38 protein-coding genes, 1 pseudogene and 1 riboswitch are annotated in these 52,710 nt (G+C 66.8%); of the genes and pseudogenes, 15 read left to right on the top strand and 24 right to left on the bottom strand.

Annotation, left to right across the window (positions count from 1 at the left end; translation table 11 throughout):
• Nucleotides 1–288: 288 nt before the first annotated feature.
• The 3 genes from VG543_RS19825 to VG543_RS19815 form a co-directional block, all read right to left on the bottom strand.
• Complete coding sequence (locus VG543_RS19825; protein ID WP_423179093.1) at nucleotides 289–1,539, bottom strand: DUF819 domain-containing protein; 1,251 nt, start codon at nucleotides 1,537–1,539, stop codon at nucleotides 289–291.
• A gap of 119 nt (nucleotides 1,540–1,658) precedes the next feature.
• On the bottom strand, nucleotides 1,659–2,945 hold the full coding sequence (locus tag VG543_RS19820; RefSeq protein ID WP_423179094.1) for a sensor histidine kinase: 1,287 nt from the start codon (nucleotides 2,943–2,945) through the stop codon (nucleotides 1,659–1,661).
• Nucleotides 2,932–3,645 (bottom strand): response regulator transcription factor, encoded by a 714-nt coding sequence (locus VG543_RS19815; protein ID WP_019662181.1) that lies wholly within the window; start codon nucleotides 3,643–3,645, stop codon nucleotides 2,932–2,934. Before VG543_RS19815 ends, VG543_RS19820 begins: the two co-directional genes overlap by 14 nt.
• A gap of 104 nt (nucleotides 3,646–3,749) precedes the next feature.
• Here VG543_RS19815 and VG543_RS19810 point away from each other — a divergent pair, with 104 nt between their 5' ends.
• The 4 genes from VG543_RS19810 (at nucleotide 3,750) to VG543_RS19795 (ending at nucleotide 10,547) form a co-directional block, all read left to right on the top strand.
• Nucleotides 3,750–5,480 carry an ArnT family glycosyltransferase gene (locus VG543_RS19810; RefSeq protein ID WP_032955550.1) on the top strand — a complete coding sequence of 577 codons (1,731 nt, stop codon included), beginning with the start codon at nucleotides 3,750–3,752 and terminating at the stop codon, nucleotides 5,478–5,480.
• Nucleotides 5,481–5,592: 112 nt separating this feature from the next.
• On the top strand, nucleotides 5,593–6,357 hold the full coding sequence (locus tag VG543_RS19805; RefSeq protein WP_312543963.1) for a phosphatase PAP2 family protein: 765 nt from the start codon (nucleotides 5,593–5,595) through the stop codon (nucleotides 6,355–6,357).
• The gene (locus tag VG543_RS19800) at nucleotides 6,354–8,003 is read left to right on the top strand and encodes a phosphoethanolamine transferase (RefSeq protein ID WP_423179095.1); all 1,650 of its coding nucleotides are present in this window, start codon (nucleotides 6,354–6,356) and stop codon (nucleotides 8,001–8,003) included. The genes VG543_RS19805 and VG543_RS19800 overlap by 4 nt, the downstream gene beginning before the upstream one ends.
• Nucleotides 8,004–8,582: 579 nt before the next feature.
• A complete protein-coding gene (locus VG543_RS19795) occupies nucleotides 8,583–10,547 on the top strand; it encodes a M2 family metallopeptidase (protein WP_180877969.1) in 1,965 nt (654 codons plus the stop codon).
• Between the two features lie 119 nt (nucleotides 10,548–10,666).
• On the opposite strand, the gene VG543_RS19790 is transcribed toward VG543_RS19795, so the two are convergent.
• From VG543_RS19790 to VG543_RS19780, 3 genes are all read right to left on the bottom strand, one after another.
• Complete coding sequence (locus tag VG543_RS19790; RefSeq protein WP_008265644.1) at nucleotides 10,667–11,059, bottom strand: hypothetical protein; 393 nt, start codon at nucleotides 11,057–11,059, stop codon at nucleotides 10,667–10,669.
• Nucleotides 11,060–11,141: 82 nt separating this feature from the next.
• Nucleotides 11,142–12,038: a siderophore-interacting protein gene (locus tag VG543_RS19785; protein ID WP_423179096.1), complete on the bottom strand. Its 897-nt coding sequence runs from the start codon at nucleotides 12,036–12,038 to the stop codon at nucleotides 11,142–11,144.
• Nucleotides 12,039–12,179: 141 nt separating this feature from the next.
• A complete protein-coding gene (locus VG543_RS19780; RefSeq protein ID WP_134732050.1) occupies nucleotides 12,180–13,406 on the bottom strand; it encodes a multidrug effflux MFS transporter in 1,227 nt (408 codons plus the stop codon).
• Nucleotides 13,407–13,705: 299 nt separating this feature from the next.
• Nucleotides 13,706–13,808, top strand: a riboswitch (glycine riboswitch).
• 62 nt (nucleotides 13,809–13,870) lie between these two features.
• On the opposite strand from VG543_RS19780, the gene gcvP reads away from it, so the two are divergent.
• Entirely contained in the window at nucleotides 13,871–16,738 is a 2,868-nt protein-coding gene (gene gcvP, locus VG543_RS19775; RefSeq protein ID WP_019660028.1) for an aminomethyl-transferring glycine dehydrogenase, read from the top strand.
• A gap of 91 nt (nucleotides 16,739–16,829) precedes the next feature.
• Here gcvP and VG543_RS19770 read toward each other — a convergent pair whose 3' ends face one another.
• The 3 genes from VG543_RS19770 to VG543_RS19760 all read right to left on the bottom strand — a co-directional run bounded on the left by VG543_RS19770 (nucleotide 16,830) and on the right by VG543_RS19760 (nucleotide 19,555).
• Nucleotides 16,830–17,240, bottom strand: a complete 411-nt coding sequence (locus tag VG543_RS19770; protein WP_329848828.1) for a VOC family protein — start codon at nucleotides 17,238–17,240, stop codon at nucleotides 16,830–16,832.
• Between the two features lie 142 nt (nucleotides 17,241–17,382).
• A complete protein-coding gene (locus tag VG543_RS19765) occupies nucleotides 17,383–18,750 on the bottom strand; it encodes an amino acid permease (protein WP_134734760.1) in 1,368 nt (455 codons plus the stop codon).
• A gap of 82 nt (nucleotides 18,751–18,832) precedes the next feature.
• The gene (locus tag VG543_RS19760) at nucleotides 18,833–19,555 is read right to left on the bottom strand and encodes a helix-turn-helix transcriptional regulator (RefSeq protein ID WP_021204412.1); all 723 of its coding nucleotides are present in this window, start codon (nucleotides 19,553–19,555) and stop codon (nucleotides 18,833–18,835) included.
• Nucleotides 19,556–19,669: 114 nt separating this feature from the next.
• Between VG543_RS19760 and VG543_RS19755 the strand changes: the two genes are divergently transcribed.
• Together VG543_RS19755 and VG543_RS19750 are read left to right on the top strand one after the other, a co-directional pair.
• Nucleotides 19,670–21,760 carry a catalase gene (locus VG543_RS19755; protein ID WP_164144779.1) on the top strand — a complete coding sequence of 697 codons (2,091 nt, stop codon included), beginning with the start codon at nucleotides 19,670–19,672 and terminating at the stop codon, nucleotides 21,758–21,760.
• 22 nt (nucleotides 21,761–21,782) lie between these two features.
• Nucleotides 21,783–22,283, top strand: coding sequence for a hypothetical protein (locus VG543_RS19750; protein WP_423179098.1), 501 nt, complete (start codon nucleotides 21,783–21,785; stop codon nucleotides 22,281–22,283).
• Nucleotides 22,284–22,390: 107 nt separating this feature from the next.
• Here VG543_RS19750 and VG543_RS19745 read toward each other — a convergent pair whose 3' ends face one another.
• Complete coding sequence (locus VG543_RS19745; RefSeq protein WP_423179099.1) at nucleotides 22,391–22,672, bottom strand: hypothetical protein; 282 nt, start codon at nucleotides 22,670–22,672, stop codon at nucleotides 22,391–22,393.
• A 347-nt stretch (nucleotides 22,673–23,019) separates the two neighbouring features.
• On the opposite strand from VG543_RS19745, the gene VG543_RS19740 reads away from it, so the two are divergent.
• The gene (locus VG543_RS19740; protein WP_061478844.1) at nucleotides 23,020–23,643 is read left to right on the top strand and encodes a hypothetical protein; all 624 of its coding nucleotides are present in this window, start codon (nucleotides 23,020–23,022) and stop codon (nucleotides 23,641–23,643) included.
• Between the two features lie 46 nt (nucleotides 23,644–23,689).
• Here the strand turns inward: VG543_RS19740 and VG543_RS19735 are convergent, their stop codons facing one another.
• Entirely contained in the window at nucleotides 23,690–25,816 is a 2,127-nt protein-coding gene (locus VG543_RS19735) for a methyl-accepting chemotaxis protein (protein WP_155029948.1), read from the bottom strand.
• Between the two features lie 234 nt (nucleotides 25,817–26,050).
• Here VG543_RS19735 and VG543_RS19730 point away from each other — a divergent pair, with 234 nt between their 5' ends.
• A complete protein-coding gene (locus VG543_RS19730) occupies nucleotides 26,051–27,013 on the top strand; it encodes a L,D-transpeptidase family protein (protein ID WP_019660034.1) in 963 nt (320 codons plus the stop codon).
• A 4-nt stretch (nucleotides 27,014–27,017) separates the two neighbouring features.
• Nucleotides 27,018–27,674 (top strand): M23 family metallopeptidase, encoded by a 657-nt coding sequence (locus tag VG543_RS19725; protein ID WP_180877965.1) that lies wholly within the window; start codon nucleotides 27,018–27,020, stop codon nucleotides 27,672–27,674.
• A 187-nt stretch (nucleotides 27,675–27,861) separates the two neighbouring features.
• Here VG543_RS19725 and VG543_RS19720 read toward each other — a convergent pair whose 3' ends face one another.
• The 4 genes from VG543_RS19720 to hflK all read right to left on the bottom strand — a co-directional run bounded on the left by VG543_RS19720 (nucleotide 27,862) and on the right by hflK (nucleotide 31,691).
• Complete coding sequence (locus tag VG543_RS19720) at nucleotides 27,862–29,154, bottom strand: adenylosuccinate synthase (RefSeq protein WP_019660036.1); 1,293 nt, start codon at nucleotides 29,152–29,154, stop codon at nucleotides 27,862–27,864.
• Between the two features lie 290 nt (nucleotides 29,155–29,444).
• Nucleotides 29,445–29,630: a DUF2065 domain-containing protein gene (locus tag VG543_RS19715; protein WP_005410640.1), complete on the bottom strand. Its 186-nt coding sequence runs from the start codon at nucleotides 29,628–29,630 to the stop codon at nucleotides 29,445–29,447.
• Between the two features lie 67 nt (nucleotides 29,631–29,697).
• On the bottom strand, nucleotides 29,698–30,561 hold the full coding sequence (gene hflC, locus VG543_RS19710) for a protease modulator HflC (protein WP_019660037.1): 864 nt from the start codon (nucleotides 30,559–30,561) through the stop codon (nucleotides 29,698–29,700).
• Nucleotides 30,558–31,691 carry an FtsH protease activity modulator HflK gene (gene hflK, locus VG543_RS19705; RefSeq protein ID WP_005410642.1) on the bottom strand — a complete coding sequence of 378 codons (1,134 nt, stop codon included), beginning with the start codon at nucleotides 31,689–31,691 and terminating at the stop codon, nucleotides 30,558–30,560. Before hflK ends, hflC begins: the two co-directional genes overlap by 4 nt.
• 153 nt (nucleotides 31,692–31,844) lie before the next feature.
• Here hflK and VG543_RS19700 point away from each other — a divergent pair, with 153 nt between their 5' ends.
• Nucleotides 31,845–32,840, top strand: coding sequence for a YhdH/YhfP family quinone oxidoreductase (locus tag VG543_RS19700; protein WP_423179100.1), 996 nt, complete (start codon nucleotides 31,845–31,847; stop codon nucleotides 32,838–32,840).
• An 88-nt stretch (nucleotides 32,841–32,928) separates the two neighbouring features.
• A complete protein-coding gene (pilH, locus tag VG543_RS19695; protein ID WP_005410644.1) occupies nucleotides 32,929–33,300 on the top strand; it encodes a twitching motility response regulator PilH in 372 nt (123 codons plus the stop codon).
• Nucleotides 33,301–33,388: 88 nt separating this feature from the next.
• Here the strand turns inward: pilH and VG543_RS19690 are convergent, their stop codons facing one another.
• Nucleotides 33,389–34,282 carry a DnaJ C-terminal domain-containing protein gene (locus VG543_RS19690; protein WP_005410645.1) on the bottom strand — a complete coding sequence of 298 codons (894 nt, stop codon included), beginning with the start codon at nucleotides 34,280–34,282 and terminating at the stop codon, nucleotides 33,389–33,391.
• A 260-nt stretch (nucleotides 34,283–34,542) separates the two neighbouring features.
• On the opposite strand from VG543_RS19690, the gene VG543_RS19685 reads away from it, so the two are divergent.
• Both VG543_RS19685 and VG543_RS19680 read left to right on the top strand, forming a co-directional pair.
• Nucleotides 34,543–35,025, top strand: coding sequence for a peroxiredoxin (locus tag VG543_RS19685; protein ID WP_423179101.1), 483 nt, complete (start codon nucleotides 34,543–34,545; stop codon nucleotides 35,023–35,025).
• Nucleotides 35,026–35,054: 29 nt separating this feature from the next.
• Nucleotides 35,055–35,630 carry a ferritin-like domain-containing protein gene (locus tag VG543_RS19680; protein ID WP_019660039.1) on the top strand — a complete coding sequence of 192 codons (576 nt, stop codon included), beginning with the start codon at nucleotides 35,055–35,057 and terminating at the stop codon, nucleotides 35,628–35,630.
• Nucleotides 35,631–35,783: 153 nt separating this feature from the next.
• On the opposite strand, the gene pbpC is transcribed toward VG543_RS19680, so the two are convergent.
• The 7 genes from pbpC to prpB all read right to left on the bottom strand — a co-directional run bounded on the left by pbpC (nucleotide 35,784) and on the right by prpB (nucleotide 50,850).
• On the bottom strand, nucleotides 35,784–38,165 hold the full coding sequence (gene pbpC / locus VG543_RS19675; protein WP_019660040.1) for a penicillin-binding protein 1C: 2,382 nt from the start codon (nucleotides 38,163–38,165) through the stop codon (nucleotides 35,784–35,786).
• A 49-nt stretch (nucleotides 38,166–38,214) separates the two neighbouring features.
• The gene (locus VG543_RS19670) at nucleotides 38,215–43,122 is read right to left on the bottom strand and encodes an alpha-2-macroglobulin family protein (RefSeq protein WP_423179102.1); all 4,908 of its coding nucleotides are present in this window, start codon (nucleotides 43,120–43,122) and stop codon (nucleotides 38,215–38,217) included.
• 163 nt (nucleotides 43,123–43,285) lie between these two features.
• Nucleotides 43,286–44,746: a bifunctional 2-methylcitrate dehydratase/aconitate hydratase gene (locus VG543_RS19665; protein ID WP_423179233.1), complete on the bottom strand. Its 1,461-nt coding sequence runs from the start codon at nucleotides 44,744–44,746 to the stop codon at nucleotides 43,286–43,288.
• A gap of 71 nt (nucleotides 44,747–44,817) precedes the next feature.
• Nucleotides 44,818–45,996, bottom strand: coding sequence for a 2-methylaconitate cis-trans isomerase PrpF (gene prpF, locus VG543_RS19660; RefSeq protein ID WP_165710787.1), 1,179 nt, complete (start codon nucleotides 45,994–45,996; stop codon nucleotides 44,818–44,820).
• A gap of 51 nt (nucleotides 45,997–46,047) precedes the next feature.
• Nucleotides 46,048–48,666 (bottom strand): Fe/S-dependent 2-methylisocitrate dehydratase AcnD, encoded by a 2,619-nt coding sequence (acnD, locus tag VG543_RS19655; RefSeq protein WP_423179232.1) that lies wholly within the window; start codon nucleotides 48,664–48,666, stop codon nucleotides 46,048–46,050.
• A 97-nt stretch (nucleotides 48,667–48,763) separates the two neighbouring features.
• Complete coding sequence (gene prpC, locus VG543_RS19650) at nucleotides 48,764–49,921, bottom strand: bifunctional 2-methylcitrate synthase/citrate synthase (protein WP_005418357.1); 1,158 nt, start codon at nucleotides 49,919–49,921, stop codon at nucleotides 48,764–48,766.
• Between the two features lie 35 nt (nucleotides 49,922–49,956).
• Complete coding sequence (prpB, locus tag VG543_RS19645) at nucleotides 49,957–50,850, bottom strand: methylisocitrate lyase (protein WP_423179231.1); 894 nt, start codon at nucleotides 50,848–50,850, stop codon at nucleotides 49,957–49,959.
• A gap of 154 nt (nucleotides 50,851–51,004) precedes the next feature.
• Between prpB and prpR the strand changes: the two genes are divergently transcribed.
• On the top strand, nucleotides 51,005–52,588 hold the full coding sequence (gene prpR / locus VG543_RS19640) for a propionate catabolism operon regulatory protein PrpR (protein ID WP_312543995.1): 1,584 nt from the start codon (nucleotides 51,005–51,007) through the stop codon (nucleotides 52,586–52,588).
• Between the two features lie 22 nt (nucleotides 52,589–52,610).
• On the opposite strand, the pseudogene VG543_RS19635 reads toward prpR, so the two are convergent.
• Nucleotides 52,611–52,710 (bottom strand): annotated as a pseudogene (locus VG543_RS19635) (IS110 family transposase); the annotation flags it as partial.

Genomic DNA, 52,710 nt, shown 5'->3' with positions numbered 1-52,710 from the left:
GCGGCCAAGCCCCCAAGGACGGGTTTACGGCGTCCCCGCCATCCGACACCACCCCACCTTCGACAGATTTCCGTTGACGGCAAGAAGCATCAGGGGGCAGATCCGTTTCCGCGGGGAAACGGATCTGTCCTTTCTTTGTTCATGGATACCCATGAAGTGCATCCACGCATGGCGTGGATCTATCCGGTGGCACGCAAAAAGAAAGCCGAGCGTGGGCTCGCATCTGCACGGGGAAAGCGTGTCCACGGCAATTGCCGTGAACACGCAACATGATCGTCAGCTCAGGACTCAGGCCCCGGCCATCCACTTCAGGATCAGGCCGGTGACATACGCCAGCCCGGTGCCGGTGGCATAGCCCACCGTACCCAGCAGCACGCCCACCGGCGCCAGCGTCGGGTGGAACGCTGCTGCCACCACGGGAGCCGAAGCGGCTGCGCCGATGTTGCCCTGCGAACCAATGGCGAAAAAGAACAGCGGCGCGCGCAGCAGCTTGGCCACCACCCACAGCACCAGCACGTGGGTGGCCATCCAGATCGCGCCGAGCAGGAACAGCCACGGCCTGTCCAGCAGCGACAGCAGGTTCATCTGCATGCCGATGCAGGCAATCAGGAAGTAAAGGAACACCGTGCCCAGCCGCGAAGCGCCTGCCGCTTCCAGCCGGCGCGCACGGGTGAAGCTCAGGCCCAGGCCCATCGCCGTGGACAGCAGGATCACCCACACGAACTGGCTGTCCAGGCTGAACTGGCTGGCCCAGCTGATATTGGCCTTGAACCAGCCCGACAGCGGCGCGGCGATGGCGTGGGCCAGGCCGACGCCACCTAGTGCCACGCCGACGATCACCATCAGGTCGGTCATGCTGGGGATGCGCGCGTTCTGTGCCTCGTAGGCGCTGATCCGTGCCTTCATCTCGTCGATGGCGCGGGTGTCGGCCCCGTTGCGGGTATCGATCTGCTGCGCGCGGTTGGCCAGGAACAGCAGGATCGCCATCCACAGGCTGGCACAGGCCACGTCGACCACGGCGAACTGGCCGAAGGTGGTGGCGTCGGTGCCGAACACCTCGCGCATGGCCACCATGTTGGCGCCGCCACCGATCCAGCTGCCGGCCAGCGCGGCCATGCCGGCCCAGGTATCACCGGCCACGGTTTCCGGGTGGATCAGCTTCATCAGCTGGAACGAGACGATTGCGCCGAGCATGATGCCAGCGGTACCGGCACAGAACACGAGCAACAGCTTCGGGCCGAGCTTGATGACGCCCTTCAGATCGATCGACAGGGTCAGCAGGACCAGTGCAGCCGGCAGCAGCACGTCACGCGCGACCGGGTTGTACAGCAAGGTGTTGTGGCCATCGATGACACCGGCGGTGTTGTAGATGGCGGGAATGAAGTAGCACAGCAGCAGCGCCGGCACCCAGGCGAAGATCTTCTTCAACAAGGGGGTCGGACCACTGGCAGCCCAGAAGATCAGGGCCAGGGTGGCGGCGATCAGGCCCAGTCCAACGATATCGTTGCTGATCAGGGCGGTAGCGGGTTCGGTCGGCATGGGATCCTCTGTCGATCGAAAGAGCGGAAAAAAAAGCGCCGCATAAAGCGGCGCAGTTCCAGATTAACACTGTCTTCACGCCGGGTCATGCCGCAGCGCGGAGCAGGTCGGCCGCTTGATCAGGCCGGGCGCGAAGCGCCAAAGTCCAGGGTGACGCGTGTCCCGCGCGGCTCGCAGGGCTGCAACTGCAGTGTCCAGCCCAGGTGTTCACACAGCCGCGCGATCAGGTCCAGGCCGATGCCGCTGCCACGGTCGGCACGCCCGCCGCGGGCCATGCGTGCATGGATCGCCGCGATCTCCTCCGGGCTCATGCCGTGCCCGGGGTCCTGCAGGGTCAGCACCGCCGACGGACTCAGCTGCAGTGCGATATGGCCGCGACCGCTGTTCTCGATGGCATTGCGCAGCAGGTTGCCGATCGCCGCCTGCACCACTGCCATCGGCGCGACGATATCCACCGGCGCGGCCTGGATACCGATGCTCAGGTCCTTGTCGCCGAGGAGGTGGCGATGGTCGTCGACGATCTCCGGCAGCAGCTGGTCCAGCGCGATGCGCTCGGCACGCGCCGCCAGGCGCGCCGGATCGCGCGCCAGCACCAGCAGCAACTCGATCAACTGCTCCACGCTCTGCGCCGTGCGCAACACCCGCTGCATCTGCTGGCGGGCGCGCTCGGGCAGGCCCGGTTGCTCCAGTGCCAGTTCGGCGGCACCGGTCATCACGGCGATCGGCGTGCGCAGTTCGTGGCTGGCGGTGCTGATGAAGACCCGCTCACGCTCGACGAACTGCTCATTGCGGTCAAGGTAATCGTTCAGTGCATCGGCGATGGTATGCAGTTCGGAACTGCCGCGTGGATCGACCTCGATGCGCTGGCCCTGCACGCCCGGCCGCAACGCGGCGATGTGCTGTGCCAGCAGGCTCAGCGGGCGCACCATGCGTTCCATGCCGAACGACGCCATCAGTACGGTGACGAAGATCATGATCACCCCGGCCAGCATCACCCAGCGCGTGGCGAACTGTTCCAGGTCATGAAAATCGGAAATGTCCAGAACCAGCGCGACCCGGCCCATCGACTCGGTTTCGCGCACCATCACCGCCGTCTCACGGCCCTTGATCATTACGCCGTCATGCAGCCCCGGATGCAACGTACGCAGAGCGTCGGGCAGGTTGACCGCATCGAAGCGATACAGGCTGAGCGTGTCCGAATCCTGCCAGCGGTAATGCGGCTCATGCTCGACGTGCTCGACGATGCTGTCCAGTTCGGAGTTGAGCAGTGCGCGCCAGGCGGCGTGCTCGGCATGCTCGTGCACATAGTTGCCAACGCTGAACACCGCCAGTGAAAGCAGCGCCAGATAGCCCAGCAACCACCACACGACCCGACGGTACAACGGGCCCGGCTTACGCGCCTTCATCGTCATCCTTGCCGGCATCGCTGGTGGAACTCACCGCCAACCGGTAGCCCACCCGCGGCAGCGTGTGGATCAGTTTCTTGGCGAACGGGCCGTCGACGCTGCGACGCAACTCGTAGACGTGCGAGCGCAGCAGGTCACCATCCGGCGGCTCATCGCCCCACAGGGCGAACTCCAGCTGCTGTCGTGTCACCGCCCCCGGGCTGGCCCGCATCAGCACTTCCAGCAATTTGCGGCAGGCCGGGTACAGGTGCAGCAGCTGGCCCCCACGCTGGGCCTCCAGCGTTGCCAGATCCAGTACCAGGTCGCCCACCTGCAGGCGCTTGCGCGGGTTGCGGCCCTGCGCACGCAGCAACAGCGCCTCCAGCCGCACCTCCAGTTCTGGCAGCGCGAACGGCTTGGTCAGGTAGTCGTCGGCACCGGCGCGGAAGCCGGCAATCTTGTCCGGCAGCTCGTCACGCGCGGTCAGCATGATCACCGGCACTTCCGATGCTTGCTCGGCGCGCAGCCGGCGCAGCACCTCCGGGCCCTCCATGCGCGGCAGCATCCAGTCCAGGATCACGGCGTCGTAAGGGTGGCTGCCGGCCAGGTGCAGGCCGGTGATGCCATCCGGGGCCACGTCAAGCACATGCCCGCGCGACTCGAAATAGTCGAACAGGTTGGCTACCAGCTGGCGGTTGTCCTCGATCACCAACAGACGCATGCACGAAACACCCACGGAAGTTCGTACCATGGTAGCGCCGCGCATGTCGGAATGCGGTCGCCCCGGCCCCGCTCTGACGCTTTTCCCACCCCTGCCACCTCAGAATGGCCGTTTTGCTCCCGGAGCCTGCCGTGCCCGTAGCCCTGCCCCGCCGTTGGCGCCTGCCCCTGTTGTGGCTGTTGATCGTTGCTGCGCTGGCAGCGGGGATCGGCCTTCGGCAGCCGCAGCCGCCGGACGAGCCGCGCTTCGTGCTGGCGGCCCGGACCATGGTCGAAAGCGGGCAATGGCTGCTGCCGCACCGGGGCGTGGAGCTGTATGCGGAGAAGCCGCCGGTCTTCATGTGGCTGCAGGCGGCGGCCTACGAGATCGTCGGCAGCTGGCAGTGGTCGTTCCTGCTGCCGTCGCTGCTGGGCGCCCTGCTCAGCCTGTGGCTGGTGTCGGATCTGGCACGCCGGCTGTGGTCACCGCGGCATTCCCTGTATGCCTTGGCGGCGCTGTTCTGCACCCTGCAGTTCGGGCTGATGGCCAAGCGCGCGCAGATCGACATGGTGCTGGTGGGCATGACCACGGTGGCCCTGTGGGGCCTGATGCGCCATCTCTGCGAGCGCCGCAACCTGCCCGCACTGTGGCTGGCGGGTTTCGCGGCCGGCCTGGGGACAGTGACCAAGGGTGTGGGTTTCCTGCCGCTGTTGATGGTGCTGCCATGGTTCGGCTGGTGGCTGTACCAGCGTTGCCGCGGCCTCAGGGGAGATGGTCCGCACCCGGCAACGCTGCTGTGGCTGATCCCGGCCTTCCTGCTGGGCGTGTCGGTGTGGCTTGCGCCGCTGGGCTGGGCCCTGCTGCACACGCCCAGCGCCGAACTGCAGGCCTACGCGCATGAGCTGTTGTTCAAGCAGACCGGTACCCGCTATGCCAACGCCTGGCACCACCGCCAACCGGTCTGGTACTACCTGCAGGTGATCCTGACCCTGTGGCTGCCCGGCAGCCTGTTGCTGCCGATGCTGTTCAGACCCTGGTGGCGCCGCCTCCGCCGAGGCGACCGCCGGCAGTGGCTGCTGCTCGGCTGGGCCATTCTGGTGCTGGTGTTCTTCAGCGCCAGCCCGGGCAAGCGTGAGGTGTATGTGCTGCCGATGCTGCCGGCAATGGCACTGGCGGCGGCGCCACTGCTGCCGGGCCTGCTGCGCCGGCTGTGCGTGCGCCGCTACCTGTTCGGCTACAGCGTGGTGCTGATGCTGGCCACCGGCGTGCTCGGCGTCATGCTGTTGACCGAGCACCCTTGGGCCCTTGCGCAGCTTGAGCGCCGGGCAATGCCCGATACGCTGCTGCCGGTGCTGGGCGATGGCCTGCTGACCTTCGCCATCGCCCTGGCCACGCTGATCGTGTGGCTGCGGGTGCGCCGCGCCGCAACGCTGGTGCTGCTGACCCACGGCATGCTGTGGATGCTCTACGGCCTGGTGTTGATTCCGGCGCTGGATCCCTACGCTTCGGCGTCGGCGCTGATGCGCCGGGTCGGCGCACGGATCGGGCCGGACGCCGAACTGGCGCTGGTCGCCTGGCGCGAGCAGAACCTGCTGCAGGCCGACCGCGCGGTGCGCGAGTTCGGCTTCAAGCGGCCCTGGGCCGAGCAATGGCACGATGCCGGCCCCTGGCTCGCCGAAGCGCCGGACAAGCGCTGGCTGCTGGTGCTGGACGATGCAATGAGTCCCTGCGTGGACCCGGCCAAAGTGATCGACATCGGCATGGCCAACAGGAATCGTTGGCAACTGCTTCCCGGTACGGCCTGGGACCCGCAATGCCACGCCGAACGGGCCGGCTCGACCGCCGAAGAAGACTGAACGTTGACTCGTGCCGGGGGAATCATTAACCCGGTGCGAACGGGCGTCCGACCCTTCTCCGACATGCAGGTGACGAGCATGACTGCGGATTCCCAAACCGCCCTCCCCCAGCATGCCCGTCCGTCCCCTTGATGCGGTAGCGCCGCTTGCGACACCACTGGCGTCTCGATTTGCCGTAACTCACCTCTGGCTGCCTGTCGCAATCGGTCTGCCATTGTTTACGCTGCTGATGGACTTCGGCGGTGATCAATGGGTGGCCGATCACCTGTTCCGTCTTGAAGGCAGCCACTGGGCGCTGCAGGACGCCTGGATCACCCGCAGCGTCGTGCACAAGGCCGGCAAATGGTTGAGCACGGCGGCGGCGCTGGTCGTGATCCTGCTGTGCTTCCACCACTGGCGTAAGGGTCGCGATCGCACCCTGCAATGGGCGCTGCTTTATGTCGTGATTGCCATGGCACTGGGCACCGGCGCGATCTCCCTGCTGAAGTCGCTGGTGCCGATGGAATGCCCGTGGGACCTGCTGCGCTACGGTGGCCACCAGCCTTTCATCGGGCTTTTCACGGCGCGCCCCGCTGGCATGGCCGCGCAGGCCTGCTTCCCGGCCGGTCACGCCAGTGCTGGCTACGCCTGGCTGTGTCTGTACTATTTCGCCCTGCTATGGCGCCCGTCGTGGCGCTGGACCGGGTTGTGGATCGGCCTCGGCGCCGGCCTGGTGTTCGGCATCAGCCAGCAGCTGCGCGGTGCACATTTCCTTTCGCATGACGTTGCCACTGCATTGATCTGCTGGTTGCTTTCGCTGGGCCTGTATCTCATCGTCAAGCGCGTCCTGACACACCGTCAACCGAACCATGCCAACCGCCAGGAGGCAAACGCATGAGCGCATCGGTCCAACGGCCCGCCCGCCTCCCCGCCCTTGCGGGTCTACGCCACTGGCGGCCGCAGCTGTCCACCGAAGCGCTGATCGCGCTGACCAGCCTGTTCTTCGCGGTGGCCGGCAATGGCCTGTTCTGGCACAGCGCGATGGCCAGCCATCCAGGCAGCCTGCGCTACGCGCTTTCACTGCTGCTGTTGCTGCTGGGCGCTCACGGCGTGCTGCTGGGCATCCTGGTCTGGCGCTGGAACGCCAAGGTGGTGATCAGCCTGTTGCTGCTGGTGACCGCATTCGCCGCGCACTACATGAGCCGCTACCACATCTACCTGGATGCGGACATGCTGCGCAACGTGCTGGCGACCGACCCCAAGGAAAGCCGCGAGCTGATGACCGTGTCGCTGCTGTGGCCGGTGCTGTTGCTTGCGGTGCTGCCGATGATCGTGCTGTGGCGCGTGCAGCTGCGCGGCCGCAGCTGGGGCCGCAGCCTGATGTCGCGGCTGGGCTTCCTGGCGGTGGCCGCAGTGACCGCCATCGGCGGTGCCCTGATCTCGTTCCAGGATGTCTCGGCACTGATGCGCAACCAGCGTGAAGTGCGCTATCTCGCGACACCGGCCAATGTCCTGTTGGGCATGCCGCGTGCATTGCGTGGCGACAATCCGGTGCAGCGCGCGCCGAAGCTGCCGATCGGTACCGATGCCAAGGCCACCCCGCGCGCGCCGGCCAGCAAGCCGCGCCTGCTGGTGATCGTCATGGGCGAGACCGTGCGTGCGCAGAACTGGGGGCTCAACGGTGGCCGCAACACCACCCCGGAACTGGCGCAGGCCAGCGTGATCAATTTCCCGGACATGCACTCGTGCGGCACCAGCACCGAGGTTTCGCTACCGTGCCTGTTCTCGCCATGGGGTCGTCACGACTACGACGAAAAGAAGATCCGTGCGCACCAGTCGCTGCTGCACGTCCTGGACCGCGCCGGCATCGTGCCGTTGTGGCGTGACAACCAGTCCGGCTGCAAGGGCGTGTGCGAAGGCCTGGACTTCCAGTCGCTGTCCGATGCCACCACGCCGGGCCTGTGCGCCGATGGCCGCTGCATGGATGAGATCCTGCTGCAGGACCTGGCCACCCAGGTGCGGGCCAGGCCCGGCGACCGGGTGGTGGTGCTGCACCAGCTGGGCAACCATGGCCCTGCGTACTTCGAGCGTTATCCGGCCGCCTTTGCCCGCTTCAAGCCAACCTGCGACACCCGTGACATCGGCCGCTGCTCGCGCGAAGAGATCACCAACAGCTACGACAATGCCGTGCTGTACACCGATCACTTCCTGAGCAAGACCATCGGCACGCTGCAGGGCATGCAGGATTACGACACGGCGATGATCTACCTGTCCGACCACGGCGAATCGCTTGGCGAGAAGGGCCTGTTCCTGCATGGCGTACCGTATGCGATTGCCCCGGCCGAGCAGACCCGCGTGCCGATGACGATGTGGTTCTCGCCGGGCTTCGCCAGCAGCCGTGGGTTGGACCTGCAATGCGTGCGCAAGCGCTCGACGGTATATACCGACCATGACAACCTGTTCCCGTCGGTGCTGGGCCTGATGCAGGTGAAGACCTCGCTATACGAGCGCGACCGCGACGTGTTCGCCAACTGCGAGAGTTGAGGGTTTGTCGGCAGGGCTGCGCCCTGCACCCGCCGAGGCCACTGCACAAGCAACGGCAACAGCAGAAGCAGGCGATTCGTGGCTTGGCGGGGCGGTGTCGGAATGCGGGGACGCCGCAAGTACGTCCATGTAGGCTTGGCAGCCGCATCCATGCGGCTGACACCCCGCACTCTGACACCGCTCCACCTCTGACAGATTGTCCCGATCTGGTAGATCCACGCCATGCGTGGATGAATTTCCATCGGAATCGAATAGTCGAATTGAATTCGAAAAGCATCCACGCATGGCGTGGATCAATGACAGGTCGCGGAAATCTGTCGAAGGCGGGGTGGGTCCGGTTGCGGGGGCGTGAGCGCCATGGATGGCGCGACCGAGCCTCCATGGACGGATTTACGGCGCCCCCCGCAACCGGACGCGCCCCGCCAAACCACGGATAGTCCGCTGTTGCTGTTGCTTCGGCTTTGCCGTTGCTTGAAAGCCTCTGCGGGTGCCGGGCGCGGCCCGGCCGACTTCCGCCACTTGCGGTGGCAGCGACGGCCCACTAGCCTTCGGCCGTCGTTCACCACCCAAGGACCGCCCGTGAAACACCGTCATCTCCTGCTGGCCTCGGCAATCGCCGCCGCCACGCTGGCCCTGGCCGCCTGCAAGAAGGAAGCTGCGCCAGGTACCGATACTGCCAGCAGCAGCGCCCCGGCCGGCGAAACCGCCGACCAGTTCGTGGCCCGCATCAATGCCGAATTCAAGGCCGCCTACCCGGAGATGACCTCGGCGCAGTGGCTGTCCTCCACCTACATCAACAGTGATTCGGAACGCATCGCGGCCAAGGCCAACGAGCGCTCGCTGACCCAGCTCAACAGCTGGATCGAACAGGCAGCCAAGTTCGACGGCCAGCCGATGAGCGAGGACAGCAAGCGCGCGATCCACCTGCTGAAGTTGATGTCCTCGATGCCGGCGCCGCGCGACCCGGCCAAACTGGCCGAGCTGACTCAGATCGCCACCCGCATGGAAGGCAGCTATGGCGCCGGCAAGTACTGCACCGATGCCAACGACCCGAACTCCTGCCGGCAGCTGGGCGAGCTGGAGCAGGTGCTGGCACGCAGCCGCGACTACGACAAGCAGCTCGACGCCTGGCAGGGCTGGCACAGCACCACCAAGAACATGCGGGGCGACTATCAGAAGTTCGTCGGCCTGGTGAACGAAGGCGCCAAGGGCATGGGCTTCACCGATGCCGGCCAGATGTGGCGCAGCGGCTATGACATGCCGCCGGAGCAGATCGGCCCGGAAACCGATCGCCTGTGGGAACAGGTCAAGCCGATGTACGAACAGCTGCACTGCTATGCGCGCGCCAAGCTGGACAAGACCTACGGCAAGGACAAGGCCGAAGTGGGCAATGGCCTGATCGCCGCGCACCTGCTGGGCAACATGTGGCAGCAGGACTGGTCCAACCTGTGGGACCAGCTGGAACCATATCCAGGTGCCGGCAGCCTGGACATCACCGCTGCACTGGAAAAGCAGTACCAGACCAACCTGAGCGCGGCGCTGGCCAAGGCCGGCAAGGACGCCAGTGTGGCGGCCCAGTACAAGGCGCAGCGCGAAGCCGAACTGCGCACCGCCAAGCAGATGACCGAGCGCGCGCAGGACTTCTACGTGTCGCTGGGCATGCCGTCACTGCCGCAGTCGTATTGGGAAAAAACCCAGTTCATCAAGCCTGACGACCGCGACGTGGTCTGCCACGCCAGCGCCTGGGACATGAACATGGAAGGCGACGTGCGCACAAAGATGTGCATCAAGCCAAACGAAGAGAATTTCACCACCATCTACCACGAGCTGGGCCACATCTATTACGACCTGGCCTACAACCCGCTGCCGCCGCTGTTCCAGGGCGGTGCCAACGACGGCTTCCATGAAGCGATCGGCGACACCATCGTGCTGGCGATGACGCCCAAGTACCTCAGCTCGATCGGCCTGGTCGACGCGCCGACCGAAAGCCGCGAGGCGGTCATCAACAACCAGATGCGCATGGCGCTGTCGGGCGTGTCGTTCCTGCCATTCGGGCTGATGATCGACCGCTGGCGCTGGGGCGTGTTCGATGGCTCGATCACCGCCGACAACTACAACAAGGCATGGTGGGACCTGAAGGCCAAGTACCAGGGCGTGGCCCCGGCCAGCAGCCGTGGCGAAGAATTCTTCGATCCGGGCGCGAAGTATCACGTGCCGGGCAACACCCCGTACACCCGTTACTTCCTGGCGCGCATCCTGCAGTTCCAGTTCTACAAGGGCCTGTGCGACGCCTCGGGGTACAAGGGCCCGCTGCATGAGTGCACCTTCTACGGCAACAAGGAAGCCGGTCAGAAGTACTGGGCGATGCTGAGCAAAGGTGCCAGCCAGCCGTGGCAGGCCACGCTGAAGGAGCTGACCGGCACCGACAAGCTCGATGCCGGCCCGATGATCGAGTACTTCACACCGGTCAACGAGTGGCTGAAGCAGCAGAACGAAGGCCAGATGTGCGGCTGGCAGGCCAACGCGGCCCCGGCGGCGAAATGAGAAAAGGGGCGGGTCCGCGAGGATCCGCCCCTTTCTGGTAGTGCCGGCCGCTGGCCGGCAACTGCACGGTGGAAATCCGTCTGGCAGCCGGCCAGCGGCCGGCTCTACCGCAACAGCGATCAGCTGTTCTTCTTCGCTGCCATCGCCGCGGCCAGCTCGGCCTTGAACTCCTCGAAGGTCTGGCCCTTCTCCTTTGCTTCGGCCTGTGCGGCATCACGAAGTGCATCGGAGTACATCAGGCGCACCGGCGTGCCATTGCGTTCGTGCAGCTCACCGGCCTGCATGATCAGCGCCAGCACCTGCGCAGCGCTCTCGCTGTGGCCGGCGATGCGGCCATCCATGCCCAGCACCCATTCGCCATCGCGGCGAACGACACCGGCCAGCAGGGTGCGCTGCGCGTCGCGCAGTTCGGCATGCGGCTCCACCGGCGACGCCTGCGCGGCTGCCTTGTTGGCGGCCTGCTTTTCCTGGCGACGGCGCTGGTCGCGGCGGGTCTTGGAGCTGGTGGACATGGTGCGGTACCGCTGCGAAGGGGGCGCAAGGATAACGCACCCCGCCCGCAGCGCTGCTTCACGCGTGCTCGATCCAGCACGGTCAGTCCAGCACCTTGCCGTGCCGCCAGTAGCCCATGAAGGTGATCGCGCGGCGGTCCAGCCCGCAGTCGCGGACCAGGTGGCGACGGATCGCCATTACCGCCGCCGCCTCGCCTGCCACCCAGGCATACAGCGGCCCGGCCACGCGGGTATCGGCCTGCTCCCAGAGGATCTGCGTATCGACGTCGATCTCATCCGGCGCATCGCCGGCAGCCGCGCCCGGGGCCGCTGCCAACCGCGCCTGGACCGCCTGCAGCAACGGCTGTCCGTAGGCGGCCCGCCCGCGCGGCAGCCAGACCAGCTCGGCGCTGGAGGGCGCCTTCAGGTGCACGGCATCACCGGCCTGCGCCACCTCCAGCAGCGCCAGCGTGCGCGGCGGATCGACCATGGCCGCCAGTTCCTCGAGGATGCCGGCCACCGCCGGCAGCGCGGTTTCATCCGCCACCAGCAGCACCTGGCCGACTCCCATCGGCGGTTTCCATTCCCAGCCTTCGCTGCTGTCGGCACAGTCGGCATCGGGGGCCAGCAGCACTACGCGGTCGCCCGGGCGAGCGTGGACGGCCCAGCGCGAGGCCGGCCCGGTTTCGCCATGCAGCACGAAATCAACGTCGACCTCGCCCTGCTCGGCACGCAACTGCCGGATCGTGTAGGTGCGCATGGGCGGGCGCTGGTCGTCCGGAAGTGCCCGGTAGCGCGGATACCAGTCCTCGCCGCTGGGCACCGGCGGCACGTCCTGGCCGGGCAAGGGGAAGAACACCTTGATGCGCTGGTCCGGGCCTTCGGTCTTCATCCGCGCCACGTCGGCACCGGTGAATACCATGCGGTCCAGGGAAGGAGAAAGAACGCGGCGCTCCTTCAGCGCCATCTCGAACAGGCGGTAGGTCTGCTGCGCAGCCATGGGGGAACCTCATGCAACGACATCGGATCGGCTGGCTGTCGTGCATCCACGCACCGGCTGGCTGGAGTCCCCAGCCTAGTCCGGTCGTTCCTCGCCGCAAGCGTTACGGGCATCGCGGCGTGCCCTACCCCTGCGCGCTGCTCAATCGCCCGTGCAGGCTGCCTGCGCCGCGCGCTCAAGCCGGTGCTCCCAGTACCAGAACACGAAGCCGGCGCCAAAGAACGCGGCCTGGCCCAGCGCCAGGTGCAGCGGGCTGGCACTGAGCAACGGCGACACCACGCCGGCCACCACGGTGCTGATCATCAGCTGCACGAAGGCTTGCAGCGACGAGGCCAGGCCGCGCTGGTGCGGATACATGTCCAGCACCGCCAGCGCCAGGATGGGGAAGATCAGCGCCATGCCCATGCCGCCCAGGAAGATCGGCAGCACTGCCCACGGCAACACGAACTGCGGCGACAGCGCCACGTAGCCGACATTCAGCAGCGCCGACAGCGCGCACAGGCTGAAACCGATGGCGACCTGGCGGGTGGGCGTGGTGTGCCCGGCCATGCGCCCGGACAGGAACGAGCCGGTGGTCATGCCGCCGATGGTGGGGATGAACAACCAGGCGAAACCGCCCTCGCCCAGGTGCAGGTGCTGCATCACGAACACCGGCGCCGACGAGATGTACAGGAAGATGCCACCGAAGCCGATGCTGCCGGCCAGCGCCAGGCGCAGGAAGCGCGGGTTGAAACCGATGCGCACGTAATCGCGCATCAACGCGTGCGGCGACAACGGCACGCGCGCTTCGACCGGATGGGTCTCCGGCAGGTAGCGTGCAGTGGCTGCCAGCAGGACCAGCGCGAACACCACCAGGAACCAGAAAATCAGCGGCCAGCCGGCGCCACTGAGCAGGATCCAGCCACCGATGATCGGCGCGATGGCCGGGGCGATGCCGAACAGCATCGACACCTGGCTCATCAGGCGCTGCGCGTCGTGGCCATGGTAGAGATCGCGGATCACCGCGCGGCCGACGATCATGCCGACACCCGCCGACAGGCCCTGCAGCGCGCGGAACGCCAGCAGCGTGGCCAGATCGGTGGACAGCGCACAGCCGACCGAGGCGCCGACGAACACCACCAGGCCACCGAGGATCACCCGCTTGCGCCCCCACGCATCGGACAGCGGGCCATGCGCCAGGCTCATCAGGCCATAGAACAGCAGGTACACGCTGATGGTCTGCTGCACCGCCACCTCGTCCACCGACAGGCGCTGCGCCAGCTGCGGGAACGCGGGGAAGATGGTATCGATCGAGAACGGGCCGAACATGGCCAGGCCGGCAAGCAGCAGGGCCATGCGGCGGGTGGAGGGAGCAACGGCGGCGGTCATGAAGGAAGCGTCCGGCAGGGCCATGCGCGGCACGCACGGCGGGCGCCGGTCCCGCTGCAACGGGGACGGCGCCAGATGAATTCGGGTATCCGCCCATCATAGGTGGGGATTGCGCCCGATGCCATGCAGCGGTGCACAAAACGCACGGCCGGGCCATCGGCCATTCAGCCGCGGGCCCGCGCCGGGGCGCGGCCAGCGGGCCCGCAACGGGCTATAATCGGCGGGCAACACGGTGGGAGAAGCGGAACACCGCTGCCGAAGGCGCAACGCCCGTAATCGCTCAGGCCCGATACCACCCGTAACAGAACTCTGGAGAGACCGGTTCGATCCGGCGCCGAAGGGGCACGAAGCCGCGGTTTTCCGCGCTTCCAAACTCTCAGGCAAAAGGACAGAGGGGCGCCCCGCAGACCGCCGACCGGCGGCTTGTGCCCGTGCGTGTGCCCTTTCCTGACGGATCCTTCGCCATGTCCCAGAACACCCCTTCCCTGCGTGAGCTCGAGCACCACAATGCGTTCGTCGAGCGCCACATCGGCCCCAACGATGCCGAGATCGCGCAGATGCTCGACGTCGTCGGCCACGCGTCGCTGGATGCGATGACCGATGCCATCGTGCCGGCCAAGATCAAGTCGCCGGCGCCGCTGGCGCTGCCGGAGTCGATGACCGAAGTGCAGGCACTGGCGAAGATCCGTGCGATCGCCGACAAGAACACCGTGCTGCGCAGCTTCATCGGCCAGGGCTACTACGGTACCCACACGCCGAACGTGATCCTGCGCAACATCCTGGAAAACCCGGCTTGGTACACCGCCTACACCCCGTACCAGGCGGAAATCTCGCAGGGCCGCATGGAAGCGCTGATCAACTTCCAGACCCTGTGCGCCGACCTGACCGGTATGGAGATCGCCAACGCCTCGCTGCTGGACGAAGCCACTGCCGCCGCCGAAGCGATGACCCTGGCCAAGCGTTCGGCCAAGTCGAAGTCGGACACCTTCTTCGTGCACGATGCCGTGCACCCGCAGACCCTGGAACTGCTGCGCACCCGCGCCGAGCCCATGGGCATCGTGCTGCGCGTCGGCACCCCGGCCGAGGCACTGGAAGCAGAAGCCTTCGGCCTGCTGCTGCAGTACCCGGACACCTTCGGCCAGGTCGGTGACTACAAGGCGCTGGTCGATGCCGTGCACGCACGCGGCGGCCTGGTGGCCGTGGCCACCGACCTGCTGGCCCTGACCCTGCTGGCTGCCCCGGGCGAATGGGGCGCGGACATCGTGGTCGGCAACAGCCAGCGTTTCGGCGTGCCGTTCGGCTTCGGTGGCCCGCACGCCGCCTTCATGGCCTGCCGTGACGCCTACAAGCGCTCGATGCCGGGCCGCCTGATCGGCGTTTCGGTCGATGCCCAGGGCAACCCGGCATACCGACTGACCCTGCAGACCCGTGAGCAGCACATCCGCCGCGAGAAGGCCACCTCCAACATCTGTACCGCACAGGTGCTGCTGGCAGTGATGGCCTCGATGTATGCGGTCTACCATGGCCCGGAAGGCCTGACCCGCATCGCCCGCCGCACCCACCGCCTGGCCGCCATCCTGGCTGCGGCACTGCGCAACGCCGGCGTACAGGTCGGTGGCGACTTCTTCGACACCCTGCACGTCACCGGCGTGCACGCCGATGAGATCCATGCCAAGGCACGCGCCGCCGGTTACAACCTGCGCGCGATCGACAGCGACTCGGTCGGCATCAGCCTGGACGAGACCGCCACCCGCGCCGACGTGGTCGCGCTGGCCGCCGTGTTCGGCGCGCAGGCCGACATCGATGCGCTGGACGCAAGCACCGCCGACGCGCTGCCGGCCGGCCTGCTGCGCCAGTCTGCGTTCCTGACCCATCCGGTGTTCAACACCCACCACAGCGAGCACGAACTGCTGCGCTACCTGCGTTCGCTGGCCGACAAGGACCTGGCGATGGACCGCACGATGATCCCGCTGGGTTCGTGCACCATGAAGCTCAACGCCACCGCCGAGATGATCCCGGTGACCTGGCCGGAGTTCTCGCAGATCCACCCGCTGGTGCCGGCCGACCAGGCGCTGGGCTACAAGGAACTGATTGATTCGCTGGAAGCGATGCTGGTCGAATGCACCGGCTACGACGCGGTCAGCCTGCAGCCGAACTCCGGCGCACAGGGCGAGTACGCCGGCCTGCTGGCGATCCGCGCCTACCACCGCTCGCGCGGCGAAGGCCACCGCGACATCTGCCTGATCCCGGATTCGGCGCACGGCACCAACCCGGCCTCGGCGCAGATGTGCGGCATGAAGGTGGTGGTCACCAAGACCGATGCCAACGGCAATGTCGATGTGGAAGACATCCGCCTCAACGCCGAGAAGTACAGCGACCGCCTGGCCGCGATCATGATGACCTACCCGTCCACGCACGGCGTGTTCGAGGAAGAGGTGGTCGAGATCTGCGAGATCATCCACAAGCACGGCGGCCAGGTGTACACCGACGGCGCCAACATGAACGCCCTGGTCGGCGTGGCCAAGCCCGGCAAGTGGGGTTCGGACGTTTCGCACCTGAACCTGCACAAGACCTTCTGCATTCCGCACGGCGGTGGCGGCCCGGGCGTCGGCCCGTGCGCGGTCAAGGAGCACTTGGCGCCGTTCCTGCCGGGCAAGCTGGGTGACAACGGTCCTGTCGGCATGGTCAGCGCGGCCAGCTTCGGCAGCGCCTCGATCCTGCCGATCAGCTGGATGTACATCGCGATGATGGGCCGCGAAGGCCTGCGCAAGGCCACCCAGGTCGCGCAGCTCAACGCCAACTACATCGCCAAGCGCCTGGCGCCGCACTTCAAGACGCTGTACACCGGCCGCAACGGCCTGGTGGCGCACGAGTGCATCCTCGACGTGCGCCCGCTGGAGAAGACCAGCGGCATCGGTGCCGAGGATGTGGCCAAGCGCCTGATCGACTTCGGCTTCCACGCCCCGACCCTGAGCTTCCCGGTGGCCGGCACGCTGATGGTCGAGCCGACCGAGAGTGAGTCGCTGCACGAGCTGGACCGCTTCATCAACGCCATGATCCAGATCCGAGAGGAAATCAGCGCGATCGAAGACGGCCGCCTGGACCGCGAGGACAACCCGCTGAAGAACGCGCCGCACACTGCCACCGCAGTGACCGCCAGCGAGTGGACCCACGCCTACCCGCGCGAACTGGCTGCCTTCCCGCTGGCCAGCCTGAAGCAGAGCAAGTACTGGCCGCCGGTGGCACGCGTCGACAACGTGTACGGCGACAAGAACGTGATGTGCGCCTGCATCCCGGTCGATGCCTACAAGGACGATGAAGTCGAGGCTTGATTCCTCGCGGCATCGGTAAGTGAACGGCCCGCGCAAGCGGGCCGTTTTCATGAGGGTGTGTGGACCAGGGCCCACACGCACAAACATCCGATCACGGGTCCGGCATCTGCCCCAGGCTCAACTGCCACGACACCCCGAAGCGGTCCTGCACCCAGCCGTAGCGGTTGCTGAAATCGTACTCGCCCACCGGCATCAGCCAGTGGCCGCCCTCGCCCAGCACGCGCGCGGCGCGCTCGAACTGCTCTGCGCCGGAGCACTCGACGAACAGCGAGATCGACGGCGAGAAAGTGAAGTCGTGCACGTCCAAGCTGTCGAAGCACAGGTAGTGGGTGCCACCGAGCAGGAAGATGGCCTGGCGGACCTGCCCGGGCGCGCCGGCACCGGCGCCGTCCGGATGGCGCTGCATTGCCAGCAGGCGGAAATCGGCGAAGGCCTCGGCGTACAGGGCCAGGGCGGCCTCGGCCTGGCCGGTGAACATCAGGAAGGGGCGACTGCGCAGCATGCGGTACTCCCGGTCGACGGGCCGCTGGCGGCCCACCTGCGCACAGTGCCACGCGGAGTGTGTGCCTGTTGTAGAGCCGAGCCCATGCTCGGCTGGCGATCGCGCAAACAGCAGCCTCGACCGTAGGGTCGGCTCTACAGAATCACGCCTCGCGCATGCGCCGCGCGATGGCGCTGCCGGCGGCGATCGTGGCGGTCAGCGCCACCATCGACAGGAACTGCAGACGGGTGTGCGCCTCGCTCAGCAGCAGGCCGAAGATCAGCGCCAGGATGCCCAGCGCGCACACGGTCAGCCACGGGAAGCCCGCCATGCGGAACGGCAGCCGGGTACCCAGGCGATCCGCGCGGCGGCGCAACACCAGTTGTGAGACCAGCGACAGCGTCCACACCAGCAGGCAGGTCGAACCGACGATGTTCAGCAGCACCGGCAGCACCCGGTCCGGGAACAGCAGTTCCATCACCGTGGCGGCGAAACCGAACAGGACGCTGGCCAGCACGGCGATGACCGGCACCTGGCGCGGATCGGTCCAGCCCAGCACGGCCGGGGCTTCACGTCGCTGCGCCAGCGAATACATCATGCGCGAGGCGCCGTAGAGGTTGGCATTGAGCGCCGACAGCAGCGCGATCACAGCGATCAGGGTGATGGCGGTGCCTGCACCCGGAATACGGGCAATGTCCAGCACCGCGGCGAAGGGCGACTTCAGCGCCTCGCTGGTCCACGGCACCACGGCGATGATCACGCTCAGCGAGCCGATGTAGAACACCAGGATGCGCCACGCCACGGTGCGGATGGCACGGGCGATGCTGCGCTCCGGGTCTTCGGTTTCCGCCGCCGCAACGGCCACGATCTCGGTGCCACCGAAGGCAAACACCACCACCAGCAACGCCGCGCCGATCCCGGCCAGGCCCTTTGGCGCAAAACCACCATGCTCGGTGAAGTTGCTCAGCCCAGGCGAGGTCACCTGCGGGAGCCAACCCATCAGCAGCGCCACACCGATGGCAATGAACGCCAGAATCGCCGCCACTTTCAGGATGGCGAACCAGAATTCGAACTCGCCGAAGTTCTTCACCCCGAGCAGGTTGATCGCGGTGAAGAACAGCATGAAGGCCAACGCTGCCATCGGCACCGGCACCGCAGGCCAGACCGTGGCCAACAGCCCGGCCGCGCCTACCGCTTCGGCGGCGATCACGATCACCAGCTGCACCCACCACAACCAGCCGACGGTGGCACCGGCGGTGGCGCCCATGGCATCGGCGGCATAGACCGAGAACGCGCCGCTGGTCGGTTTGGCCGCCGCCATTTCGCCCAGAGCGTTCATCACGATGATCACCAGCGCGCCGGCGACCAGATACGACACCAGGACCGCCGGACCGGCCGCCTGCACACCCACGCCCGAGCCGAGGAACAGCCCGGCGCCGATGGCGCTGCCCAGGCCCATCATGATCAGCTGGCGGGGCTTGAGCGAATGTCCGAGGCGGGAGGGCGAAGCGGTCGGAATCGAGTTGGGCATCGGCAGGGCTGGCGGCGGGCTACAGGGGCGACACCTTACCCTGTCCCATGCCCGCGGGGATAGGCACAGCGCAGCAGGCGGCTCAGGCCAGTGCCGGCTCTCCGACACTGCCACCAATACGGGCGCGGTAGGCACGCGGCGAGAAACCGGTTTCAGCCTTGAACTTGCGGGTAAAGGCGCTCTGGTCGCTGAAACCGCAGGCCTGGCCGATGCTGGCGATGCTCTCGTCACCGTGCAGCAGGTGCATGGCCATCTGGATCCGCAGCCGGGTCAGCACCTGCTGCGGGGTCATCTGGAACACCTTGCGGAAGCTGCGCTCCAGCTTGGAAAGCGAGAAGCCGGTGATGTCCAGCAGGGTCTGCATGCGCACGTTCTCGGCGTAGTGCGCGTTGAGGTGGGCCAGCGCCAGCCGCAGCTGCTCGTACTGGGTGCCGAGGCTGTCCTTCTGGCCCAGGTCGCGGGAAATGCCGATCAGGCCCTCGATGGCGCCATCGACCAGCAGCGGGCGCTTGCAGGTCAGGCACCAGCCCGGTTCGCGGTTGGCGAACAGGTGCAGCTCCATCAGGTTCTCGATCACCTCGCCGGACAGCACGCGGGCATCCTGGTCGACATAGTCCGCGCTGAGGCCGGTCGGGTAGATCTCGGCCGCGGTCCGCCCGATGACGTCCTTGCGCGCGCGCAGGCCCAGCCGTCGCAGCATGGTCTGGTTGACGTGGGTGTACCGCCCCTGGCGGTCCTTGATGAAGAACAGCACGTCCGGGATGGCGTCGAACAAGGCTTCGATGTCGGCGGGCTCGACTCGCATGCGGCAAGCATACCCGAGCCCGCTTTTGCCCGTACGTTCACCTTTGCCGGACCGGGGTTTAACGGGCTCGGTTCCAGTGTCGTGGTTCCCTTTGACGATCCGGAGCCACCCTCCATGGCCGCCAGCAAGCCGACCGGCAAGCGCGCAACCACCCCGCCCGAAAGCCACCCACGGGGCAATGGCGATGAGCTCCACCAGCAGGCCGGGGGCAGCCATCCGGTGATGACCACCGATCAGGGCATCCCGGTGGCAGACAACCAGAACTCCCTGCGACAGGGGCCTCGGGGGCCCACGCTGCTGGAAGACTTCATCCTCCGCGAGAAGATCACCCACTTCGATCACGAACGCATTCCCGAGCGCATCGTGCACGCACGTGGCAGCGCGGCACATGGCTACTTCGAGTTGACCCGGTCACTGGCCTCCCATACCCGCGCGCGCATCCTGACCGAGGTGGGGGTGAAGACACCCGTATTCACCCGTTTCTCGACCGTGGCCGGTGGCGCAGGCTCGGTGGATACCCCGCGCGACGTGCGCGGCTTCGCGGTCAAGTTCTATACCAGGGAGGGCAACTGGGACCTGGTCGGCAACAACATTCCGGTGTTCTTCATCCAGGACGCCATGAAATTCCCGGACCTGGTGCACGCAGTGAAGATGGAACCGGACCGTGCCTTCCCGCAGGCCGCCTCGGCCCACGACACCTTCTGGGACTTCATTTCGCTGATGCCTGAGTCGATGCACATGATCATGTGGGCAATGAGCGACCGTGCCATTCCGCGCTCGCTGCGCATGATCGAAGGCTTCGGCGTGCACAGTTTCCGCCTGCTGAACGAGGCAGGCGAGTCGACCTTCGTCAAGTTCCATTGGCGGCCAAAGCTGGGCATCCAGTCAACGGTCTGGGACGAAGCGCTGAAGCTGCAGTCAGCCGACAATGACTTCCATCGCCGCGACCTGTTCGAGGCCATCCAGCGCGGCGACTTTCCCGAATGGGAGCTGGCGGTGCAGTTGTTCACCGAAGAAGAAGCCGACGCATTCCCGTTCGATCACCTGGACCCGACCAAGATCATTCCCGAATCGCTGGTGCCGTTGCAGGTGATCGGGCGCATGGTGCTGGACCGCTGGCCCGACAACTTCTTCGCCGAGACCGAACAGGTGGCGTTCTGCCCGGCCAACGTGCCGCCGGGCATCGACTTCAGCAACGACCCACTGCTGCAGGGCCGCCTGTTCTCCTACCTGGACACCCAACTGCTGCGTCTTGGCGGCCCGAATTTCCACCAGATCCCGGTGAATGCCCCGAAGTGCCCATTCGCCAATCATCAGCGCGATGGCCACATGCAGATGCAGGTGCCCAAGGGCCGGGTGGCCTACGATCCCAGTTCGCTGCAGGAGGACTCACCGCGTGAGACGCCTGCGGGTTTCCGCAGCCACGCCAGCGCCGACGATGGCCGCAAGGGCCGTACCCGCGCGGAGAGTTTCGCCGACCACTACAGCCAGGCCCGCATGTTCTTCCGCAGCCTTGAAACGCCGGAGCAGGCGCACCTGGCATCGGCGCTGGTGTTCGAGTTGTCCAAGGTGGAAACGCTGAAGGTGCGGGTACGTACCGTCAGCCACCTGCGCAACATCGATGACTCACTGGCGCGGCGCGTGGCCGATGGTCTGGCCTTGCCCGCCCTGCCCGACCCGGCACCCACCGCCACCCCGGCGCGGGACATGCCTCCCGCTCCCGAGGTGCGTGTGATCGGACGCAACAAGCCTACCCTGCAGGGTCGCTGCATCGGCATTCTGTTCGACGAAGGCTCCGACGCCCGCATCATTGCCAGCCTGAGCAAGGCAGCCAGGAAAGCAGGTGCAGACGTGAAGCTGGTCGCGCCCAAAGTCGGTGGCGCCACGCTGAGCGATGGCGCGATGCAGGCGGCGGATGGGCAACTGGCAGGCACGCCATCGGCTGTGTTCGATGCGGTGGCCGTGGTGCTGAGCGTAGAGGCATCAAAGGCGTTGTCGAAAGAGAGCGCCGCGCTGGAGTTCGTCAGCCAGGCGTGGGCACACCTGAAGGCCATCGCCAGCGACGCGGGAGGCCAAGCGCTGCTGAAGGCGGCGCGGGTCGGCAACGATGCCGGCATCGTCGAAGCGGAAGACGCCAAGGCATTCCTGGCGGCGGCCGCCACCCGCCAGTGGGCGCGTGAGCCCAAGCTGCGCCTGCTGGCCTGACCACAACGACAGGAGAATAGTCATGCCCCGTGGTGACAAATCCGCATATACCGAAAAGCAGAAGCGCCAGGCCGAGCACATCGAGGAAAGCGAACGTGATCGCGGCGCGAGTGAAGGCACCGCCGAGCGCATTGCCTGGGCCACCGTGAACAAGCAGGACGGCGGCGGCAAGCGTAGCGGCAGTGCACGCAAGGGCGCGAAGAAGGCGACCAGCAAGAAGGCTGCCAAGAAGGCGCCTGCCAGGACGTCGGCCACAAAGAAGGCCACAAAGAAGGCCACAACCAAGGCGACGGCAGCGAAGAAGGCACCTGCGAAGAAAGCGGTGGCAAAGAAGGCACCCGCTCGCAAGACCGCCACAAAGAAGGCCGCAAAGAAGACAGCGAAGAAGGCTGCGGCCAATAAGGGGAGTACGGCCGCCTCGCGGAGCGCCGCCGCAAAGAAGGCGGCGGCTACCCGTGCCCGAAAGGCAGCGACACGCAAGACCGCAGCGAAAAAGGCTGCCCGAACGCGGAGCAGAGATTGATCGTCCCCGAAAACGGGGAACAGCCCGCGCCCGCATCGCAGGCGCGGGATGTGTGGCGCAGCGCCTACTCTCGCTGGGTCGGTCCCAAGCGGCCCGCGCACCTTACCTCAGCGGGACGGCCCCGCCGTCACTGCGGCTGAGGGCACCGGCACGGCAGCCGCCTGCAGCGTGCGCAACGCCGCGATCGGAATGGCCTCGGCACGCCGCTGCTGCGGCCACCAGACGAACAGGAACGCGCTGCTGGAACCGAGCAGGCGCGCAGTGCCCGGCAAAGGCGCGCGGTCGCCGTTCAACTGCAGGCGGATCACTTCGCCGCTGCCAGCTTTGTGGATCTGCCCCCCGCGCACCGTCACGTAGTTCGCCGCGCCCAGCGCCATGAAGGCGGCCACGCCAGGGTCATCGTGATCAGCGGGCGCCGGCCTACGTCCTCTCATATGGAGGAGTGAAGACCGAGCGATAACGGCCGTACGGCATCGGTGACAGCGCGACTCACCTGCTCTGCCATCCAGAGACACTCGTGGCTCAGGCACACCGATGAAGGCAGTGCATGTCGCGCAGTTTGTCGTAAACGGCTATATCCCGTGCAGAGCAATCCGGAAGTCACCTGGCACTGCTGATCGCCGTCAGGGCCTCCTCGCTGGGCTCCCTCAAGGACAGATCATCGACATCCACCACCCTGTAGCTTCGCTCGGTGGTAGCGGCTACGTTGATTGACCCACTGACAGGGATAGTTGAGATGAAGAATGTGAACCGAGTTCTGGCGGCCAGCGCGCTGATGCTTGTACTGGCGGCATGCAGCAGTTCCCAGACCGCCAACAAGGGCAATTTCGGCAAGGCTATTCAGAAATATCTTGATACCAAGAACGGACTCTGCGCTGCTTTGCCCGCGCGGGAACTCCCCTTCAGACTGGCCAACGATGGCAGCTTGGGAGAGCGCGCGCGCCTGCAGGCCAACGCCTTGGTCGAGGCCGGGTTGCTGAGCCGCCAAGCATCTGAAATGAAATCGATGTTTGGCACATCGACCGTACCGGCTGGCGAGTACGCGCTTACTTCCAAAGGAAAGAAGTTCCTCGTAGAAGGCGGCGCAGAAACAATTGCAGGTCAAGCAGCGTTCTGCACCGGCAAGTTCAGGGTGACAGAGGTGGACACCTTTACCGAGCCCAGCGAGATGATGGGCGTGAAATTGTCTCAGGTGAACTTCCGCTACAAGGTCGAAGATGCGGACAGCTGGGCCAGATCGAAAGAGGTCCAGGCCAGCTACCGTAACCTAGCGGACCAAGCCAAGGACGAAATCGATGGCAAAGCGACGCTTGTGCTGACCAACGACGGCTGGATGCACGAGCGCTTGTTCAAGCGCTGAGGGCTTCTCGGTCGGCACGGCACTTTGCCGTGCCGACCGGTGACGGTCAGGCCGCGCGCGCCACCACGGCGCGGGCTGCACCGTCCTGCTCGATCTGGAACACCGCCACCGACGTGGTCAGTGCATGCGCCTGTTCCTCCAGCGCGCGGCTGGCGGCAGTGGCTTCTTCCACCAGCGCAGCGTTCTGCTGGGTCACCTGGTCCATCTGCACCACCACCTGGTTGACCTGCTCGATGCCGGCGGCCTGTTCCTTGCTGGCCGCTGCGATGTCGCTCATCAGCTGCGTGGTGCGCGAGCTGGCCTGGGCCACGCGTGCGATCGCGGCTTCCGATTCAACGGTCACCGCCAGGCCACTCTTCACCTTGGCAGCGGCGTCTTCGATCAGCTCCTTGATTTCCTTGGCGGCGACACCGGCACGCTGCGCGAGCGTACGCACCTCGCTGGCGACCACCGCAAAGCCACGCCCCTGCTCGCCCGCGCGCGCGGCTTCCACTGCAGCATTCAGCGCCAGGATGTTGGTCTGGAACGCGATGCCATCGATCACCGTGGAGATTTCCGAGATGCGTGCCGAGGACTGATCAATCTCGCCCATCACCGATGCCATCTGTGCCATCGCCTGCTCGGTCTCGCGCACGGCGGCGCCGGCAGCGTGCGCTTCGCTGTCGGCCTGACGCGCCAGTTCGGCGTTCTGGCGTACGGTGGAGGTCAGCTCCTCCATCGACGCGGCCGCTTCTTCCAGATTGGCCGCCTGCTGCTCGGTTCGGCGCGACAGGTCGTTGTTGCCAGCGGCCAGTTCCTGCGCCGCGTTGTTGATGCTGTCGGCAGCCACCTGGATGCCGCGGACGATGCCGGTCAGCTGCGCCGTGGTGGTGTTGGCATCGTCGCGCATGCGCGCGAAAACGCCTTCGTACTCGCCCTCCATGCGTGCGGTCAGGTCGCCATGCGAGATCGCGCGCAGCACGTCGGAAACATCGGCGATGCTGGCCTGCGAACTGGCCATCATGCCGTTGAGGTGCTCGACCATCGTCTTGAACTGGTACTGGAAGGCCCCGGCATCGCCACGCATGCTGAAATCGCCGGCGCGTGCGGCACGGGCCAGTTCATCGATCTGCGCGTTGATCGCCATCAGGCTCTGCTTCACCGCGGCCAGGGTGCGGGTCAACGTGCCCTTTTCGCCCGGATAGTCCGGCAGGTCGCGGCTGAGGTCACCGATGGCGTAACGCTGCATTACTTCAGCCATCAGCAGTTCCACCTGCACGTGCGATTCGACCAGGCTGTTGGTGGCCTGCACCATGCGGCCGAAATCGCCGGGGAACGCACTGGCGTCCATGCGATAGCGGATTGCGCCGGCCTCGTGCTGTTCCGCCATCTGCAACTGCGCGCCGATCGCCGCCTGCACACTCTGGCGCACGCTGGCCATCGCCTCACCCAGCTGGGTCAGCTCGTCGCGGCCACCGAGGCGGAACTCCTGGTCCAGCTGCCCCTTGGACAGGCGCTCGGCCAGGTTCACCGCGCGCGCCAGCGGACCGGTCAGGCTGCGGCCGATCATCACCGAGGCGCCGATGCCAGCAAGCAGCGCAACGCCGCCCAGCACCAGCAACTGCAGCAGGCTGCGCTCGCCCAGGCGGATCGCCTCGGCGGCAGCCTCACGGCTTTCCTTCTCCTCGAAGTCCACGCCATCGGACAGCGCCTTGTTCCAGCCGTTGGCGGCGTCCTGCACCGGGCCCAGGGTCAGCGCCACGGCACCGGGATAATCGCCCTGCTCCATCAGTTCGCTGGTCTGCTTGTTGAGCGGGCGAGCAACGGCTCGCTTGGCGGCGATGGTTTCCGCAATGGCTTTGCCTTCGGCGTCACTGGGCAGCGCCTGGTAGGCGCTCCAGCTGGCCTCGTAGCGCTTGACGAGATCAGCAATGCGCTTCTCGTCGCTGGTGCGGTGATCACCCTGGCGGATCAGCATCTCGCGGCGCACCACCATCATCTGGTTGTTGGCATCAAGCATCTGCGACAACAGGCGCACCTTGGCCACGCTGACGTCGACCACCTGCTGCATCGCGCGCTTCTGCACGACACTGGCAGTGGCGCCGGTGGCCACCACGGCGGCAACCAGCAGCAGCAACAGGCCAAAGCCCAGCCCAAGACGCCAGGCAACCCTGACGTTCCTCAAGTAGTTCATGGGGGTATCCAAAACGGGGGGATGCGCCCTTATCGGCGGCACGGCAGGCAATCTTGATCGCCATCCACCAATGGCGTCGGCCACTGTTCACCTTGGTGAGTCGCCGTCCCAGTGGCACCTGCCGGTGCAAACCGGCCGCAATGACATGCCTGCTCATGCGGGCATCAGATCCCTTTCACGGTGGCTCGGCGCCGTCTGCGGGCAAGGTGGTGGCGTTCCCTGCTGGAGTCCCCGATGCCGTTACCCATGCCCCGATCCGCCCTGCTCGCTCTCTCGCTGCTGGCATCACCTGCCTTCGCGCAGGCGCCGCCGCCTGGCCTGCCTGCCCCCATTGCCGAGAAGGCAGGACCGGACACCGCACCCCGCTCTGTCCTGCACGCCCAGGTGCTGCTGGATCGCGCGAATTTTTCCCCCGGCCAGATCGATGGCGAAGTGGGCAGCAACCAGCGGCGCGCGGTGTCGGGCTTCCAGGCGGCGCATGGGCTGAGCGTAACGGGTGAACTGGATGACGCTACCTGGAAGGCCCTGCAGGCCGATACGATCACGCCGCTGGCAAGCTATACGCTCACGGCTGAAGATGTTGCCGGCCCGTTCCAGGCCATACCGAAAGGGCCCGCCGCACAGGCCAAGCTGAAGTCGCTGGGCTTCAGCAGCGTGGAAGAAGGCCTGGGCGAGCGCTTCCACGCCTCCCCTGAGCTGCTGAAGGCACTCAATCCCGGCGTCGATCTGGCCAAGGCCGGCAGCCGCATCCAGGTGCCCAATATCGGAACGGGGGACTTGCCGAAGGCGGCGAAGATCGTGGTCGACAAGTCCGACTCCACACTTCAATTGCTGGATGCGCAGGGCAAAGTGATCGCACAGGTGCCTGTCTCATCCGGCAGCCAGCACGATCCGCTGCCGATCGGCGAATGGAAGATTCTCGGCGTGTATCGCGACCCGCCGTTCCACTACAACCCGAAGCTGTTCTGGGATGCGCGCAAGGGCGAAAAGAAGGCGACGCTGCCGCCGGGCCCGAACAATCCGGTCGGGCGGGTCTGGATCGACCTGTCCAAGCCGCACTACGGCCTGCATGGCACACCCGAACCCGGCCACGTCGGCAAGACAGAATCGCATGGCTGCGTGCGCATGACCAACTGGGATGCGCTGCGCGTGGCCGATGCGGTGGATACTTCGGTGCCCGTGGTGATGCAGGAGTGAGCCGATGCGCCTTTCGCAGCTGATCGTGCTGGGCGTGCTGCTGGGCGTGGGAGTGGGCTGGTGGCTGCACCGCGATGCAGGTGAGCCGGTGGCGGTTGCCCCGCCCGCAGTGCAACCTGCGGTGGCTGCGGCTGCAACGCCGGGCGTGGACGCCCCGGCTCCCACGGCCGTGCCGCCGTCCAACGCCACCGATGCGCCAGCCGGTCTGCTGCTGCCGGTGCAGGGCATCCAGGCGTCCCAGCTGCGCGACACGTTCACCGATGCACGCAGCGAGGGCCGCGTGCACGATGCCATCGACATCATGGCCGATGCGGGTACTCCGGTACTCGCGGTGGCCGACGGCACGGTAGAAAAGCTGTTCGACAGCAAGCGCGGTGGCCTGACGATCTACCAGTTCGAGCCCAGCGGACGCTGGTGCTACTACTACGCGCACCTGCAGCGCTATGCAGATGGCCTGGCCGAGAAGCAGGTGATCAAGCGCGGGGAGGTGATCGGCTACGTCGGCAGCACCGGTAACGCCAGCGCCGACGCGCCGCACCTGCACTTCGAGGTGCACGTGCTGGGACCGGAAAAACAGTGGTGGAAGGGCAAATCCATCAACCCGTACCCGTTGCTGAAGCCGCCTGCTTCGACGGCCGGCGCTGCCAGCGCCGCAAGGTGAAGGCGAACACCGCCAAGGCAGCCCTTGGGACCAGCACGAACAGAACCGTCTCGCCTTTCACGCTGGCATGCTGGTCATCGCGTCGCTTCCCCGCTGGCCTGCCCACACGGTAATGAAGAAGCCCCGCTTTCGCGGGGCTTCTTCTTTCAGCGACGCCGGGCGTGGCCCGGCGCTACCAGTCACGCCCTCAGGCGAACGGATCCTGCAGGACCATGGTGTGGTCGCGGTCCGGGCCGGTGGAGACGATGCTGATCGGGCAGCCGGCCAGCTCTTCCAGCGAACGCAGGTAGGCGCGTGCGGCCGGCGGCAGGTCGTCCCACTGGGTGATGCCGTGGGTGTTCTCGCTCCAGCCCGGGAACTCCAGGTACACCGGGGTGCATTCTTCCCAGCCCTGCGCGTCCAGCGGCGCGTACTCGGTGCGCTTGCCGTTGTATTCGTAGGCGATGCAGACCTTCAGCTTTTCCATGCCGTCCAGCACGTCCAGCTTGGTGATGCACAGGCCGCTGATGCCGTTGATGGCCACGGCGCGCTTCAGCGCGACGATGTCCATCCAGCCGCAGCGACGCGGGCGGCCGGTCGAAGCGCCGTACTCGGCGCCGCGGTCACGGATGCCCTGGCCGACTTCGTCGTCCAGTTCGGTCGGGAACGGGCCGCCGCCGACGCGGGTGGCGTACGCCTTGGCAATGCCCAGCACGTAGTCGATCGAATCGGCGCCGACGCCGGAACCGGCCAGCGCACCACCGACGGTGGTGTTGGAGCTGGTGACGTACGGGTAGGTGCCGTGATCGATGTCCAGCAGCGCACCCTGCGCGCCTTCGAACAGCACGCGCTTACCCTGCTTGCGCAGGTCGTGCAGGATGCCGGCCACGTCGGACTTCATCGGCTGCACGTATTCGCCGAAGGCCAGCGCCTCGTCGAAGGTCTTCTGGAAGTCGACCGCATCGGTGTTCAGATACTTGGTCAGCACGAAGTTGTGGTAGTCCAGCGCAGTGCGCAGCAGTTCTTCCAGCTGCTTCGGGTAGTGCAGGTCGGCGATGCGGATGCCGCGGCGCGCCACCTTGTCTTCGTAGGCCGGGCCGATGCCACGGCCGGTGGTGCCGATTGCCTTGCCACCGGCAGCGCGCTCGCGCGCCTGGTCCAGGGCGATGTGGTACGGCATGATCAGCGGCGCGGCCGGGGAGATCTTCAGGCGCGAACGCACTTCCACGCCGGAGCCTTCCAGCTCGGCGATTTCCTTCTGCAGCGCGGCCGGCGAGATCACCACGCCATTGCCGATCAGGCACAGCGCGTCGTCACGCAGGATGCCCGACGGGATCAGGTGCAGGACGGTCTTCTTGCCGTTGATCACCAGGGTGTGGCCTGCATTGTGGCCGCCCTGGAAGCGCACGACGGCGCCGATTTCCTCAGTGAGCAGATCGACGATCTTGCCCTTGCCTTCATCGCCCCACTGGGCACCCAACACTACGACAGACTGACCCATGACGGGCTCCTCGATTTGTAGCGGCCATCGGGGCCGCGGACGGGTAAACCGTGGCGGGGCTGGCCAGCACCTGGAGGGCGGCTCCAAACGGGGAGCGGCCGGCGATGGAAGGCCCAGACACGGAAAAAGCCGAACGGGGAGGCCCGTCCGGCTTTTGTGCATTATCCGGGTTTCCGGGGTCGGGTGCCACCTTTCCGACGGACGGCTTCACCGGCCGCTCAGCCGCCCCGCCCGGTCGTGCCGGCCGTTGGCCGGCAATCCCGGGTTGCCGGCCAGCGCACTACCCTCCCTCAATGCCGCGCCCACCACAGCAGGCTCAGGCCGGCCAGCAGCACCAGCCCACCGAAGCTGCGCAGGGCCGGGCTGGGCAGGTCCAGCAGGCGTTCGGCCATGCGCTTCCAGGCGAACGGCGCCACGAACAGGAACAGGCCTTCCAGCACCGCGACCAGGCAGACGGCGGCAAACAGATCTTTCATCGGGGACTCCGGAAAAAGCACGGGGCCCAGCGTCTGGCCGGGCCCCGTGGGGTAGTGCCCTGCGACCTCAGCGGTCGTTCTTCAGGTACTGCAGGAACGGGTCGTTCTTGTCGAGCACGATCACGCCATTGCCGTCGGTCATGGAGCCACGGTAGGCCTCCAGGCTGCGATAGAACGCATAGAACGACGGATCGGCCGAGCCGGCCTTGCCATAGATGCGGGCCGCCTCGGCATCGCCTTCACCGCGCAGGCGCTGCGCATCACGCTCGGCCTCGGCGATCAGCACGGTGCTGTCGCGGTCGGCCTGGGCACGGATGGTCAGCGACTGCTCCTCGCCCTCCGCACGCAGCTTGGCCGCTTCCTGCTTGCGCTGGGCGCGCATGCGCTCGTACACGTCGTTGATCACCTGGCTGTCGGTGGGCAGGTCCACCTGCTTGATGCGCAGGTCGATCATCTGCATGCCCAGGCCAGCCACCGCTTCGTTGATGCCCTTCAGCTGCTCGGCGATCAGCTCGCTGCGGTCGCCGGACACCAGCTGCTGCAGGGTGCGCGAGTTGATCTGGTTGCGCAGCGAGTCGGTGATGATCGGCGCCAGGCGGGCGTTGGCCACACGCGGGTCGCCGCCGGTGGCACGGAAGTAGTCACCCACGTTGGAGATGTAGCCGATGGCGAAGAAGTCGACGCTGACGTCCTTCTGCTCGGCGGTGAAGTAGCGCGCCGGCGCAGTGTCGAGCACCTGGAAGCGGCGGTCGAAGACCTTCACCGTTTCCACCACCGGCACCTTGAAGTGCAGGCCCGGCTTGATGTCCGAGCGCACCACCTTGCCCAGGTTCAGCACCATGGCGGTCTGGTCCTCACGGACCACGTACACCGAGCCGAGCAGGCCCAGCACCACCGCCACGATCACGGCGATCCAGATAGGACTCTTCATCGGCTGCCCTCCTCACGGCCGCTCGGTCGCCCGGTCGGGCGGCCCACCGGCCGGCCCGGATCACGGGAAGCTTCCGCCGCTGCACCCGGCAGCGACGGCATCACCACGTCCGGGTTGGCCACTGCGGCCGGAGCCGACGTGCTGGGACGGGTATCGCCGGTCATCGGCACGTAGATCAGCTGGCGGCCATCGCCACCGATCACCTTGCGGTTCTCGCTCAGCACCTGCTGCACGGTCTCCAGCCACAGGCGCTTGCGGGTCACTTCCGGAGCGTCCTTGTACTGGGCCTGCAACAGGCTGAAGCGCTGCGCGTCACCTTCGGCCTTGGACACCACGGCCTGCTTGTAGCCTTCGGCAGTGGTACGGGCGCGCGAGGCCTGGCCCCGGGCTTCCGGCACGACCTTGGCGGCATAGGCCTGGGCCTCGTTGATCAGGCGTTCCTTGACCTGCTGGGCACCGTTGACCTCGTCGAAGGCCGGCTTCACTTCCTCCGGCGGACGGGCGTCCTGCAGGGTCAGGCCGGTCACGGTCAGGCCGGTCTTGAACGCCTTCAGCAGCGCCTGCAGGCGCTCCTCGGCGGCGACGGCCAGCGGACCACGGTTGTTCAGCACGGCGTTGAGGTCGGCGCGGCCAACTTCCTCGCGCACGGCGCTCTGCGCCGACTGCTCCAGCACCTGGTTGGCATCCACGGTGCCGAACAGGTATTGCTGCGGGTCGTCGATGCGGTACTGGACGTTCAGCGAGACGTTGACGATGTTCTCGTCGCGGGTCAGCACCGGCACCTGGATCGAGAACGTCTTGATCTCGGTGGCATTGACCTTGGTGACCGATTCGATCGGCCAGGGCAGCTTGAAGTTCGGGCCGGGCTGCAGGATGCGCGAGAACTGGCCGAAGCGCAGCACCACACCTCGCTGCTGTTCGCCGATCAGCTGGAAGCTGGAGAACAGCACCAGCAGCACCACGGCTGCCACCACCCAACGCACGATGCCGCCGTCGAACAGGTCCTTCAGCGGCCCGGGCAAACCGCCCCAGCCACCACCATTGCCACCGCCGCGTGACCCGAACGGCCCGCGTCGATTGTCCTCGGGGCCTTGTCCGCCCTTGTTGCCGCCGGGTGTATTCCAGGCCATGCACGCTCCATCAAGATTTGGGCTGCGGCGCGGGCCCTTCCCGCACCGCCAGCCGTGAAACCATCACCGATCATACAAGATGGGGCGGATCGGCAGGATCGAAAGGGGGGCAACGGGGTAAGGTGGCGTTTTCCTCGAAGTCAGGCAACGCCGATGGCCCCCACCACCCCGTTCACCGCCTTCCGCATCGAAAACGACGACGCCGGCTATCGCAGCGGCCTGGTCCAGCTCGGGGTCGACGACCTCAACCCCGGCCAGGTGCTGATCCGCGCCCACTGGTCCTCGGTCAACTACAAGGACGCGCTGGCCGGTACTGGAAAAGGGAAGATCCTGCGCCGCTTCCCGCTGGTGGGCGGCATCGATGTGGCCGGCACCGTGGTCGCCAGCACCGACCCGGACTGGCGTGAAGGCGACGCGGTGCTGGCCACCGGCTGCGGCCTCAGCGAGACCCGCGACGGCGGCTACAGCCAGTGCGTGCGGCTGGAATCGCGCGCGGTGATCGCCCAGCCGGCCGGGCTGACCCCACGCGAGGCGATGGTGCTGGGCACCGCCGGCTTCACTGCGGCGCTGGCCCTGCTGCGCATGCAGGACAACCGGCAGACCCCGGAACTCGGCCCGCTGGCGGTCACTGGTGCCAGCGGCGGTGTCGGTGCGCTGGCGCTGTCCATCTTCAGCCGTGCCGGCTACAGCGTGCACGCGGTCAGCGGCAAGCCGGACCAGGCAGGATTCCTGCGCAGCATCGGCGCCACCGAGGTACTGCCGCGCGACGCGCTGGCCGACACCGGCGCGCTGCAGTCGGCCCGCTTCGGGGGTGGCCTCGATAATGCCGGAGGCGACATGCTGGCCAGCCTGCTGGCGCAGACCGTGCCCTACGGCAGCGTCGTCAGTGCCGGCCTGGCAGCCAGTCCGACGCTGGACATGACGGTGATGCCGTTCATCCTGCGCGGTGTCTCGCTGCTGGGCGTGTCCTCGGCCAATGCGCCACGCGGACTGCGTGAGGAAGTGTGGTCGCGGCTGGGTAGTGACTGGAAGCCGCAGCACCTGGACCGCATCTGCACCGCCGAAGTCGGCCTCGATGGCCTTCCTGCCGTATTCGAACGGATGCTGGCGGGCGGTTCGCTGGGTCGCACCGTGGTACGGATCGACTGAACGTCGCAGGCAGGCGACGGACGGCAGACGCGGCCCTCCCGCCGGTAATGGGCCCGCACTACACTGCGGGCATTACATGGGGAACAACATGGCACGCATTCTGATCGTCGACGACTCACCGTCGCAGCTGTTGGGGATACAGCGCATCGTCGAGAAGCTCGGGCACCAGATCCTGACCGCCACCGATGGCGCCGCCGGGGTCGAAACCGCCAAGGCCGAGCTGCCCGACCTGGTCCTGATGGACGTGGTGATGCCCAACCTCAACGGCTTCCAGGCCACCCGTACCCTCGCCCGCGACGAGGCGACCCGGCATATCCCGGTGATCCTGGTGACCACCAAGGACCAGGACACCGACCGCATGTGGGGCATGCGCCAGGGCGCCAAGGCCTACATCACCAAGCCGTTCTCGGAGGACGAGCTGTCCGAGGTGCTGGAGCGCGTGTTCGCGGGCCAGGGCTGAGACGCGCGCGGTGTTGCCGGCCGCTGGCCGGCAACCACGCATCACCGTCCAGGGCAATGAAGTTGCCGGCCAGCGGCCGGCACCACCTTCAAATGGTCTCGCCAAACGCCTTGGCCAGATTGCGGTACGCCTTCTTCTGCGCCTCATCGGTCGCAGCCGGGGCCACGATCTCGATTTCGACGATCTGGTCGCCGTCCGGGTTGCCCGGCAGGCCACGCCCGCGCAGGCGCAGCTTGCGGCCGGCATCGGAATCGGCCGGAATCTTGAGTTCCACCGCACCACCCAGGGTCGGCACGCTGATGCTGGTGCCCAGCGCGGCCTGCCACGGCGTGAGCGGCAGCGTATAGAGGATGTTGCGACCATCGACCTCGAACTGCGGGTGGGCGGCGTATTCCACCTCCAGCAGCAGATTGCCGCCATGGTTGCCCTGCCCTGCCAAGCGGATCACCTGGCCCGGGCGGATGCCCTTGGGCACGCGCACGTCCAGCTGCTTGCCGTTGACGGTGATGCGCAGGCTGTCGCCGCTGTAGGCCGCTTCCAGTGGCACCGACAGCTTGGCGCGGGTATCGCGGTTGGGCGCATGGCCCTGGCTGCTGAAGCCCGGACCGGCCCCCGCGCCCGCTCCACCGCGCTGGCGCGCGAACAGGCTTTCGAAGAAGTCGCTGAAGCCGCCGTTGGGGCCGCCGCCACCGAACACTTCCTCGAAATTGAAACCACCGGCGCCGCCGTAGTTCGGCGGCACGTTGAACTCCTCGCCCGGGCGATAGCCCTGCGCGCGCAGCTGGTCATAGGCCGCACGCTTTTCCGGATCGCGCAGCGCCTCGTACGCCTCGTTGACCGCCTTGAACTTGTCTTCGGCCCCGGCCTCCTTGCTGACGTCCGGGTGGTACTTGCGTGCCAGCCGGCGGTAGGCGGTCTTGATCTCCGCCTCGCCCGCGCTCGGTTCCACCCCCAGGGTGGCGTAGTAATCCTTGAATTCCATCCAGCTACCTCGATTCGCTTCGGCCGCGCCGGTGGCGCCGCCCCGGGTTCATTCTACGCGCCTGCGAGGCTACGCCGCCCCTCGTGCGGCCCCGGTGAGGCCGACTGATCCTGCGCAATGCGGCTGCCATCCCCGTGCGCCACGCTGTGGCTGGAAGCCCCTGCCACAAAGCCGGAAGATGGAGCCTGCACACCGGGTTTCCAATGTCTTGACGCCCCTCTCCCATCCGGCCCACTAGCCTGCCCCAGCAAGGAGTTCCCATGACCATCCATGTCGGCGACCGCATTCCGGAAATGACCCTCAAGCGCATCCGCGAGGGCATTGAAACGCTTGATACGCATTCGTTGTTCGATGCGCGCAAGGTGGTGCTTTTCGCCGTGCCCGGCGCGTTCACCCCGACGTGCTCGGCACGTCACCTTCCCGGCTACGTCGAAAAGTTCGAGGCCTTCCGCCAGCGCGGCGTCGACGTCTACTGCATGGCCGTCAACGACCCGTTCGTGATGAAGGCCTGGGCCGCCGACCAGAGCGTGCCCGACGGCCTTCTGATGCTGTCCGACGGCAATGCCGAGCTGACGCGCGCGCTCGGCCTGGAGCTCGACGCCAGCGCCTCGGGCATGGGCATCCGCTCGCGCCGCTTCGCGCTGTACGTGGTCGATGGCGTGGTGCGTGAGGCCTGGGTCGAACAGCCGGGCCAGTTCGAAGTCTCTTCAGCCGAGTACGTGCTGGAGCATCTCCCCACCTGATTCCCCACCGCAGAAGGAAACGGCCAGCCATGTCCACGCAGCCAGCCAAAGCCAGCAAGCCCGCCGCGGAAATTGCCGGCATCAGCGACCGCAAGACCCTGCGCGAACGCGCCCGGCGCAACATCGAAGATGGTGCGATCACCGACAGCTACAGCGCTGACCGCGAGGTGGTGATCAAGCTGCTCAACGACGCACTGGCCACCGAGTACGTCTGCGTTCTGCGCTACTACCGGCACTACTTCATGGCCAAGGGCATGCTGGCCGACGCGGTGAAAGCCGAGTTCCTCGAGCATGCACAGCAGGAGCAGGCGCATGCCGGCAAGCTGGCCGAGCGCATCGTCCAGCTGGGCGGCGAGCCGGATCTCAACCCGGATACGCTGACCGCGCGTTCGCACGCCGAATACAAGGAAGGCAGCGACCTGCGCGACATGGTGCGCGAGAACCTGGTGGCCGAGCGCATCGCCATCGACAGCTATCGCGAGATGATCAACTTCATCGGTGACCGCGATACCACCACCAAGCGCATCCTTGAAGAGATCCTGGCGCAGGAAGAAGAGCACGCCGACGAGTTCGCCGACCTGCTGGATGGGTGGATCGGGGAGTAGTCGCTACGCCACGCGATCGCTGCCATCTACGGCGTTGTAGAACCGAGCCCATGCTCGGCTGACCGCTGCACGCACGTCGCAGGAGCAGCCGAGCATGGGCTCGGCTCTACAGCAGCGTGACAACATGCGGGAAGTGCCATCCAAGGTCGGCATCTAGCGCAGGACGTTGAACCGCACCTGCGTCCAGGCGCCGTCGGCTGCCAACGCGGTCAGGGTGTGCGTGCCGGGTTCGGCGAACTCTCGCTGCATCAGCTGCGCGCCGTGGGTCTGTGCAATCCAGCGTCCATCCAGCAGCCACTCCACCGCCTGCTCGCTGCCCAGCGCACGCAGCTGCAGGCGTACGCCATGTTCCGAATTCGGCGCGCGCGCCAGCGTGGCGCCATCGTTGAGCCCATCGATGTGCAGCGCAACGCTGGCCTCGCGGCCATCATCACGGCAGTCCGGCGACAGCGCCGGGAGCTGCGAGGCTTCGCGCGTGGCCTTGGACAGCCATGGCGACAGCAACGCTGGCCAGCGCGCGATCTCGCGCGCGACTTCTTCGTGCGGCAAGCGGCAATCGGCCGACACGCGCAGCCCGGTACGCGCGTCGGCAAGGTAGCGCTGCCGACCTGGTTGCCAGCGCCGTGCTTCGCGCTCGGGGAAGGTCGGCGGTGCGGCGCCATCAAGCAGGTAAGCCGGCATCCTGCGCTGGCAGAGTGCCGTGGGCAGCCCCTCGGCACGTTCGCCGGTGGGCCAGCAGATGTCTTCCTGGCTGACGCTGGCCGGCATCGGCGCAGCGGCCGAGTCACCGCGCTGGCGCGGCAGGCTGTCCACCACCTCGAACATCAGCGGCAGCGCGGTCACCGCGCCGTACTGGCCCGGTAGCGGTGTGCCGTCCGGCCGGCCCACCCACACGCCCACGGTGTAGTGGCGGGTGCTGCCAATCGCCCACGCATCGCGGTACCCGTAGCTGGTGCCGGTCTTCCACGCCACGCGCGGGCGGCCACCGACATCGAACGTCCCGACGCTGTACCCCGGCCGCGGATTCGATTCCAGCATCTCGCGCACGATCCAGCTGGCGCCGGGCGAAGCGAGGCGCCGCTCGATCATCGGTTCGTCATCGGTGTAGCGCACGCGCCCGGCGATGCCGTTGCGGTTGAGCGCGGCGAACGCGCCGACCAGGTCTTCCAACCGCGCGCCGGTGCCGCCCAGGATCAGCGACAGATTGGGCGTACTGCCTGGCGGGAAGCGCAGCTGGATGCCCGCGTGCGACAGACGTGCAGCGAAGCGCGCGGCGCCGACACGCTGCAGCAGGTCCACCGAGGGCACGTTCAGTGACAACCGCAAAGCGCTGGACGCGCCGATCGGCCCGTTGAAGGCCATGTCGAAGTTGCCGGGGCGGTAGCTGCCGAAACTCTGCGGCGCATCCACCAGCAGGCTTTCCGAATGGATCAGGCCATCATCCAGCGCCATCGCATACAGGAACGGCTTGAGCGTGGAGCCCGGCGAGCGCCAGGCCTGCACCATGTCCACGTGGCCGAGCCGCTGGCGGTCGCCGAAGGCCAGCGTGCCGACATAGGCACGCGCCTGCAGGGTCTGGTTGTCGACCACCAGCAGCGCGGCCGAGGTGCGCTCGGGCAGCGTCGAGAAATAGCTGGCCACGCGTTCCTCCAGCGTGCGCTGCAGGCCGATGTCGATGCTGCTCTGGATGCGTGCCCGGCCCGGATGCGCTGAATGCAGGCGCTGCGCCAGCAACGCGGCGTGCAGCGGCGGCCGCAGCGAGCGCGCCACCACGTTCTCGATGCGCGCATCATCCACCTCTTCGGCTGTCCACGCGCCCAGCTCGGCCATGCGTGACAACACCTTGTCGCGTGCCTTCTGTGCCGCTTCCGGGTGGCGGTCCGGGCGCAGCCGGCTCGGCGCCTGCGGCAGCACCGCCAGCAACGCGGCCTCGGCATGTGACAGCTGCGCCGCCGGCTTGCCCAGATAGGCCCAGCTGGCCGCTTCCACGCCTTCGATGGTGCCGCCGTAGGGCGCGCGCTCCAGATACAGGGCCAGGATCTGCTGCTTGCTCAGGTGCACTTCCAGCTGCACCGCGCGCAGCATCTGCTTGAGTTTGCCCCAAGGCGTGCGCGAGTGCGGGTCGAGAATGCGCGCCACCTGCATGGTCAGGGTCGAACCGCCGGACACGATGCGGCCGCCGCGCAGCAGCTGGCCGCTGGCACGCAGCATCGCCACCGGGTTGATCCCCGGATGGCGCCAGAACCAGCGGTCTTCGTAGGTCAGCAACGCCTGCAGGTACAGCGGCGAGACGCTGTCGATCGAGGCAGGATAACGCCACACGCCCTCGGCATCGGCGAACGCACGCAGTGGCGTGCCGTCGGCGGCCACCACCAGAGTGCTGGTTTCGCGCTGCTTCGGCAGCGGGGGCGGGAAGGCGAAATCCAGCACCAGCAGCAGTGCCAGCGTGGCGGCCATGCCCCAGCGCAGCCACGGCCACAGCGGCCGCCACCGGCGGCGCAGGGCCGCCAGCCGGGTCGTCATCGTGTTCTTCATTGCAGGTTGCCAGCAGGACGGGCCGCGCCGTCGCGGCCCGTCCGCGCGGTCACGGCTGTACCACCGTGATCGTGGTCGGGTTGCTGCGGCCAACGCCACGCAGCTGCGGCCGGTACATGTCCTCCACCAGCGGTGGCGGCACCGAGTAGGTACCCGGGGTCACCGCGCGCACCAGGTAGAACACGTTGGCCTTGCTGCCACGCGAGAGCTTCAGCGCGGCCACATAGCGGTCGTCGCGGAACTCTTCGTGCTTGGTATCGGCCGCTTCACCGCGGTCGCTGATGGTGATGCCATCGACCACCACATCGGCCCACTGCTTGGCGTCGCCCAGGTTGAAGTTCTCGATCTCCAGGCCCGCCGGCAGCAGGTCGGTCAGCAGCGCATCGGGCATCGTGGTGTCGGCGGTGACGGTGACGCGCACGATCAGTGCTTCGCCTTCCTTCAGCGGTCGCGGCGACCACGGTTTGCCATCGGTACCGAAGTAGCTCCGTTCAATACCCAGCACGCTGTTGTCCGGCGCCGGTGCGCTGCGCGGGATGCCGGCCACGTCGATGCTGGCGAACATCGGCGGCTGGCCCTGCGGAGTGAAGCGCACACCGCTGGCCAGCTCACTGGCGCTGAAGTTGCGGCCGAACAACTTGCGCTCGCCGATGGCTTCGCTGTTGCCACCGATCACCAGCTCTCCGGCCACCAGCGCCTTCTGGTTGGCGGCGAGCGCCTTGCCAAGACGTGCAATCGCCACCTGTTCCTGCGTGCTCAGCCACATCCAGCCGGCATTGCGGCGGGCATCCAGGCCACGGCCGAGATCGACCGCACGTGCGTCCCAGGCGGGCTTGGCCAGCTTGTTCTCGTGCGTCAGCGCGATCATCAGCGCGTCATCGCGGATCGCGCTGCCGTAGTCGCCGAAGTACGACGGGCGCTCGCTGCTGGACTTGGCGAAGGCCGCCGCCAGCGCGGCCTGGCCACGCTTGGCATCGCCCTGCAGTGACAGCGCCACGCCCAGATGGACCAGAGACAGGCCGCCGACCGCCTTGCTGCGCTCGTTGTCATACAGCGTGCGCAGGGTACCGAGCGGTGCACGGTTGACCCGGGCCAGCACGTAGCCCGAATAGGCCTGGTTGGCGAACTTCAGCTTCTCGCGGTCGTCCTGGCCGTAGAACTGGTTGCCGCCGGACAGCAGATCCTCGCTAAGCCGGTTGAGCGCCTTCTGCAGCACGTTGTCGGGCACCGCGAAACCGGCATCCTTGGCGTCGAGCAGGAACTCGGTGATGTACGGGGTCAGCCACGGGTTCACGTAGCCGTCGTCACCCCACATCGAGAAGTTGCCGTTGGCCACCTGCATCGACGCCAGGCGACCGAACGCACCTTCCATGCGCTCGCGACGGGTCTTGGCATCCAGGCCGTCGGCACCGAGCATCGACGACGTCGCCTGGTCCAGGATCAGCGCCGCGTAACCCTTGCTGGTGGTCTGCTCGGCACAGCCATATGGATAATTCAGCGCGCCCTGCAGTGCACTGGCGAACGGGATTGGCGGCAGCGGGCTGACCAGCAGGCGCGCGTTCACCGACTCGGCCATCAGGCCGTCGGTCAGGCTGTTGTCGAGGCTGACCGCGGCCAGTGGATCCAGCGTGCGTACCTGCGAGCGCAGCACCTGCGGCCACGCCGCACGCACCGGCAGGTCGTAACGGCGATCGGCCTTGAAGCCGTTGCCGTCCACCCGCACCCGCACCTTGGCCACGCTGTGGCCCTCGCGTGCCGAAAGCGGGAAGCTCAACGTGGTCTTGGCGTCGGCATTCAACTGCACGCTGCGCGTGCCTTCGGACAATGCCAGCGGGCCCTCGGTTTCCACCCGCACGTTGAAGGCGCCCGGCTTGCCGGTGAAGTTCTGCACATCCAGGGTGACAGTGCTGCGGTCACCCGGGGCCAGCACGCGCGGCATGCTGGCTTCGGCCAGGATCGGGGCGCGCACAATGGTTTCCACGTCGCGCTTGCCGTACTGGTCGTCGCTGTAGACCAGCGCCGACACGCGCAGGGTACCGTTGAAATCCGGCACCTTCAGGCGGATGCGGGCATTGCCCTTGGCATCGAGCTGCACCGGGCCGGAGAACAGGTCCACGGTCTGCACGCGCGCGGTCGGGCGCTTGGCCTGCGGCAATGCCTGCAGTGCCATGTCGCCACCGAACTTCAGCTTGCCGCTGCCACCATCGAAGCTCTCGATCACCCGGCTGTAGATGTCATAGGCATCGATGCCGAGGCGACGCTGGGCGAAGAAGTGCGCGCCGGCGTCGGGCACCGGGAAACGGGTGATGTTGAGGATGCCCACGTCCACCGCCGAGACGGTGACGTGCGCCATCTTGCCGGCCAACTGTGGTGCGCTGACCGTCACCGGCAGGTCCTGCTCCGGGCGCATCTGCTTGGGCGCGGCCAGGCCGACGGCCACGGTGCGGCCCTTGCGGTCCATCGGCACATGCACCACACCCACGGCACGGGCCGGAGTGATCTTGCTCGGCGCACTGCCGCCACGGAACACCAGCGCGGTAATGTAGACGTCGTGGCGTTCCCAGTCAGCGGTGACCGGAATCTTGAAGGTCGAACCCGGCTTGGCCTCGATGTCCTGCACGTACAGCATGCGGTCGGTCTCGACCATCAGGATGCCCTTGCCGGCATGCGGCGGGGTCACCGTCACTTCCAGGGTGTCGCCGGCCTTGTAGCCGGTCTTGTCCAGGCCCAGCTTGACCTTGTCCGGGCGCGCGTCCAGGCCACGGTTGTCATCGCCCCAGCTCCAGCCGGCGCGGAACGGGTAGCGGCTGGTCAGGCCGGTGGACGGATCGAACACGTCCACGCGGTACTCGCCCCACTCCACCGGGAAATCGAAGGCGACCGCGCTGCCGCCGGCATCGACGGTGCGCGTTTCCTTGTTCTCGAAACGGCGGGTGAAATCGTAGTCCCAACGGTTGTCGTTGAAGGTCCAGTGGTAGTCGCGCAGTTCCCGCACCAGGGTGATCTTCAGGCCCTTGGCCGGCTGCGGCGCGCCGGTGGCATCCACGCGCATCAGCTCGAAGCGCGCGTTGCCGTTGGAGTCGGCACCGTCCTCGGGGTTGAACAGCGGGCGCACGCCGACCAGCGCATTGGCCGGCCACATCACCCGCTTCAGGGTACGGGTGACCGTGCGGCCACCGGTTTCATACAGGCTGCCGGACAGCACCACGGCAATCGGTGCCTTGGCCTTGGCCGCCTCTTCCGGCAATGCCACGTCCTCGCGCAGCTGGCCGTTGGCCGGCAGCGTGGTGTCGATCACGTCCTTGGCTTCGCGCGGCAGCTGCAGGGTCGGGTCACCGAAGAAGTAGCCCGGCAGGCCTTCCACCGGCTGCTGCTCGGCGGCCACCGCCATGCGCGCGGTGAAGCGGTTGCCATCGGCCGGTGCCCCGTACAGATAGGCACCATTGGCCTGCAGGCGCAGGTCCTCACCCGGCTTCAGCGTCTTCTGCGCGCTGTCCAGGTCCAGTTTCATGCGCTCGGGCAGGAACTCCTCGATGCGCAGGGTCATGCCCTGGATCGCTTCCTTGCTGGCCGGGTCGGTGCGGAACTCGACCTGCCAGCGCCCGGTCGGCGCCTCGGCGGGGATCACCTGCTCGAAATTGATGTAGCCCTGGTCACCCGGCTGCAGGCGGGTCTCGCGGAACGTCTTGCCGTCGGGCTGCTTCAGGCGCAGGAACACCGGTTGCGCCTTGACCGGCTTGCCATCGTTGTCACGCAGCAGCGCGGACAGGCGCACGGTCTCGCCCGGGCGGTACAGGTCGCGGCCGGACCAGGCATAGACATCGAACCATGCGTTGTCGCGGCCGGCCACGGCGAATTCGCTCAGGTCCAGCGCTGGCTGGTTGAACGGCAGGAAGCTGGTGTCCTTGCCGCTGCTGGCGACCAGCACGTGGGTGGCATCCAGGGTGTAGTTCAGCAGCGCATTGCCGTTGCCGTCGGTGCTGCCCTTCAGCACCACCTCGCCCTTGGCGTCGAGCACGCGCAGGTCGATGCCCTTCAGCGGCGCGCCGTCCTTGAGACCGGCGGTATGCACGAACAGCTTGTCCTTGTAGGCGCGGGTGTGCAGGCCGATGTCACTGACCGAGAAGAACGCGGTATCGAATTCGCCCTCATAGTCGCCGGTGCGCTTGAGCAGTGCGAAGTACAGGCCCGGCTCCTGCAGTTCCTTGATGTCCTGGGTCGGCAGGTAGGTCAGCACCCGCTCGTTCTGCTTGCCGCCAAGGATGAAGCGGTTGACGTAGACCGGCTCGGCCAGCTTGTTGATCGGGCTGCGCTCGTAGTCGCTGCTGAGCTCCCAGCTGCCACGGCGGCCACCGCGCTGGTACTGGCTGAAGAAGGTCGGCAGGTCCTTCTCGCGCACGCGCAGGAACTCGACGTCCACTTCCGGCACGTTCACCGAGACCACCGGCAGGCCACGGCTGTCCTTGGCCGGCAGCACGCTGCCCTGCGAGGCGAACCCAACCACCGGCTTCAGCTCGCCACTGAACACCTTCTGCTTCAGTTCCTTGCCCAGCCGGCTGCCATCGGCGGCCAGCAGGTCCGGCGAGACCACCAGGCTGAATTCCTTGCCGGCCTCGACGAACGGGTAGCGCAGGGTCAGGCCGTCATCGGACAGCGTCCAGCTGCTGTCGTCGGTGCCGACCTTCTCCTCGAAGCGCACCAGCGTGTCGAAATCCTGGGTGCCGACCAGCGGGCGCGAGAACTCCAGCGCCAGCGACAGGCCGTCATTCTTCTGGTCCGGGTAGGCGCGCAGAAGGGTGAATTCCTTCACCTGCTCGGCCTTGGTGGTGATCGCCTCGCCACTGGCCTTGGGCAACTGCCCGCTGTCGTTGCGGCAGCCGGCCAGGCCCAGCAACAGGCCTCCTGCCAGTACCGCCGCCGCCCATCCCCACCGCTTCCGCCGTGCCGGACCGCTCATGTCGTCACTCCTTGATCGAGGTGGCCATTATAGGCAGGCCGCGTCAAGGCGTTGACGCGAATTCGGCAATTGCCGCGGGGGCGGGTGGTGCCGGCCGCTGGCCGGCAACCGGCATGGCAGGTTGGATGGGATTGCCGGCCAGCGGCCGGCACTACCGATCAAACTACCCCGGCAGGTACAGGTCCACGTAGTCGGTCACCGGCATCGCGGCCAGCGCCACCGGGTCCAGTGAAGCGGCCCAGATGCGCTGCTGCTGGGCGGTCGGGAAGCGATGGGCCAGGTGCCGGCGGAACTTGTCCATCAGCAGCGGAATGCCTTCCTCGCGGCGTCGGGCGTGGCCGAGCGGATACTCCACCAGCACCTCCGGCAGTTCCATGCCATCGCTGAAGCGTACCCTCAGGCCGTTGGCAATGCTGCGCTTGTCCGGATCCAGATAATCGGCGCTGAGCTGCGGGTCTTCATGGCAGGCCATCTTCGCGCGCAGCGCATCAATGCGCGGATCGGCAGCAACGTCGTCCTCGTAATCCTCGGCCACCAACCGCCCGTGCAGCAACGCGATGGCGACCATGTACTGCACGCAGTGATCGCGGTCGGCCGGGTTATGCAACGGCCCCTGCTTGTCGATGATACGGATGCAGGCTTCCTGGGTGCGGATGGCGATGTGCGCGATGTCCTCGACCCGCCGTTCCATCGCGCGCAGCTGCTGGTGCAGCGTGACCGCCGCCTCCACGGCAGTCTGGCCGTGGAACTCGGCCGGGTAGCTGATCTTGAACAGCACGTTCTCCATCACATAGCTGCCCAGCGGTCGCCCCAGCGTCAGTGCCTGACCGTGCATGGATACGGCCTCGAAACCCCATGTCGGTGCACTCAATACGCTGGGATAGCCCATCTCGCCGCTGGCTGCCATCAGCGCCAGACGCACGCCACGACTGGTCGCATCGCCAGCGGCCCAGCTCTTGCGCGAGCCGGTGTTGGGCGCGTGCCGGTAGGTGCGCAGCGCCTGGCCATCGACCCAGGCCAGCGACAGCGCATTGAGCATGCGTTCGCGATCCAGCCCGAGCAGCTGCGAGACCACCGCGGTGGTGGCCACCTTGACCAGCACCACATGGTCCAGCCCGACGCGGTTGAAGGAATTCTGCAGCGCCAGCACGCCCTGGATCTCGTGCGCCTTGATCATCGCAAGCAGCACGTCGTGCACGGTCGGCGGCGGACGACGCAGGGCCTGCGCGTTGCGCCCCAGCCAGTCGCAAACAGCCAGGATGCCGCCGAGATTGTCGGAAGGATGGCCCCACTCGGCAGCCAGCCAGGTGTCGTTGAAATCCAGCCAGCGCACCATTGCGCCGAGGTTGAAGGCGGCCTGCACCGGGTCCAGCACGTAGTGCGTGCCCGGCACGCGCGCGCCGTTGACCACGCTGATGCCCGGCACAAGTGGACCGAGCAGCTTGCTGCAGGCCGGGAAGGCCAGCGCTTCCAGGCCGCAGCCCAGCGTGTCGAGCAGGCAGTAGTGCGCGGTCTGGAAGGCCAGCGGCGAGTCGATGCGGGCGTCGCGTACGTAATCGACGATGTCCACCAGCAGCGCATCCCACGCTGCACGCCCGTTGGATGGGGTGTGGCTGTCGGACATCGTCGATCTCCTCGTTGCGGTGCACGGTTGCCCGTGCACCATGCCAACCAAGGTTGGCATCTACCAGAGCACTATTCGGCCGGCACCCGCACTTTGCCTTCCATCAGCACGCGGGCGCTGCGGCTCATGATGGCCTTGGTCACTGTCCACTGGCCGTCAACGAGACCTGCCTGCGCACCCACGCGCAACGTGCCCGAGGGATGACCGAACGTAACCGCTTCGCGTTCGCCGCCACCGGCGGCGCGATTGACCAGCGTGCCCGGAATCGCCGCGGCGGTACCGATCGCTACGGCGGCGGTACCCATCATCGCGTGATGCAGCTTGCCCATCGACAACGCGCGCGCATGCAGGTCGATGGCCGACGCCGGAATCGCCTTGCCACTGGACGACACGTAGTCCTGAGCCGGTGCAACGAACGCCACCTTCGGCGTGTGCTGGCGGGTCGCGGCGTCTTCCAGTTTCGGGATCAGGCCCATGCGCAGCGCGCCGTAAGCACGAATGGCCTCGAATTTCTGCAGCGCCGCCTTGTCTTCGTTGATTGCAGGCTGCAGCTCGGTGCCGGTGTAGCCCAGGTCGGCCGCATTGAGGAAGATGGTCGGAATGCCGGCCGTGATCATGGTCACCTCGAAGCTGCCCACGCCGGGCACATCCAAGGTGTCCACCAGATTGCCGGTCGGGAACATCGCGCCCGCATCGCCATCATCGGACGGATCGATGAATTCCAGCTGGATCTCGGCCGCCGGGAAGGTCACGCCATCCAGCTCGAAATCGCCGATCTCCTGCACTTCGCCATCGCGCATCGGCACGTGGGCGATGATGGTCTTGCCGATGTTGGCCTGCCAGATGCGTACGGTGCACAGGCCATCGCGCGGCACCCGGGCCGGATCGATCAGCCCATTGGCGATCGCGAACGGACCCACTGCAGTACTGAGGTTGCCGCAGTTGCCGCTCCAATCGACGAAGGCGGTGTCGATCGAGACCTGGCCGTACAGGTAGTCCACATCGTGGTCCGGCACCGAGGCGGTGGAGATGATCACGCACTTGCTGGTGCTGGAGGTGGCACCGCCCATGCCGTCGGTCTGCTTGCCATACGGATCGGGCGAGCCGATCACGCGCATCAGCAGCGCATCGCGCGCGGCGCCCGGCACCTGAGCGGCTTCGGGCAGGTCCTGCAGGCGGAAGAACACGCCCTTGCTGGTGCCGCCGCGCATGTAGGTGGCGGGAATACGGAGTTGCGGGAGGAAGGTCATGGATGTGTTCCTTGCAAAGAAAGACGGCCCGTTGCCGGGCCGTCGGATGTCTTACGCCACCTTGGCGCCTTCCAGGAAATCCTGGGCAAAGCGCTGCAGCACGCCACCCGCCTCGTAGATCGCCACTTCCTCGTCGCTGTCCAGGCGGCAGGTCACTGGCACGATCACATCCTGGCCGTCGCGGCGGTGGATGACCAGGGTCAGGTCGGCGCGCGGGGTGCGCTCGCCGATCACGTCGAAGGTCTCGGTGCCGTCGATGCCCAGGGTCAGGCGGGTGGTGCCCGGCTTGAACTCCAGCGGCAGCACACCCATGCCGATCAGGTTGGTGCGGTGGATGCGTTCAAAGCCTTCGGCCACGATCGCTTCCACACCTGCCAGGCGCACGCCCTTGGCGGCCCAGTCACGCGAGCTGCCCTGGCCGTAGTCGGCACCGGCGATGATGATCAGCGGCTGCTTGCGCTCCATGTAGGTCTCGATCGCTTCCCACATGCGCATCACCTTGCCTTCCGGCTCCACGCGCGCCAGCGAACCCTGCTTCACGCTGCCATCGTCGTTGCGCACCATTTCGTTGAACAGCTTCGGGTTGGCGAAGGTGGCGCGCTGTGCGGTCAGGTGGTCACCGCGGTGGGTAGCGTAGGAATTGAAGTCCTCTTCCGGCAGGCCCATCTTCGCCAAGTATTCGCCGGCGGCACTGGACGCCAGGATCGCGTTGGACGGCGACAGGTGATCGGTGGTGATGTTGTCCGGCAGCACCGCCAGCGCCCGCATGCCTGCCAGCGTGCGCTCACCGGCCAGTGCACCCTCCCAGTAGGGCGGGCGGCGGATGTAGGTGCTCTGCGGGCGCCAGTCGTACAGCGGGCTGACTGCGGCACCGTTCTCCACGCGCACGTTGAACATCGGGTTGTAGACCCTGCGGAACTGCTCGGGCTTCACCGAGGCCTTCACCACCGCGTCGATCTCGGCATCGCTCGGCCAGATATCCTTCAGGCGCACCTCGTTGCCATCGGCGTCCACGCCCAGCACGTCCTTCTCGATATCAAAGCGCACGGTGCCGGCGATGGCATAGGCGATCACCAGCGGCGGCGAGGCCAGGAAGGCCTGCTTGGCGTACGGGTGGATGCGGCCATCGAAATTGCGGTTGCCCGACAGCACAGCCGTGGCGTACAGGTCACGGTCGATGATCTCCTGCTGGATGGCCGGATCGAGCGCGCCGCTCATGCCGTTGCAGGTGGTGCAGGCGAAGGCGACGATGCCGAAACCGAGCTGCTCCAGGTCAGGCAGCAGGCCGGACTCTTCCAGGTACAGCTGCACCGCCTTCGAGCCGGGCGCCAACGAGGACTTCACCCACGGCTTGCGCAGCAGGCCACGTTCGTTGGCCTTGCGCGCCAACAGTGCTGCGGCGATCACGTTGCGCGGGTTGGAGGTGTTGGTGCAGCTGGTGATGGCGGCGATGATCACCGCGCCATCGGGCATCAGGCCCTGCGCCTGCTCGGCCTTGCCCGCTGCCAGCTTGGCCTCGTCGGCGATGCCGCGCTCGGCCAGCTCGGCGGTCGCCACGCGCTTGTGCGGGTTGGACGGGCCGGCCATGTTGCGCACTACGCTGGACAGGTCGAAGCGCAGCACGCGCTCGTACTGCGCGGTGGCCAGGTCGTCAGCCCACAGGCCAGTGGTGCGGGCGTAGTTCTCCACCAGCGCCACCTGCGATTCCTCGCGGCCGGTCAGGCGCAGGTAATCGATGGTCTGCCCGTCGATGTAGAACATCGCGGCGGTCGCGCCGTATTCGGGGCACATGTTGGAGATGGTGGCGCGGTCACCGATGGTCAGTGCCGCCGCCCCCTCGCCGAAGAATTCAAGGTACGCGCCGACCACGCGCTCCCTGCGCAGGAATTCGGTCAGCGCCAGCACCACGTCGGTGGCGGTGATGCCCGGCTGCGGCCTGCCGGTCAGCTCGACGCCGATGATGTCCGGCAGCCGCATCCACGAGGCACGACCGAGCATCACGTTCTCCGCTTCCAGGCCGCCCACACCAATGGCGATCACACCCAGCGCATCCACGTGCGGGGTGTGGCTGTCGGTGCCCACGCAGGTGTCGGGGAAGGCCACGCCGTCCTGCACGTAGATCACCGGCGACATCTTCTCCAGGTTGATCTGGTGCATGATGCCGTTGCCCGGCGGAATCACGTCCACGTTCTGGAACGCCTGCTTGGTCCAGTCGATGAAGTGGAAACGGTCTTCGTTGCGGCGATCCTCGATGGCGCGGTTCTTCTCGAAGGCCTGCGGATCGTAGCCACCGCATTCCACCGCCAGCGAGTGATCGACGATCAACTGCACCGGCACCACCGGATTGACCTTGGCCGGGTCACCGCCCTTGTCGGCAATCGCATCGCGCAGGCCGGCCAGGTCAACCAGTGCGGTCTGGCCGAGGATGTCGTGGCACACCACGCGTGCCGGGAACCACGGGAAGTCGAGGTCGCGACGGCGCTCGATCAGCTGCTTCAGCGAATCGCCGAGCGTGGCCGGATCGCAGCGGCGCACCAGGTTCTCGGCCAGCACGCGCGAGGTGTACGGCAGAGTGGCATAGGCGCCGGGCTGGATCGCATCGACGGCGGCACGCGCGTCGAAATAGTCCAGCGCGCTGCCGGGGAGGTTCTTGCGGTAATCGGTATTCATGGGCTGGCGGAATGCTTGGGGCGGGCCGGGTGCCGGCGGAGCGGCGGCGAAAGCATCCGGCCGGCACGCGGCCGGCCGGATGAGTACAGCAGGGGGATCAGACGCGCTTGTCGATGGCGACGAAGTCGCGGTCTTCCGGACCGATGTAATTGGCGCTCGGGCGGATTATCTTGCCGTCGATGCGCTGCTCGATGATATGCGCGCTCCAGCCGGCGGTGCGGGCGATCACGAACAACGGAGTGAACATCGCGGTCGGCACGCCCATCATGTGGTAGCTGACCGCACTGAACCAGTCCAGGTTCGGGAACATCTTCTTGATGTCCCACATCACCGATTCCAGGCGCTCGGCGATGTCGTACATCTTCATGCTCGACTGCTCTTCGGACAGCTCGCGGGCCACGTCCTTGATCACCTTGTTGCGCGGATCGGACACGGTATAGACCGGGTGGCCGAAGCCGATCACCACTTCCTTGCGCTCGACGCGGGCCTTGATGTCTTCCTCGGCCTCATCCGGGTTGTCGTAGCGCTTCTGCACTTCGAACGCCACTTCGTTGGCACCGCCATGCTTGGGACCGCGCAGCGCGCCGATGCCACCGCAGATCGCGCTGTACATGTCGCTGCCGGTGCCGGCGATGACGCGGCAGGTGAACGTCGAGGCGTTGAACTCGTGCTCGGCGTACAGGATCAGCGAGGTGTGCATCGCCTTCACCCACGAGTCCTGCGGCTTCTCGCCGTGCAGCAGGTGCAGGAAGTGGCCACCGATCGAGTCATCGTCGGTCTCCACGTCGATGGCACGGCCGTTGTGGCTCCAGTGGTACCAGTACAGCAGCATCGAGCCGAGGCAGGCCATCAGCTTGTCGGCAATGTCGCGCGCGCCCGGGTGGTTGTGGTCGTCCTTCTCCGGCGCCACGCAGCCGAGCACGGAGACACCAGTGCGCATCACGTCCATCGGGTGTGCCGACGGCGGCAGTTCTTCCAGCGCGGCCTTCACCGCCGCCGGGATGCCACGCAGCGACTTCAGCTTGGCCTTGTACGAAACCAGCTCGGCGCGGGTCGGCAGCTTGCCGTGCACCAGCAGGTAGGCGATCTCCTCGAATTCGCTGGTGTTGGCCAGGTCCAGGATGTCATAGCCACGGTAGTGCAGGTCGTTGCCGCTGCGGCCCACGCTGCACAGCGCGGTGTTGCCGGCAGCGGTGCCGGACAGGGCGACGGACTTCTTCGGCTTGAAGGTGGGGGTTGCGGTCGTATCGTTCATGTTTCCCTCCGAAACTTGATGGTGCAGGGTACTGCTTATTTCTTGGCGGCGAACAGCGCATCGAGCTGCTGCTCGAAGGCGTGATAGCCGATGCGGTCGTACAGCTCTTCGCGGGTCTGCATGGTCTCCACCACGTTGCGCTGATGGCCATCGCGGCGCACCGCCTGGTACACGTTCTCGGCCGCCTTGTTGGCCGCGCGGAACGCCGACAGCGGGAACAGCTGGATGGCGACGCCGGCCGAGGCCAGTTCATCGCGACTGAACAGCGGGGTGGCACCGAATTCGGTGATGTTGGCCAGCACCGGCACCTTCACCGCATCCACGAAGCGGCGGTAGGTGTCCAGATCGTAGGCGGCCTCGGCGAAGATGCCGTCGGCACCGGCCTCGACGCAGGCGATGGCGCGCTCGATCGCCTTGTCCACGCCGTCCACCTGGATGGCATCGGTACGCGCGATCAGGAAGAAGTCCGGATCGGTCTTGGCATCGGCAGCGGCCTTCACACGGTCCACCATTTCGCCCTGCGAGACGATTTCCTTGCCCGGACGGTGACCGCAGCGCTTGGCGCCAACCTGGTCTTCGATGTGGCAGGCGGCCGCGCCTGCCTTGATCAGCGACTTCACGGTGCGCGCGATGTTGAACGCGCTCGGGCCGAAGCCGGTGTCGATGTCGACCATCAGCGGCAGGTCGCAGACATCGGTGATGCGGCGCACGTCCACCAGCACGTCTTCCAGGGTGTTGATGCCCAGGTCCGGCAGGCCCAGCGAGCCGGCGGCAACACCGCCACCAGACAGGTAGATGGCGCGGAAGCCGGCGCGCTTGGCCAGCCGGGCGTGGTTGGCGTTGATCGCGCCGATCACCTGCAACGGCGATTCGGCAGCCAGCGCCTCACGGAAGCGGGCACCGGCGGAGAAAGGGGCGGAAGCGGTCATGCGGCGATCCAGGTTGAAGTACGGGACAGAGGGCGCAAGCCCCGTGCCAAGCTGCAAGCCTTTGATTTCACAGACATGACCACCCCGCAACAGTGAAACATATGAAACATTGAAACGGATGTATCATGAAACATTCCGACCAATTGCTGCCGCCATGTACCTGCCCCGCACCCCGCTGCGCCACGCCGATGCCGACCCCGGCCGTCCGGTGATCTGGACCGTCAGCGTTTCGCGCCTGACCGGCCTGCTCGGCGACGTCATCCCCGAGTTCGACCGCCGTGCGCGCATCGAGCAGATCAACCTCGGCTTCGAGGAAGCCGTGGACGTGATCGGCAAACGCCTGCGCCGTGAGCATTGCGACGTAGTGATCGCCGGCGGCTCCAATGCCGCCTGGCTACGCGGGCGGCTGGAGCTGCCACTGGTGCCGATCCAGGCCAACGGCTTCGACCTGATGGAAGCGCTGGCCCGTGCCCGCCGCATAGCCAGCCGCATCGGCCTGGTCACCCACGCCAGCGACGTGCCGGTGTTCAGCAACTTCCAGCAGAGTTTCGGCCTGGATATCGAGCATCGCCGCTTCGTCACCCGCGAGGACGCGCGCGACTGCATCGCCGACCTGCGCGCCAATGGCATCGAGGTGATCGTCGGTACCGGCATGGCCATCGACCACGCCGAACAGGCCGGCCTGCCGGGGGTACTGCTCTATTCGGCCGACTCGGTGCGGCAGGCGTTCGAACATGCACTGGAGCTGACCCAGGCCTTGGCCCGCTCCGGTGGCAACCACGCCGCCCCGCGCCGACGCCCTGCAGCGCGTGCAGACGCGCCTGAACTGCTCGGCGACAGCGAAGCCATGGCACAGGTGCGCGCGCAGATCGCGCTGTATGCCCCACATGACAGCACCGTGCTGGTCAGCGGCGAAACCGGCACCGGCAAGGAACTGGTCGCGCGCCAACTGCACGCCGCCAGCGGCCGTCGCGGGCGCTTCGTGGCGCTGAACTGCGGCGCGATCAGCGAATCGCTGCTGGAAGCGGAGCTGTTCGGCTACAGCGATGGCGCCTTCACCGGCGCACGTCGTGGCGGCCGCGTTGGCCTGGTCGAGGCCGCAGACGGCGGCACGCTGTTCCTGGATGAAATTGGTGAACTACCCCTGCCGCTGCAGACCCGCCTGCTGCGCGTGCTGGAAGAACGCGAGGTGCTGCGTGTCGGTGCCACCGAACCGACGCCGGTCGATCTGCGCGTGGTGGCCGCCACCCTGCAGTCGCTGGAGCAGCGTGCGGCGACCGGTAGTTTCCGTCGCGACCTCTACTACCGCCTGGCCGCGCTGCGGATTGCCCTGCCCTCGCTGCGGGCGAGGCGTTCGGACATCCCGCTGCTGGCACAGCACTTCTTCCGCCAGCTGCGTGGCATCGACGCGCCATTGGATGAGGATGCACTGGCGGTGCTGAGCGCAGCCCAGTGGCCCGGAAACGTGCGCGAACTGCGCAATGTGGTCGATCGCCTGCGCATCCACTGGCAGCCGGCTGAAGGGCCTATTGATGCTTCGCGACTGCTGCAGCTTGCGCCCGAGCTGGCAAGCGAAGGCGCGACGGCACTGCCGCTGGAAAGTAACGGCAAACGCCCGCCGCGTGCGCAGCTGGAAGCATTGCTGCAGGAACATCGCAATGACCGCGAGGGCATGGCACAGGCGCTGGGCGTATCACGCACCACGCTATGGCGCTGGCTGCGCGCGGAGGGTCTGTAGAGCCGAGATCCTATGTTCGTGGTCAAGCCTGCTGGAAGCAGGCTTGACCCACTTTCAGCATGGCCGGGTCAAAGTCCCGGCCGCTCTTGAAGACGCCCCAAGCGATCCTGGCCAGCTTTCTG

The sequence above is a fragment of the Stenotrophomonas sp. CASM101 genome (assembly GCF_049384845.1).
Lineage (GTDB): Bacteria > Pseudomonadota > Gammaproteobacteria > Xanthomonadales > Xanthomonadaceae > Stenotrophomonas > Stenotrophomonas hibiscicola.
The sequence above is the reverse complement of the archived record's forward strand: the minus strand, read 5'-3'. Positions and strand labels throughout refer to the sequence as shown.

Coding starts and splice junctions, on each gene's coding strand:
- VG543_RS19730 (WP_019660034.1), top strand. CDS start 26,051: ATGCCGTTACCCATGCCCCGATCCGCCCTGCTCGCTCTCTCGCTGCTG.
- VG543_RS19700 (WP_423179100.1), top strand. CDS start 31,845: ATGGCCCCCACCACCCCGTTCACCGCCTTCCGCATCGAAAACGACGAC.
- prpF (WP_165710787.1), bottom strand. CDS start 45,996: ATGACCTTCCTCCCGCAACTCCGTATTCCCGCCACCTACATGCGCGGC.
- acnD (WP_423179232.1), bottom strand. CDS start 48,666: ATGAATACCGATTACCGCAAGAACCTCCCCGGCAGCGCGCTGGACTAT.
- VG543_RS19665 (WP_423179233.1), bottom strand. CDS start 44,746: ATGTCCGACAGCCACACCCCATCCAACGGGCGTGCAGCGTGGGATGCG.
- VG543_RS19715 (WP_005410640.1), bottom strand. CDS start 29,630: ATGAAAGATCTGTTTGCCGCCGTCTGCCTGGTCGCGGTGCTGGAAGGC.
- VG543_RS19670 (WP_423179102.1), bottom strand. CDS start 43,122: ATGAGCGGTCCGGCACGGCGGAAGCGGTGGGGATGGGCGGCGGCGGTA.
- gcvP (WP_019660028.1), top strand. CDS start 13,871: ATGTCCCAGAACACCCCTTCCCTGCGTGAGCTCGAGCACCACAATGCG.
- prpR (WP_312543995.1), top strand. CDS start 51,005: ATGTACCTGCCCCGCACCCCGCTGCGCCACGCCGATGCCGACCCCGGC.
- hflK (WP_005410642.1), bottom strand. CDS start 31,691: ATGGCCTGGAATACACCCGGCGGCAACAAGGGCGGACAAGGCCCCGAG.
- VG543_RS19750 (WP_423179098.1), top strand. CDS start 21,783: ATGCCCCGTGGTGACAAATCCGCATATACCGAAAAGCAGAAGCGCCAG.
- VG543_RS19820 (WP_423179094.1), bottom strand. CDS start 2,945: ATGAAGGCGCGTAAGCCGGGCCCGTTGTACCGTCGGGTCGTGTGGTGG.
- VG543_RS19725 (WP_180877965.1), top strand. CDS start 27,018: ATGCGCCTTTCGCAGCTGATCGTGCTGGGCGTGCTGCTGGGCGTGGGA.
- VG543_RS19720 (WP_019660036.1), bottom strand. CDS start 29,154: ATGGGTCAGTCTGTCGTAGTGTTGGGTGCCCAGTGGGGCGATGAAGGC.
- VG543_RS19735 (WP_155029948.1), bottom strand. CDS start 25,816: ATGAACTACTTGAGGAACGTCAGGGTTGCCTGGCGTCTTGGGCTGGGC.
- pilH (WP_005410644.1), top strand. CDS start 32,929: ATGGCACGCATTCTGATCGTCGACGACTCACCGTCGCAGCTGTTGGGG.
- hflC (WP_019660037.1), bottom strand. CDS start 30,561: ATGAAGAGTCCTATCTGGATCGCCGTGATCGTGGCGGTGGTGCTGGGC.
- prpB (WP_423179231.1), bottom strand. CDS start 50,850: ATGACCGCTTCCGCCCCTTTCTCCGCCGGTGCCCGCTTCCGTGAGGCG.
- prpC (WP_005418357.1), bottom strand. CDS start 49,921: ATGAACGATACGACCGCAACCCCCACCTTCAAGCCGAAGAAGTCCGTC.
- VG543_RS19800 (WP_423179095.1), top strand. CDS start 6,354: ATGAGCGCATCGGTCCAACGGCCCGCCCGCCTCCCCGCCCTTGCGGGT.
- VG543_RS19765 (WP_134734760.1), bottom strand. CDS start 18,750: ATGCCCAACTCGATTCCGACCGCTTCGCCCTCCCGCCTCGGACATTCG.
- VG543_RS19740 (WP_061478844.1), top strand. CDS start 23,020: ATGAAGAATGTGAACCGAGTTCTGGCGGCCAGCGCGCTGATGCTTGTA.
- VG543_RS19755 (WP_164144779.1), top strand. CDS start 19,670: ATGGCCGCCAGCAAGCCGACCGGCAAGCGCGCAACCACCCCGCCCGAA.
- VG543_RS19770 (WP_329848828.1), bottom strand. CDS start 17,240: ATGCTGCGCAGTCGCCCCTTCCTGATGTTCACCGGCCAGGCCGAGGCC.
- VG543_RS19680 (WP_019660039.1), top strand. CDS start 35,055: ATGTCCACGCAGCCAGCCAAAGCCAGCAAGCCCGCCGCGGAAATTGCC.
- VG543_RS19810 (WP_032955550.1), top strand. CDS start 3,750: ATGGCCGTTTTGCTCCCGGAGCCTGCCGTGCCCGTAGCCCTGCCCCGC.
- VG543_RS19690 (WP_005410645.1), bottom strand. CDS start 34,282: ATGGAATTCAAGGATTACTACGCCACCCTGGGGGTGGAACCGAGCGCG.
- VG543_RS19790 (WP_008265644.1), bottom strand. CDS start 11,059: ATGTCCACCAGCTCCAAGACCCGCCGCGACCAGCGCCGTCGCCAGGAA.
- pbpC (WP_019660040.1), bottom strand. CDS start 38,165: ATGAAGAACACGATGACGACCCGGCTGGCGGCCCTGCGCCGCCGGTGG.
- VG543_RS19760 (WP_021204412.1), bottom strand. CDS start 19,555: ATGCGAGTCGAGCCCGCCGACATCGAAGCCTTGTTCGACGCCATCCCG.
- VG543_RS19685 (WP_423179101.1), top strand. CDS start 34,543: ATGACCATCCATGTCGGCGACCGCATTCCGGAAATGACCCTCAAGCGC.
- VG543_RS19815 (WP_019662181.1), bottom strand. CDS start 3,645: ATGCGTCTGTTGGTGATCGAGGACAACCGCCAGCTGGTAGCCAACCTG.
- VG543_RS19785 (WP_423179096.1), bottom strand. CDS start 12,038: ATGGCTGCGCAGCAGACCTACCGCCTGTTCGAGATGGCGCTGAAGGAG.
- VG543_RS19805 (WP_312543963.1), top strand. CDS start 5,593: ATGCCCGTCCGTCCCCTTGATGCGGTAGCGCCGCTTGCGACACCACTG.
- VG543_RS19780 (WP_134732050.1), bottom strand. CDS start 13,406: ATGACCGCCGCCGTTGCTCCCTCCACCCGCCGCATGGCCCTGCTGCTT.
- VG543_RS19825 (WP_423179093.1), bottom strand. CDS start 1,539: ATGCCGACCGAACCCGCTACCGCCCTGATCAGCAACGATATCGTTGGA.